The organism is Bradyrhizobium sp. SZCCT0148 (assembly GCF_018129985.1).
GTDB lineage: Bacteria > Pseudomonadota > Alphaproteobacteria > Rhizobiales > Xanthobacteraceae > Bradyrhizobium > Bradyrhizobium japonicum_H.
Genome location: NZ_JAFCKT010000019.1, coordinates 1 through 57,671 on the forward strand (window position 1 = coordinate 1; position 57,671 = coordinate 57,671).

Annotated in this window: 47 protein-coding genes and 1 pseudogene (1 of these 48 running past the window's edge); 32 read left to right on the top strand and 16 right to left on the bottom strand. The window is 65.1% G+C overall.

From position 1 onward, the window contains the following. Positions 1 to 1,066: pseudogene (locus tag JQ580_RS30780) on the bottom strand (methyl-accepting chemotaxis protein); the annotation flags it as partial. A gap of 326 nt (positions 1,067 to 1,392) precedes the next feature. Next, positions 1,393 to 3,432, bottom strand: coding sequence for a methyl-accepting chemotaxis protein (locus JQ580_RS30785; protein ID WP_212284644.1), 2,040 nt, complete (start codon positions 3,430 to 3,432; stop codon positions 1,393 to 1,395). 346 nt (positions 3,433 to 3,778) lie between these two features. Between JQ580_RS30785 and JQ580_RS30790 the strand changes: the two genes are divergently transcribed. The 4 genes from JQ580_RS30790 (at position 3,779) to JQ580_RS30805 (ending at position 8,829) form a co-directional block, all read left to right on the top strand. Beyond that, a complete protein-coding gene (locus JQ580_RS30790; RefSeq protein ID WP_018321562.1) occupies positions 3,779 to 4,264 on the top strand; it encodes a (2Fe-2S)-binding protein in 486 nt (161 codons plus the stop codon). Between the two features lie 83 nt (positions 4,265 to 4,347). After that, complete coding sequence (locus tag JQ580_RS30795) at positions 4,348 to 6,690, top strand: xanthine dehydrogenase family protein molybdopterin-binding subunit (RefSeq protein WP_212284646.1); 2,343 nt, start codon at positions 4,348 to 4,350, stop codon at positions 6,688 to 6,690. Between the two features lie 15 nt (positions 6,691 to 6,705). Next, positions 6,706 to 7,506, top strand: a complete 801-nt coding sequence (locus JQ580_RS30800) for an FAD binding domain-containing protein (RefSeq protein WP_212284648.1) — start codon at positions 6,706 to 6,708, stop codon at positions 7,504 to 7,506. A 210-nt stretch (positions 7,507 to 7,716) separates the two neighbouring features. Continuing rightward, entirely contained in the window at positions 7,717 to 8,829 is a 1,113-nt protein-coding gene (locus JQ580_RS30805) for a CaiB/BaiF CoA transferase family protein (protein ID WP_212284650.1), read from the top strand. 192 nt (positions 8,830 to 9,021) lie between these two features. Here JQ580_RS30805 and hppD read toward each other — a convergent pair whose 3' ends face one another. Then, on the bottom strand, positions 9,022 to 10,140 hold the full coding sequence (hppD, locus tag JQ580_RS30810; protein WP_212284652.1) for a 4-hydroxyphenylpyruvate dioxygenase: 1,119 nt from the start codon (positions 10,138 to 10,140) through the stop codon (positions 9,022 to 9,024). Positions 10,141 to 10,263: 123 nt separating this feature from the next. Between hppD and JQ580_RS30815 the strand changes: the two genes are divergently transcribed. After that, complete coding sequence (locus JQ580_RS30815; protein WP_212284654.1) at positions 10,264 to 10,743, top strand: Lrp/AsnC family transcriptional regulator; 480 nt, start codon at positions 10,264 to 10,266, stop codon at positions 10,741 to 10,743. Between the two features lie 72 nt (positions 10,744 to 10,815). Then, on the top strand, positions 10,816 to 11,127 hold the full coding sequence (locus JQ580_RS30820; protein ID WP_212284656.1) for a DUF1272 domain-containing protein: 312 nt from the start codon (positions 10,816 to 10,818) through the stop codon (positions 11,125 to 11,127). Positions 11,128 to 11,260: 133 nt separating this feature from the next. On the opposite strand, the gene fahA is transcribed toward JQ580_RS30820, so the two are convergent. From fahA to JQ580_RS30845, 5 genes are all read right to left on the bottom strand, one after another. Continuing rightward, positions 11,261 to 12,532 carry a fumarylacetoacetase gene (fahA, locus tag JQ580_RS30825; protein ID WP_212284658.1) on the bottom strand — a complete coding sequence of 424 codons (1,272 nt, stop codon included), beginning with the start codon at positions 12,530 to 12,532 and terminating at the stop codon, positions 11,261 to 11,263. 145 nt (positions 12,533 to 12,677) lie between these two features. Next, on the bottom strand, positions 12,678 to 14,024 hold the full coding sequence (hmgA, locus tag JQ580_RS30830; protein WP_212284660.1) for a homogentisate 1,2-dioxygenase: 1,347 nt from the start codon (positions 14,022 to 14,024) through the stop codon (positions 12,678 to 12,680). 2 nt (positions 14,025 to 14,026) lie between these two features. After that, on the bottom strand, positions 14,027 to 14,983 hold the full coding sequence (locus tag JQ580_RS30835) for an MBL fold metallo-hydrolase (RefSeq protein ID WP_212284662.1): 957 nt from the start codon (positions 14,981 to 14,983) through the stop codon (positions 14,027 to 14,029). A gap of 25 nt (positions 14,984 to 15,008) precedes the next feature. Next, positions 15,009 to 15,230: a DUF2783 domain-containing protein gene (locus tag JQ580_RS30840; RefSeq protein ID WP_212284664.1), complete on the bottom strand. Its 222-nt coding sequence runs from the start codon at positions 15,228 to 15,230 to the stop codon at positions 15,009 to 15,011. Positions 15,231 to 15,238: 8 nt separating this feature from the next. Next, the gene (locus JQ580_RS30845) at positions 15,239 to 16,855 is read right to left on the bottom strand and encodes an FAD-dependent oxidoreductase (protein WP_212284666.1); all 1,617 of its coding nucleotides are present in this window, start codon (positions 16,853 to 16,855) and stop codon (positions 15,239 to 15,241) included. A gap of 110 nt (positions 16,856 to 16,965) precedes the next feature. Between JQ580_RS30845 and JQ580_RS30850 the strand changes: the two genes are divergently transcribed. Continuing rightward, on the top strand, positions 16,966 to 17,508 hold the full coding sequence (locus JQ580_RS30850; protein WP_212284668.1) for a MarR family winged helix-turn-helix transcriptional regulator: 543 nt from the start codon (positions 16,966 to 16,968) through the stop codon (positions 17,506 to 17,508). A 159-nt stretch (positions 17,509 to 17,667) separates the two neighbouring features. Here JQ580_RS30850 and JQ580_RS30855 read toward each other — a convergent pair whose 3' ends face one another. Together JQ580_RS30855 and JQ580_RS30860 are read right to left on the bottom strand one after the other, a co-directional pair. Next, positions 17,668 to 18,012, bottom strand: a complete 345-nt coding sequence (locus tag JQ580_RS30855) for a hypothetical protein (RefSeq protein ID WP_212284670.1) — start codon at positions 18,010 to 18,012, stop codon at positions 17,668 to 17,670. A 114-nt stretch (positions 18,013 to 18,126) separates the two neighbouring features. After that, on the bottom strand, positions 18,127 to 18,933 hold the full coding sequence (locus tag JQ580_RS30860) for an N-acyl homoserine lactonase family protein (RefSeq protein ID WP_212284672.1): 807 nt from the start codon (positions 18,931 to 18,933) through the stop codon (positions 18,127 to 18,129). A gap of 380 nt (positions 18,934 to 19,313) precedes the next feature. Between JQ580_RS30860 and JQ580_RS30865 the strand changes: the two genes are divergently transcribed. The 4 genes from JQ580_RS30865 (at position 19,314) to JQ580_RS30880 (ending at position 25,911) form a co-directional block, all read left to right on the top strand. Then, the gene (locus JQ580_RS30865) at positions 19,314 to 20,852 is read left to right on the top strand and encodes a caspase family protein (protein WP_212284674.1); all 1,539 of its coding nucleotides are present in this window, start codon (positions 19,314 to 19,316) and stop codon (positions 20,850 to 20,852) included. Between the two features lie 159 nt (positions 20,853 to 21,011). Next, complete coding sequence (locus JQ580_RS30870; protein ID WP_212284676.1) at positions 21,012 to 21,689, top strand: OmpA family protein; 678 nt, start codon at positions 21,012 to 21,014, stop codon at positions 21,687 to 21,689. 158 nt (positions 21,690 to 21,847) lie between these two features. Next, positions 21,848 to 22,777 carry an RND family efflux transporter gene (locus JQ580_RS30875; protein WP_212284678.1) on the top strand — a complete coding sequence of 310 codons (930 nt, stop codon included), beginning with the start codon at positions 21,848 to 21,850 and terminating at the stop codon, positions 22,775 to 22,777. Further along, positions 22,777 to 25,911 (top strand): efflux RND transporter permease subunit, encoded by a 3,135-nt coding sequence (locus tag JQ580_RS30880; protein ID WP_212284680.1) that lies wholly within the window; start codon positions 22,777 to 22,779, stop codon positions 25,909 to 25,911. Before JQ580_RS30875 ends, JQ580_RS30880 begins: the two co-directional genes overlap by 1 nt. A gap of 147 nt (positions 25,912 to 26,058) precedes the next feature. On the opposite strand, the gene JQ580_RS30885 is transcribed toward JQ580_RS30880, so the two are convergent. Beyond that, positions 26,059 to 26,733, bottom strand: coding sequence for a Crp/Fnr family transcriptional regulator (locus tag JQ580_RS30885; protein ID WP_106953138.1), 675 nt, complete (start codon positions 26,731 to 26,733; stop codon positions 26,059 to 26,061). A 235-nt stretch (positions 26,734 to 26,968) separates the two neighbouring features. Between JQ580_RS30885 and JQ580_RS30890 the strand changes: the two genes are divergently transcribed. The 11 genes from JQ580_RS30890 to JQ580_RS30940 all read left to right on the top strand — a co-directional run bounded on the left by JQ580_RS30890 (position 26,969) and on the right by JQ580_RS30940 (position 39,645). After that, the gene (locus JQ580_RS30890; RefSeq protein ID WP_212284682.1) at positions 26,969 to 29,047 is read left to right on the top strand and encodes an AsmA family protein; all 2,079 of its coding nucleotides are present in this window, start codon (positions 26,969 to 26,971) and stop codon (positions 29,045 to 29,047) included. A 220-nt stretch (positions 29,048 to 29,267) separates the two neighbouring features. Beyond that, positions 29,268 to 31,715 (top strand): adenylate/guanylate cyclase domain-containing protein, encoded by a 2,448-nt coding sequence (locus JQ580_RS30895; RefSeq protein WP_212284684.1) that lies wholly within the window; start codon positions 29,268 to 29,270, stop codon positions 31,713 to 31,715. 262 nt (positions 31,716 to 31,977) lie between these two features. Further along, positions 31,978 to 32,805 carry a hypothetical protein gene (locus JQ580_RS30900; protein WP_249134564.1) on the top strand — a complete coding sequence of 276 codons (828 nt, stop codon included), beginning with the start codon at positions 31,978 to 31,980 and terminating at the stop codon, positions 32,803 to 32,805. 124 nt (positions 32,806 to 32,929) lie between these two features. Then, entirely contained in the window at positions 32,930 to 33,637 is a 708-nt protein-coding gene (locus tag JQ580_RS30905; protein ID WP_249134565.1) for a GntR family transcriptional regulator, read from the top strand. A gap of 48 nt (positions 33,638 to 33,685) precedes the next feature. Next, positions 33,686 to 34,651, top strand: coding sequence for an ABC transporter substrate-binding protein (locus JQ580_RS30910; RefSeq protein ID WP_212284690.1), 966 nt, complete (start codon positions 33,686 to 33,688; stop codon positions 34,649 to 34,651). Positions 34,652 to 34,653: 2 nt separating this feature from the next. Continuing rightward, positions 34,654 to 35,409, top strand: coding sequence for an ABC transporter permease (locus JQ580_RS30915; RefSeq protein ID WP_212284692.1), 756 nt, complete (start codon positions 34,654 to 34,656; stop codon positions 35,407 to 35,409). Then, complete coding sequence (locus tag JQ580_RS30920) at positions 35,388 to 36,194, top strand: ABC transporter ATP-binding protein (RefSeq protein ID WP_244621123.1); 807 nt, start codon at positions 35,388 to 35,390, stop codon at positions 36,192 to 36,194. The genes JQ580_RS30915 and JQ580_RS30920 overlap by 22 nt, the downstream gene beginning before the upstream one ends. A gap of 19 nt (positions 36,195 to 36,213) precedes the next feature. Then, complete coding sequence (locus JQ580_RS30925; protein WP_249134566.1) at positions 36,214 to 37,023, top strand: ABC transporter permease; 810 nt, start codon at positions 36,214 to 36,216, stop codon at positions 37,021 to 37,023. A 9-nt stretch (positions 37,024 to 37,032) separates the two neighbouring features. Beyond that, positions 37,033 to 37,692 (top strand): polysaccharide deacetylase family protein, encoded by a 660-nt coding sequence (locus tag JQ580_RS30930; protein ID WP_212284696.1) that lies wholly within the window; start codon positions 37,033 to 37,035, stop codon positions 37,690 to 37,692. Between the two features lie 3 nt (positions 37,693 to 37,695). Next, positions 37,696 to 38,565 carry a fumarylacetoacetate hydrolase family protein gene (locus JQ580_RS30935; protein ID WP_212284697.1) on the top strand — a complete coding sequence of 290 codons (870 nt, stop codon included), beginning with the start codon at positions 37,696 to 37,698 and terminating at the stop codon, positions 38,563 to 38,565. A gap of 36 nt (positions 38,566 to 38,601) precedes the next feature. Then, on the top strand, positions 38,602 to 39,645 hold the full coding sequence (locus JQ580_RS30940; RefSeq protein ID WP_212284699.1) for a uroporphyrinogen decarboxylase family protein: 1,044 nt from the start codon (positions 38,602 to 38,604) through the stop codon (positions 39,643 to 39,645). Between the two features lie 25 nt (positions 39,646 to 39,670). Here JQ580_RS30940 and JQ580_RS30945 read toward each other — a convergent pair whose 3' ends face one another. Continuing rightward, positions 39,671 to 40,939: a Spy/CpxP family protein refolding chaperone gene (locus JQ580_RS30945; protein ID WP_249134567.1), complete on the bottom strand. Its 1,269-nt coding sequence runs from the start codon at positions 40,937 to 40,939 to the stop codon at positions 39,671 to 39,673. A gap of 181 nt (positions 40,940 to 41,120) precedes the next feature. Beyond that, positions 41,121 to 42,212: a LysM peptidoglycan-binding domain-containing protein gene (locus JQ580_RS30950; protein ID WP_212284703.1), complete on the bottom strand. Its 1,092-nt coding sequence runs from the start codon at positions 42,210 to 42,212 to the stop codon at positions 41,121 to 41,123. A gap of 183 nt (positions 42,213 to 42,395) precedes the next feature. Here JQ580_RS30950 and JQ580_RS30955 point away from each other — a divergent pair, with 183 nt between their 5' ends. The 7 genes from JQ580_RS30955 to JQ580_RS30985 all read left to right on the top strand — a co-directional run bounded on the left by JQ580_RS30955 (position 42,396) and on the right by JQ580_RS30985 (position 50,940). Beyond that, a complete protein-coding gene (locus JQ580_RS30955; protein WP_212284705.1) occupies positions 42,396 to 43,088 on the top strand; it encodes a hypothetical protein in 693 nt (230 codons plus the stop codon). 235 nt (positions 43,089 to 43,323) lie between these two features. Next, the gene (locus JQ580_RS30960) at positions 43,324 to 45,984 is read left to right on the top strand and encodes a bifunctional diguanylate cyclase/phosphodiesterase (protein WP_212284707.1); all 2,661 of its coding nucleotides are present in this window, start codon (positions 43,324 to 43,326) and stop codon (positions 45,982 to 45,984) included. Positions 45,985 to 46,080: 96 nt separating this feature from the next. Next, complete coding sequence (locus JQ580_RS30965; protein WP_249134569.1) at positions 46,081 to 46,521, top strand: bleomycin resistance protein; 441 nt, start codon at positions 46,081 to 46,083, stop codon at positions 46,519 to 46,521. 438 nt (positions 46,522 to 46,959) lie between these two features. After that, positions 46,960 to 47,532, top strand: a complete 573-nt coding sequence (locus JQ580_RS30970; RefSeq protein WP_212284710.1) for a hypothetical protein — start codon at positions 46,960 to 46,962, stop codon at positions 47,530 to 47,532. An 897-nt stretch (positions 47,533 to 48,429) separates the two neighbouring features. Next, positions 48,430 to 49,557 (top strand): lactonase family protein, encoded by a 1,128-nt coding sequence (locus JQ580_RS30975; RefSeq protein WP_212284712.1) that lies wholly within the window; start codon positions 48,430 to 48,432, stop codon positions 49,555 to 49,557. Positions 49,558 to 49,626: 69 nt separating this feature from the next. After that, the gene (locus JQ580_RS30980) at positions 49,627 to 49,797 is read left to right on the top strand and encodes a hypothetical protein (protein WP_212284713.1); all 171 of its coding nucleotides are present in this window, start codon (positions 49,627 to 49,629) and stop codon (positions 49,795 to 49,797) included. 255 nt (positions 49,798 to 50,052) lie between these two features. Then, on the top strand, positions 50,053 to 50,940 hold the full coding sequence (locus JQ580_RS30985) for an efflux RND transporter periplasmic adaptor subunit (protein WP_212284714.1): 888 nt from the start codon (positions 50,053 to 50,055) through the stop codon (positions 50,938 to 50,940). A gap of 164 nt (positions 50,941 to 51,104) precedes the next feature. On the opposite strand, the gene JQ580_RS30990 is transcribed toward JQ580_RS30985, so the two are convergent. After that, positions 51,105 to 51,953, bottom strand: a complete 849-nt coding sequence (locus JQ580_RS30990) for a caspase family protein (protein ID WP_212284715.1) — start codon at positions 51,951 to 51,953, stop codon at positions 51,105 to 51,107. A 422-nt stretch (positions 51,954 to 52,375) separates the two neighbouring features. Between JQ580_RS30990 and JQ580_RS30995 the strand changes: the two genes are divergently transcribed. The 3 genes from JQ580_RS30995 (at position 52,376) to JQ580_RS31005 (ending at position 56,387) form a co-directional block, all read left to right on the top strand. After that, entirely contained in the window at positions 52,376 to 54,103 is a 1,728-nt protein-coding gene (locus JQ580_RS30995; protein ID WP_212284716.1) for a hypothetical protein, read from the top strand. Between the two features lie 271 nt (positions 54,104 to 54,374). Then, positions 54,375 to 55,100 carry a thermonuclease family protein gene (locus JQ580_RS31000; protein WP_212284717.1) on the top strand — a complete coding sequence of 242 codons (726 nt, stop codon included), beginning with the start codon at positions 54,375 to 54,377 and terminating at the stop codon, positions 55,098 to 55,100. Between the two features lie 99 nt (positions 55,101 to 55,199). Next, positions 55,200 to 56,387, top strand: a complete 1,188-nt coding sequence (locus tag JQ580_RS31005; RefSeq protein WP_212284718.1) for a pyridoxal-phosphate-dependent aminotransferase family protein — start codon at positions 55,200 to 55,202, stop codon at positions 56,385 to 56,387. 166 nt (positions 56,388 to 56,553) lie between these two features. Here JQ580_RS31005 and JQ580_RS31010 read toward each other — a convergent pair whose 3' ends face one another. Both JQ580_RS31010 and JQ580_RS31015 read right to left on the bottom strand, forming a co-directional pair. Then, complete coding sequence (locus tag JQ580_RS31010) at positions 56,554 to 57,654, bottom strand: hypothetical protein (protein ID WP_212284719.1); 1,101 nt, start codon at positions 57,652 to 57,654, stop codon at positions 56,554 to 56,556. Next, positions 57,654 to 57,671, bottom strand: the 3' portion of a protein-coding gene (locus JQ580_RS31015) for an MBOAT family O-acyltransferase (RefSeq protein ID WP_212284724.1). Its footprint extends 1,419 nt past the window's final position; 18 of the gene's 1,437 nt are visible here — the last part of the coding sequence; its start codon lies beyond the right edge, outside the window; the stop codon is at positions 57,654 to 57,656. Before JQ580_RS31015 ends, JQ580_RS31010 begins: the two co-directional genes overlap by 1 nt.

Genomic DNA, 57,671 nt, shown 5'->3' on the forward strand with positions numbered 1-57,671 from the left:
GCAGCACCACGTCGAAATTGCCCGAGGCCAGCTCGCGCATCGCCTTGCACATCGCGATCATCGGACGCGAGATGCCGTTGCCGAGCCACAACGCCAGCACGGCCCCGATGGCAAGGCCGCCGAGCGCCAATATCAACATCAGCTGCTCGGTGTCTCCAATGGTCGCGTTGGCGCTCGCCTCGATGCGCTGCTGGTCGGCGGTCAGGTCCGAACGCAGCTCGGCCGAGAGCTTGAGAATGGTCGCCGCCGTCTTGGTCATCTCACCATTGGACTTGGCGATGATCTTGACGTTTTCGGTCAGCTTGGCGAACGAGCTGCGGTACTGCTTCAGCAGAGCGCCGATTTCGGTGACGCGGTCGGTGATCTTCTGGTCGTTGGCATAGATCGAGACCAGCAAGGTCTCCAGGAATTTGATGCGAGCGATCACGCCGTCGGCGGTCTTCGGCTCGGGCTTGGCCACGAAAGCACCGACCGAGGTGGAAACGGCCAGATATTGCGAGGTGATGTCCTTGGCCGTGGTCTGCACCGATGCCAGCCCGCCCAGCGCGGCAGTGTCGGCGAGATCGTCGAACTTGAAGCGGATCTTGTTGCCGACGCTGTTGAGCTCATCGGCCGCGATCTTGTTGTTCTCGCGCGTCAGGACGATGATCTCCCCGAACACCTTCGTGAAGAGCTGGAACTCCGCCTCGAGCTTGCCGACCTGCTCACGACGGGCGGCGCCGGTCGTAGCCGACATCGACTTGGCGATCGCGCTCTTCAGATTGTTTTCGGCGGCCTTGGCTGCGGTCTCGTCATCTGCCGCCCCCGTCAGGGTATAGGCCCGAGCCAGTCCCTGATATGCGACCAACTCGCGATCCACCGTCCGCGCGAGGTCGGCTTCCGACACGCTGGCGCGGTAGGAAGCCACGGCGGCCTGGATCCGCTCGAAGCCGAAATAGGCGAAGGCCATGCTGACGGCAAGGATGGCTAGCACCGCCACGAAGCCGAGGATGATTTTTGCGCGAAAGCGCAAGGTTGGCAGCTTCGATTGGTTCGATTTCGACGTCGACTTGGACTTGACCGACATTTCCCCCACCCCATTCCATTCGCGGAAAACCAGGCGCAGCCCGGAAGCAGCCCGCTTCCCGACTCGCCTGCACGGTAATTGGCAAAGGATAAGCTGTAGTAAATATGTGACGCCGCAACTCGCGGTTAGGTGACGCTGGAAATTGTTAAGGTGCGCTTTCTCGCGCCGTTGCAAATGTCGGTTTGACTTGAGTGCCGGCGCCCGCTGTGCCGGACAAGCGAAGCTCCTGGCAACGCGTAGCGTTACCGGGAGCGGAGCGCTGATCCTGGACGACGGTGGAGTGTGAAGGCGGCGGAGGGTCTGGCTCGCAGCCAAGCCCGAGCAACTTACGCCGCCCGGATATTTCCCATGAACCGATCGAGCTCGGCACGCAGGCGGGTGCTTTCGGACGACAGCGTCTTGGCCGAGTGCAGCACTTCCTCCGAGGCCGAGCCGGTTTCGGCAGCGCCGCGGTTGACCTGGCCGATATCGGTGGCTGCGGTCTGGGTGCCCTGTGCCACGGTCTGGACGCTGCGGGCGATTTCCTGCGTCGCGGCGCCCTGCTGCTCGACTGCGCTCGCGATCGAGGTCGAGATCGACGAGATCTGGCCGATGGTCGCGCCGATCTCCTTGATCGCGGCAACCGATTCGGCCGTGGCGCCCTGCATGCCCGTGATGTGCGAGGAGATCTCGTCCGTCGCCTTCGCGGTCTGGCTCGCCAGCGACTTCACCTCGCTGGCGACCACCGCGAAGCCGCGGCCGGCTTCACCGGCGCGGGCCGCCTCGATGGTGGCGTTGAGCGCGAGAAGATTGGTCTGCTCGGCAATCGCGGTGATCAGCTTGACGACCTCACCGATCTGCTGGGCGGCATGCGAGAGCTTGCCGATGCGGCCGTCGGTTTCCCTGGCCTGCACCACGGCAGCTTCCGCGATCCGGCTGGAGTCGCGGACCTGACGGCCGATCTCCTCGACGGACGCGGACAGCTCTTCCGTCGCGGTGGCGACCGACTGCATGTTGGAGGAGGCCTGCTCGGACACGCCCGCGACCTGGCTCGACAGGCTCTGTGTGGTCTCCGCAGTGCGGGTCAGCGTAGAGGCCGCCGATTCCAGCTGCACGGCCGAAGCTGAAACGTTGGACACGATCGCGCCGACCGCGCTTTCGAAATCATCGGCAAAGCGGATCAGCTCGGCGCGGCGGGCAGCGCTCGCTTCCCTGTTCTGGGCTTCGCTGGCGGCGGCATCGCGCTCGGCCTTTGCCACGGCCTGGACCTTGAACTCCTCGACCGCGCCGGCCATCTCGCCGATCTCGTCCTTGCGGCCGAGACCCGGCAGCACCACGTCGAAATTGCCCGAGGCCAGCTCGCGCATCGCCTTGCACATCGCGATCATCGGACGCGAGATGCCGGTGCCGAGCAGGAAGGCGAGAACCGCACCAAGCAAGGTGCCGCCGATGGCGAGGATCAGAACCAGTTGCTCGGTCTTCCCGATCGTCGCTTCCGACTCCGTGTCCAGCCGTTGCTGTTCGGCGACGAGGTCCGCCTTCATGGCGGCTGCTCCTTGCAGGATCGCACCGGCGGAAGCGTTCATCTCGGCGACGAGCTGGTCGACCAGCTTGGCGTTGGCGATCAACTTCTCCAGCGCCTCACGATAGGCGGTGAGGATGGCCTTGGCGTCCTTCAGGCCGGCGACGATCTTCTCATCCATGGAATAGACCGCGCCAAGGGAATTCTCGACGAATTTGAGCCGCGCCAGCGCGCTGGTTGCGATCGCCTGATCGGACGTCAGCACGAAATTCGTGGCTGCAGCGCTCGCGGTCTGGAATTGGGCGTTGACCTGCTTGGTGCCGAACTCGATCGACTGCGCCTCGGAATCGGAAGCGTTGTTGCCGACGTCGTCGAGCTTGTACTTGAGGAGATTGGCCTGGCGCTGCAGCTGGTTCTGCACCAGCAACGTGCTGTCACGCTTGGCCTGGAGGACCTTGCCGAAGGTCGCGGAGAAATTCGCGAACTCCTTCGCGAGCTTGTCGAGACCTGCCTTTCGCGCCGGGGTCTTGGCACTCTTGACGGCCTGGTCGATGGCATCTTTCAGGCTGGCCTCGGCATCGAGCGCCGCCTTGGCATCGTCTTCCTTGCCGGTCACGACGAAATATTTGGCGGCCGAACGGTAGCCCAGCAGCTCGCGGTCGATGTTGCGGGCGAGATCGGCCTCCGACACGCTGCTGCGGTACGAGCCGACCTCGGCCGAGACCCGCTCGAAGCCGAAATACGAGAATGCCATGCTGCCGGCGGAGATCGCCAGCACGACCGCAAAACCCAGGATGATCTTGGCGCGGAACTTCAGAGTGGGAAATATTGTGCGCCTTGACGGCGACGCGGTACGCCCGGACATTCCCAACCCCTCTTTACATTTCAGCCGTGATCCGGCGGCGCTCTGCCCCCACGACCCGGATGCGCAAAATTAGGGCATAATCGATAAAGGGCGGTAAATTTGGCCGCCGGCACGATCCCGGGCTTTGTCGGCCAAGGGCCGATCGCCGGAGATCAGGGGCATGCGGGTGGCATCCCAGGCCATCCCGCCCGGCCGCTCAGCTTCCGCTCCCTTCGCACCTCGAAATCAGCGCGCCCGTGAGATCGATGACTTTTCAATGACAACGGCGACCAAAATCCTAGTTGCAAAGTTCCGGGCCGCTGTCTCTAATTAGAAGTAATCAAAATCAATCCGGGGAGGACTTCAGGTGTCTACAGTCAAACTGACGGTGAATGGCAAAGCCGTTGCCGTCGACGTCGAGGACCGCACGCTGCTGGTCCAGCTGCTGCGCGATCACCTCAACCTCACCGGGACCCATGTCGGCTGCGACACCAGCCAGTGCGGCGCCTGCGTCGTGCACATGGACGGCCGCGCGGTGAAATCCTGCACCATGCTGGCGGGCCAGGCCGACGGCGCCAGCATCACCACCATCGAAGGCATCGCCAAGGGCGACGAGCTGCATCCGATGCAGGCCGCTTTCCGCGACAATCACGGCTTGCAATGCGGCTATTGCACGCCGGGCATGATCATGTCGGCAATCGACATCGTGCACCGTCACGGCGGCCAGCTCGACGAAGCCACCGTCCGCACCGAGCTCGAAGGCAACATCTGCCGCTGCACCGGCTACCACAACATCGTCAAAGCCGTGCTGGATGCAGCCGGGCGCATGAAGGTCTCGCAGGCGGCTGAGTAAAGCGGCGCGCCTCGAAAAGAACCACGGCTGCAGCTTTCGAGGGAAAGCGCGGTCAAAGAAATTTCCGGTCGGGAGGACCAGACATGGGTGTTGAAGGCATCGGCGCAAGCGTCGTGCGCAAGGAAGACAAGCGTTTCATTACCGGCAAGGGCCGCTACGTCGACGACATCAAGCTGCTGGGCATGACGCATGCCCATTTCATCCGTAGCCCGCATGCGCATGCCAAGGTGAAGGGGATCGATTCCTCCGCCGCGCTGAACATGCCGGGCGTGGTCGCCGTGCTCACGGGCCAGCAGATCGTCGACGACAAGGTCGGCAACCTCATTTGCGGCTGGGCCATCACCTCCAAGGACGGCAGCCCGATGAAGATGGGCGCTTGGCCGGCAATGGCGCCGGAGACGGTGCGCTTCGTCGGTCAGGCCGTCGCGGTCGTGATCGCCGAGACCAAGAATCTGGCGCGCGATGCGGCGGAAGCCGTCGTCGTCAATTACGAGGAACTTCCCGCGGTCGCCGACATCCACGCCGCGATCAAATCAGGCGCGCCGCAGCTTCATCCCGAGGCCCCCGGCAACCAGGTCTATGACTGGGTGATCGGTGACGAAGGCGCAACCGATGCCGCCTTCGCCAAGGCCGCCAATGTGGTGAAGCTCGACGTCACCAACAACCGTCTCGCCCCCAACGCGATGGAGCCGCGCGCGGCGATCGCAGATTACGACGCGGCGGAGGAGCATTTCACGCTCTACACGACCTCGCAGAACCCGCACGTCGCCCGCCTCGTGCTGTCGGCCTTCTACAACATCGCGCCCGAGCACAAGCTGCGCGTGATTGCCCCCGACGTCGGTGGCGGCTTCGGCTCCAAGATCTTCATCTATCCCGAGGAGATGGTGGCGCTGTGGGCCTCCAAGAAGGTCGGCCGTCCCGTGAAATGGACCGGCGACCGCACCGAGGCATTCCTCACCGATGCGCATGGCCGCGACCATGTGACCCATGCCGAGATGGCGTTCGACGCCCAGAATAAGATCCTGGGCCTCAAGGTGAAGACCTACGCCAATTTCGGCGCCTACATGTCGCTGTTCTCTTCGTCGGTGCCGACCTATCTCTACGCGACGCTGCTGTCGGGTCAGTACAACATCCCGGCGATCCATGCCGAGGTGGTCGGCGTCTATACCAACACCACGCCGGTCGACGCCTATCGCGGCGCGGGCCGCCCCGAGGCGAGCTACCTGATCGAGCGGCTGATGGAAACGGCGGCGCGGCAGCTCAAGGTCGATCCGGCCCAACTGCGGCGGAGCAACTTCATCACCCAGTTCCCGCACCAGACGCCCGTCATCATGGCTTATGACACCGGCGACTTTAACGCATCTCTCGATGCGGCCATGAAGGCGATCGACTATGCCGGCTTCCCCGCCCGCAAAGCGCAAGCCAAGTCGCAAGGCAAGCTGCGGGGCATCGGCGTGTCCTGCTACATCGAGGCCTGCGGCATCGCCCCGTCGAAGGCGGTCGGCAGCCTGGGCGCCGGCGTCGGCCTGTGGGAATCGGCCGAGGTGCGCGTCAACCCGGTCGGTACCATCGAGATCCTCACGGGCTCGCACAGCCACGGGCAGGGTCATGAGACCACGTTCTGCCAGCTCGTCGCGGAGCGCCTCGGCGTTCCCATCAGCCAGGTCTCGATCGTCCATGGCGACACCGACAAGGTGCAGTTCGGCATGGGCACCTACGGCTCGCGCTCGGCGGCCGTTGGCCTCACCGCGATCCTGAAGGCGATGGAGAAGATGGAAGCCAAGGCCAAGAAGATTGCAGCGCATGCGCTGGAAGCTTCCGAGGCCGACATCGTCATCGAGAACGGCGAGTTCAAGGTGACAGGCACCGACAAGGCGATTGCGCTGCCGATGGTCGCACTCGCGGCTTATACCGCGCACAATCTGCCTGACGGAATGGAGCCTGGTCTGAAGGAAAGCGCCTTCTACGATCCGACCAACTTCACCTTCCCCGCCGGCACCTATATCTGCGAGCTCGAGGTCGATCCCGGCACCGGCAAGACCTCCTTCGTCAACTTCGTCGCGGCCGACGATTTCGGCCGGCTGATCAACCCGATGATCGTCGAGGGCCAGGTCCATGGCGGCCTCGTTCAAGGCATCGGACAGGCGCTGCTCGAGCATGCGATCTACGATGCCAATGGCCAGCCGGTCACGGCCTCGTTCATGGACTACGCCATGCCGCGCGCCGACGACGTGCCCTCCTTCAATCTCTCCCACACCACGACGCTGTGCCCGGGCAATCCCCTCGGCATCAAGGGTTGCGGTGAGGCCGGCGCAATCGGCGCCTCTGCGGCCGTGATCAACGCGATCACGGATGCGATCGGCAAGAACAATCTGGAAATGCCCGCAACCCCTGACCGGGTGTGGCGCACGATCCACGCGGCTTGAGAGGGAGCAACCAAGATGTATCAGACCACCTATCATCGTGCTTCCTCCGTCGACGAAGCCGTGAGCTTGTTCGGCAAGAGCAGCGAGGCGAAGTTTCTGGCCGGTGGCCAGACGCTGCTACCCGTGATGAAGCAGCGCCTCGCCAGCCCATCCGATGTCATCGACCTCGGCAAGATCAAGGAGCTGCAGGGCATCGAATTGTCCGGCGACACGCTGACCATCAAGGCCGGCACGATCTATTACGACATCATGACGAACGCCGATGTGAAGAAGGCGATTCCTGCGATCGCCCATCTCACCTCGGTGCTTGGCGATCCCGCGGTGCGCTATCGCGGCACGATCGGCGGCTCGATCGCCAACAACGACCCTGCGGCGGATTTCCCCGCCGCGCTGCTCGCTCTCGGTGCCACCGTGAAGACGAACAAGCGGTCGATCTCCGCCGAGGACTTCTTCCAGGGCCTGTTCACCACCGCGCTCGAAGACGGCGAGATCATCACCGCCGTGTCGTTCCCGGTGCCGGCGAAAGCGGGCTACGAGAAGATGCGGCATCCGGCCTCGCGCTTTGCGCTGACCGGCGTGTTCGTCGCGCAAACCAAGTCGGGCGAGGTTCGGGTGGCCGCCACCGGTGCCTCACAGAGCGGCGTGATGCGGGTACCCGCGATCGAAGCCGCACTGAAGGCGAACTGGTCGCCGTCGGCGATCGACGGCGTCAGCATTTCAGCGAGCGGATTGCTGGCCGACATCCACGGCACGGCGGAGTACCGCGCCAACCTCGTCAAGGTGATGGCGCAGCGCGCGGTCGCGGCTGCCCGCTGACGCTCACGCGCTAGCGTCTCAACGCAAATTTTGCGCGGCGCGCACTTCGGTGCGCGCCGTTTTATTTTGGCCGTGCGGCATGAAAACCGCTTGCCTCGCTGGCATGAAGGCGAGAAAAGTTAATCAGACGATTAACTCGCTCCAAAGAAGAACGTCAGCGGCGATTGCCAAACCAGCGGCATCGGCCCAGCGACCCGAGGAAATAACATCGTGCTCGATAATTCAGCCCCCGCCGCATCCGTCCGCGCCTCCGGCCCACTCTCGGGCTTCCGCATCGTTGAATTCGCCGGCATCGGCCCCGGCCCCTTCGCCTGCATGATGCTGGCCGACATGGGCGCCGACGTCGTCACGCTCGACCGCGTGGGTGCGAAGAAGAGCATGAAGTCGGTGGCGGGGCGCGGCCGCAAGGTGATCGAGCTCGACCTCAAGGACAAGGCGGCGATCGCGCAGGTGCTGGATCTGCTCGCCAGCGCCGATGCGCTGGTCGAAGGCTTCCGCCCCGGCGTGATGGAGCGGCTCGGTCTCGGGCCGGACGTCGTGCTCGCGCGCAACCCCAAACTGGTCTACGGCCGCATGACCGGCTGGGGCCAGGAAGGCCCGCTCGCCAACGCCGCCGGCCACGACATCAATTACATCTCCATCACCGGTGCGCTCGCCGCAATCGGACCTAAGGAAGCGCCGGTGCCGCCGCTCAACCTCGTCGGTGATTTCGGCGGCGGCGCGCTCTATCTCGTCGTCGGCGTGCTCGCCGCGCTGCTGGAGGCCTCGCGCTCCGGCAAAGGCCAGGTGGTCGATGCCGCGATGTGCGACGGCGCGGCATCGCTGATGTCATTCTTCTTCGATATGACGACGCTGGGACGCTGGACCGAAGGACGCAACCAGAACTTCCTCGACGGCGGCGCGCATTTCTACGGTGTCTATGAATGCGCCTGCGGCCACTTCGTCTCGATCGGCTCGATCGAACCGCAGTTCTACGCGCTGCTGCGCGAGCATGCGGGCCTGACGGACGCCGATTTCGACGCGCAGATGAATCCCAAAGCCTGGCCGGCGCTGAAGGAGAAGCTGAAGGCGGTGTTCAAGAGCAAGACGCGCGAGGACTGGTGCAAGATCATGGAAGGCACCGACATCTGCTTCGCACCGGTGCTGACCATGTCGGAGGCCACCCAGCATCCGCACATGGTCGCGCGCAACGTGTTCATCGAGCGACACGGCGTGAAACAGCCCGCGCCGGCGCCGCGCTTCTCGCGGACACCGTCGGCGGTGCGCGAACCGGAAGGCGCGGAGATCGACGCAGTGACGAAGGCTTGGAAGGCAGGGAAATAATCTCCGCTGTCAGGCGCGCGGAGCGTGGGCCGGGGATCCATAACCACAGGGAGTGGTTTGGCGAGGACTCGTGGTTGTCAGTTCGCGCTGCCGCACAATCCTGTGGCTATGGATCCCCGCCCCCGTGCGCGATTTCGCACCAGGCGGGGACGACACCGACAATGTGGAAACCGCTCGCGTCCGACGCGTCCCCTACGCGGCCGTGTCCACCTTCAGCACGCCGCGCCGGATCTGATCCTCCTCGATGGATTCGAACAACGCCTTGAAGTTGCCCTCGCCGAACCCGTCGTCGCCCTTGCGCTGGATGAACTCGAAGAAGATCGGGCCGATCGCGTTGGCCGAGAAGATTTGCAGCAGCACCTTGGTCTGGCCGCCTTCCACCACGCCTTCGCCGTCGATCAGGATGCCGTTCTTCTGCAGGCGTGCGATGTCCTCGCCATGCCTGGGCAGCCGTGTGTCGACCTTCTCGAAATAAGTCGCGGGCGGCGCCGGCATGAAGGGCAGGCCGGCATCGCGCAGACCCTCGATGGTGCGGTAGATGTCGCGGCAGCCGCAGGCGATGTGCTGGATGCCTTCGCCGCGATAGGTCTTCAGATATTCTTCGATCTGGCCGGAATCGCCGGCGTCCTCGTTGATCGGAATCCGGATCTTGCCGTCGGGGCTGGTCAGCGCGCGCGAGAACAGGCCGGAGGCGCGGCCCTCGATGTCGAAGAAGCGGATCTGACGGAAGTTGAAGATCCTCTCGTAGAAGCCGGTCCAGACATCCATACGGCCGCGATGGACGTTGTGGGTGAGATGGTCGAGATAGAACAGGCCAGCGCCGGCAGGCCGCGGATCCTGCGCGCCGAGCCATTCGAACTCGTCGTCATAGGCAGAGCCCTTGGTACCGTAGCGGTCGACGAGATAGAGCAGGCTGCCGCCGATGCCCTTGATCGCGGGCACGTCGAGCGTCTTCTGCGTCGATGGCACATCGGCAGGCTCGGCGCCGAGCGAAATCGCCCGGTCATAGGCCGCCTTCGCATCGACGACGCGGAACGCCATCGAGGGCGCGCAAGGCCCGTGCGCGGCGACGAACTCGTAACCGTGGGTGCCGGGCTGCTCGTTGACGAGATAGTTGATGTCGCCCTGGCGGTAGACCGTGATCTTCTTCGTCTTGTGGCGCGCGACGGGCGCGTAGCCCATCAGCTCGAACAGCGCGTGCAGCTCTGCCGGGTTGGGGTGGGCATATTCCACGAACTCGAACCCGTCAGTGCCCATCGGATTGTCGGCGCTGATGGTGGCCGGCGGTGCATCGTGCGGAAACGGTCCCATTGGCGGCTCTCCCAGATTGCTGCTGGGAGGAATTATCCTTCATGGGGCCTGCAATGACCGTGCAAACGGGATGGCATTCGGCTAGCGTATGCACGATCCGTGCATCAGATGGGCAAACGACGCATGATCTCTGTTGACGCCTTCGACCTCAAGATCCTCCGTGCGCTCCAGGATGACGGTCGCCTCACCAACCAGGAGCTTGCCGACCTCGCGGGATTGTCGGCCTCGCAATGCTCGCGCCGGCGGATGCGGCTGGAGGAGGAGAAGGTCATCGCGGGCTATCATGCCGACCTCTCCAGCGAGGCGCTCGGCTTAGGCGTGATCGCTTTCATCCAGGTGACGCTCGCGACGCACTCGCCGGACAATTCGAAGCGGTTCCGCGCGCTGGTTGGCCGTATCGACGAGATCCAGGAGGCTTATTCGCTCACCGGTGACGCCGACTACGTGTTGAAGGCAGTGCTGCGCGATCTCAAGGGCCTCTCCGACCTCGTCAACGACGTCTTGATGCCGCACCAGAGCGTGGCGCATGTGCGCTCCTCGATCGTGCTCGACCGGCTGAAGGAAAGCTCGCGATTGCCGCTGCGGGAGATCAAGGCCGGCTGAAATCGAGGGAACTAAGTCATTCGCGCTTGGCGCAGGATCTGCGATGATCCCGGCCAATCCGGAGGTTCAGCCATGGCGCTCCAGCTTCGACCGAATTGCGAATATTGCGACCGCGACCTGCCGCCTGGGGCAACGGATGCGCGGATCTGCTCCTATGAATGCACGTTCTGCGCGGACTGCGTGGAGACGAAACTGTTCAACGTCTGCCCGAACTGCGGCGGGGGCTTTGCCCCGCGCCCGATCCGACCGACGCAGGAATGGCGGCCAGGCGTGTGCACGACAAAGCACGCGCCATCGGACAAGCGGGTGCACCTGAAGTACAGCGTGGAGGATGTCGCGGCCCATTGCGCGCGGATCAAGGACGTGCCGCCGGAGAGGCGATGAGCCTCGCCACGTCATTGCGAGGAGCCCTTCGACGAAGCAATCCAGACTGCCTCCGCTTAACGATTCTGGATTGCTTCGCTCCGCTCGCAATGACGGGGAACGTGGATAGGGCGCCGCGTCACACCCCCAGCAATCATTCCGCCGGCAGAATCGTCCCCTCCACCTCCCCAAAACCGACGCGGTAGCCGTCGCCCTGGCACCAACCGCGCATCACGAGGCTGTCGCCGTCCTCCAGGAACGAGCGCTTGATGCCGCCGGGCAGTTCGACCGGCTCGGTGCCGTTCCAGCTGATCTCCAACAGGCTGCCGCGCTGGTTCTTCTCCGGGCCGGAGATGGTGCCGCTGCCGAGGAGATCGCCGACATTCATGGCGCAGCCGGAGGAGGCGTGGTGCATCAGCTGCTGCACCGAGGACCAGTACATGTACTTGAAATTGGTGCGGCTGATGCCGGCGGGCGCGTTGGCGCTTGCCGCACGCAAGGAGACGTCGAGCGCGACATCGTAGTTCTGCGGCTTGCTCTGCTTGAGATAATCGAGCGGCACCGGCTCCTGCTCCGGCCCCTTCAGGCGGAACGGCTCCAGCGCCTCGCGCGTCACCACCCAGGGACTGATCGAGGTCGCGAACGCCTTGGCCAGGAACGGGCCGAGCGGCACATATTCCCATTGCTGGATGTCGCGCGCGCTCCAATCGTTGAGCAGCACGAAGCCGAAGATCATCTCCTCGGCCTGTTGCTCGCTCAACATGCCGCCCATCGGCGAGGGCTGGCCGATCACGACGCCCATCTCCAATTCGAAATCGAGCCGCTTGCACGGGCCAAAGCTCGGCGCGTCCACATTCGGCGGCTTCAGCTGCCCGCGCGGGCGCTTCACCTTGGTGCCCGACACGACGACGGTCGAGGCGCGGCCGTTATAGGCGATCGGCATGTGAAGCCAGTTCGGCTGCAGCGCGTTGTCCTTGCCGCGGAACATCACGCCGACATTGGTGGCGTGCTCCTTGGAGGAATAGAAATCGGTATAGCCGGAGACCGTGAACGGCAGATGCAGCCTTGCGTCGCGCATCGGCACCAGCGCGCGGCTGCGCAGCTCCTCGTTGTCGCGCAGCTCCGCATGATCGTGGCGCAGCAGCTCGCTGATCCGCGCGCGCGTCCTGGTCCAGAATTTCGGTCCAAGTGCCATGAAGAGATTGAGCGAAGCCCCCGAGAATATTCCGAGCGGCCCGACCTCAAGCCGGCAATCCTGCTCGAGCTCCCAGAGATCAAGCACGTAGTCGCCGATCGCGACGCCGACCCGCGGCGTCGGATTCGCCGCGGTGGAGAACACGCCGTAGGGCAGGTTCTGGATCGGGAAGTCGGAAGAAGGATCGACGTCGATGAAGGAGCGAAGGCTGGGGTCGTTGGGATGGGGCATGGGTTTCCTGCCGGATGTTTCTTGACGGCTTTTCCGACGTCATTCCGGGGCGCGCGGAGCGCGAGCCCGGAATCCATACGCACGAGCGTGGTTATGGATTCCGGGCCTGCGCCTTCGGCGCATCCCGGAATGACGAAGCAACGAACTACGGCCGGTTCGGATCGAACCGCTTTTCCAGGCCCTTCCAGCAGTCCGCGTAATCATCCTGCAGCGTCGAGGCATTCGCCGCATGCGCGGTGACGCGCTGCGGGTAGCGGGTCTCGAACATGAAGGCCATGGTCCCCGTCAGCTTCACCGGTTTCAATTCGCCATTGCTGGCGTGCTCGAAGGCGTCACGGTCGGGGCCGTGCGGCAGCATGCAATTGTGCAGGCTCATGCCACCGGGAACGAAGCCCTGCGGCTTGGCGTCGTAGACGCCGTAGATCAGGCCCATGAACTCGCTCATGATGTTCATGTGATACCAGGGCGGACGGAAGGTGTTGTCGGCGACCATCCAGCGCTCGGGGAAAATGACGAAGTCGATATTCGCGGTGCCCGCCGTCTCCGACGGCGAGGTCAGCACCGTGAAGATCGAGGGATCGGGATGATCGAAGCCGATCGCGCCTACGGGAGAGAAAGTGCGCAGATCGTATTTGTAGGGCGCGTAATTGCCGTGCCACGCGACGACGTCGATCGGCGAATGCGGCAAATTGGTCTTGAACAGCGCGCCGCCCCATTTCACGTAGAGCTCGGTCGGCGTATCCTTGTCCTCGTAATGCGCGACGGGGGTGAGGAAGTCGCGCGCATTGGCGAGGCAATTGGCGCCGATCGGCCCGCGCTCCGGCAGGGTGAAGGCGCCGCCGTAATTCTCGCAGAGGTAGCCGCGCGCCGGCCCGTTCGGAATCTCGACGCGGAACTTGACGCCGCGCGGGATCACCACGATCTCGCCGGGCTCGGCGTCGATGCGGCCGAACTCGGTGACGAGGCGCAGATTTCCCTGCTGCAGCACGAACATCAGCTCGCCGTCGGCATTGTAGAAATGCTCGTTCACCATCGACTTCGTGATGAGATAGACATGCGCGGCCATGCCGGCTTGCGTGTTCACATCGCCAGCCGTCGTCATGGTCTGCACACCCTGGACGAAGGTGACATCCTCCTTCGGCAGCGGCGTCGGATCCCAGCGCATCTGCGCGATGGGCGAATCGTATTCATGGCACGGCGCCGAACGCCACAGGCCGGCATCGGCCTTCTCGAACCGGCCGGAGTGCTTCACCGAGGGGCGGATGCGGTAGAGCCAGGAGCGCTCATTGCTGCCGCGCGGCGCGGTGAAGGGCGAACCCGACAATTGCTCGGCATAGAGCCCATAGGCGCAGCGCTGCGGCGAGTTGCGCCCGATCGGCAGCGCGCCGGGCAGCGCCTCGGTCTCGAAAGAGTTGCCGAAGCCGGACATGTAGCCCGGCGTCACTTGCGCCGAGCTGCGGATGATCTGGTCGGGCGAGGTGTTGATGTTCATGTCTATCCTCCTCCTTGCAGGGCGGCCCACATCTCCTGGTCGCGCTTGTCGGTCCAGATCACGGGGTCGTCGATGCCCGACGCTTCGTCATAGGCGCGCGATACGTTGAACGGAAGGCAGTGCTCGTAGATGGCGAAGCTATGGAATTTCGGATCCATCACCTCGCGGGTCGCGGCCATCGACTCCTTCAGCGTGCGCCCTTTGGCGACCGACATTTCGGCGGCGCCATAGAGCGAGGTGACGAAGTCGCGCGTCATCGCGATGGCCTCGCGCACGGTGGCCGTGCCCTTGAGCGCATCGCCCCGCCCCGGCGCGATCGCCTTGGGATTGAAGTTGCGGATCTCGTTCAACGTCATCGGCCATTCGCGCAGATGCGCATCGCCGCAATAGCAGGCCGAGTGATATTCGATGAGATCGCCGGAGAACATCACCTCCGCGTCTGGAACCCAGGCGACGATGTCACCGGAGGTGTGGCCGGCCCCGAGCTGCATCAAGCGCACCTCGCGCTTGCCGAGATAGATCGACATTTCGCCTTCGAAGGTCAGCGTCGGCCAGGTCAGGCCGGGAATGCTCTGGGCGTCCTGGAAGAGGCGCGGGAAGCGGCCGTATTCGGAATCCCAGTCCTGCTGGCCGCGCTCCTCGATCAGGCGATAGGTCTCCTGCGAGGCGACGATGCCCTGCGCGTGATAGGCGGAGGCCCCGAGCACGCGCACGGCGTGATAGTGCGACAGCACGACATATTTGATCGGCTTGTCGGTGACGGTGCGCACGCGCTCGATCACCTTGTTGGCCATCGCGGGCGTTGCCTGCGCGTCGAACACCAGGCAGCCGTCGTCGCCAACGATGACGGCGGTGTTCGGATCGCCCTCGGCGGTGAAGGCGTAGAGGTCGGTGCCGATCTCCGAGAATGTGATCTTCTTTTCGGCGAGATCGCCGGTCGATGCGAAGTTCTTCGCCATCAATTCGTCCTTTGAGTGTTCTGGGTTATTGTTGTTGCTGCTGCTGCTGGCCGTCGATCATGCGACGCTTGGCGAGCCCGATCGCCTCGCGCAGCACGTCGATATCGCCGATATGGTTGGCGAGGATCAGCACCAGCGCCGCATCGAAATCGGCGCTCTGTTCCTCGGTGAAGCCGCGATGCGCCTCGACGATGGCGCGAAAGGCGTCGTCCGGCCGCGCGAAGTTGGAGCTTGTCGAAAGCGGCATGCGAATCCTCAATTCAGACCTTGGGCCTGCGACAATGCCGCCGCGATCGCGGCACGCGTCGGATGGCGGAAACGGGCGGCGACATAGCCATCGGGCCTGAGCAGATAGGCAGCACCAGGGGCGGCGTCGTAGCGCTTTGCGACAAGGCCCGAGGGATCCGCAAGTCCGCCCTCGCCGCCGATGCGGATATTCCTGACGCCATCCGGCACGTCGATCGCCGTGCCATTGCTGAACGACAGCAGGGTAAAGTCCGTTCCGTCCTTGCAGAACGCGTCCGTCAGATAAGCCCGCTCTGCAATTGGCGCATCGAGCATGGAGCAGCCGGGCGGTGGTCCGCCGCTCCACGCATCTGCATCCGGCGACGACAGCGGCGATTCGTAGCTGCACGGCACCGACAGCCGCCCGCCATTGACCATGCGCTTGCCGAACTCGGTCTCCTTGGCGAGCGACAGCACGGCCTTGCGCAGCCGCGCTTCCTGGTGCGAGTTCGACGCCATGAAGTCGGTCGAGCGGGTGGACTCGCGGATGTTCTCGTCGGCCGCGAGGCTGCGCTCGGCATGATAGCTCTCGAGCAGGCTCGCGGGCGAAGTTCCGCGCAGCACACGGTCGAGCTTCCACGACAGATTTTCCGCGTCCTCAAGCCCCGAGTTCGCACCACGCGCACCGAACGGCGAGACCTGATGCGCGGAATCGCCGGCGAAAATCACGCGGCCATGGATGAAACGGTCCATCCGCCGGCACTGGAATTTGTAGAGCGAGATCCACTCGAACTCGAATTTGTCGTGGCCGAGCATACGTGCAATCCGCGGCCGCACGTTTTCCGGCTTCTTCTCGAGAGCCGGATCGGCATAGCGATTGAGCTGGAGGTCAATGCGCCAGACATCGTCCGGCTGCCGGTGCAGCAGCGCCGAGCGGCCGGCATGAAACGGCGGATCGAACCAGAACCAGCGCTCGGTCGGGAATTCCGCCGTCATCTTGACGTCGGCAATCAGGAACTGGTCCTCGAACACCTGCCCCGCGAATTCGGCGCCGACCATCTGTCGCAGCGAGGAGCGCGCGCCGTCGCAGGCGATCACATATTGCGCATGAAGCCGATACGCGCCTTCCGGCGTCTCGATCGTCAACGCGACCGAATCGTTGCGTTGCTCCAGCGCCGTCACCTTGTTGCGCCAGCGCAGGTCGATTTCGGGCAGGTCCTGGATGCGATCGACCAGATAGGCCTCGGCATAGTATTGCTGCAGATTAATGAAGGCGGGCCGCTTGTGGCCGTCCTCGGGCAGCAGGTTGAACTGGTAGAGCAGCGACTCGCCGTGGAAGATCCGGCCGACGCTCCACACCACGCCCTTGGCGACCATGCGGTCGCCGACGCCGAGCCGGTCCCAATATTCCAGCGATCGCTTCGAGAAGCAGATCGCGCGGGAGCCCTCGCCGATGCGATCGGCGTCATCCAACAGGACGACCCGCTGGCCGCGCTGAGCCAGATCGATCGCGAGCGACAGCCCGACCGGGCCGGCGCCGACAATTACGACCGGATGCTCGGCCGGAGCTTGACCAGGACGATCCTGATCGGAATGGCGGCGATAGCCGAATTGGATTTTGGCCTGATGCGTATTGGCCTGCGCCATGCGCTAACCTCAGCTCTGGTCAGGGGAAGGCTGATCTGCTAGATAGTCTCACGTGCAACTATTTTGGACCGGAGCCGGCCGGCCGTCAACTGGAATTCGGAGCGCGCTCCTTGGCGAGGACATCTGGCGACATCGCACTGAAGGCACGCGGGGCCGATGAGGCCTCCGCGCGGCCAAAGGCACGGCTCGACCTGTTCAAGTTCGTGCCGTTCCGTCTTAATCGACTCGCAGCGGAAGTCAGTTCCGCGCTCTCGGTCGAATATCAGGAACGGCATGGCCTCGACATTCCAGCGTGGCGCGTGATCGCCACGCTCGGGTTCCGCAACGATGCCTGCAGCGCGCAGTACATCGCGCAATGCACCCGCACCCACAAATCCACCATCAGCCGTGCGGTGACGACACTGCTCGGCGAGGACATGATCGAGCGGGTCGAGAACGAAGCCGACCGCCGCGAATTCCGCCTGCAACTGACGACGAAGGGCCGCGCGCTCTACGAAGAGCTATTCCCGCAATTGCTGCGGCGGGAGGACGAAATCCTCGCCTGCCTTTCCACGCAGGAGCGCAAGCAGCTCTCGGCGCTGCTCGGCAAGATCGAGGAGAGCCTCGATTTGATTCAGACCAGCAAGGAAGCGGACGCCAAGCAGGCGTATTAGGCCGCGCACCAATGAAGCGTAGATCAAGAAGCCTGCCGGACAAACATGGACTGCGAAGCCTCCTGCAACCTGCAACATCGATCTCGTCGGATCCGCAACGGTCAACAGGCAACGCGCCCCGGCAGCGACCATGCCGCCATGTGAAGACCATCGCCGGCGCTAGGTGCGCGGCGTCGGCTGTGGCGACGGTGTCGCGGCAGGCTGCTGCGGCGATGGAGCAGGAGGCTGCTGCTGCGCAGTGCCGGGCTGTTGATCACCGCCACCATGAGGGACACACGTTCCCACGTTGCTCAGCAGCCGTTTGGCCTCAAGATCGCGGGCTTTCTTGTAATCCCTGCGCCGGTCGATCCTCGCCGCAGCCATGCGGTCCCACGCATCGAACGCATCGGCGTAGTGTTGCCGCATCTGCTCCTCAGCGGCCAAACAGTCGCTGAACTTATCGAACACGAGATCGGTGTTGACGGGCGAGACGCCGCCAACGAGAACCACCAGCATCCATTTCATAGCTTTTGCCTACACTGCGCCCGCTCACCGGGAACGACCAGGTATCGGCAAAGTTCCGGAGCGCATGCCGCTCGCAAGCATTCGAGAACGCATGCAAGGGCCTCTGGCCCCACGCTATTGCGCAAACGACCGCGACGGCGGCAGGTGCAGAGCCCAGGCATCGACCTTGTCGCTGGCGCGCGGATAGATTTCCGTCACGATCGGATCGTGGCCGGGGATGAAGCGATCGGGATGGCCGGCGAGACGCTCGATCGTCTCCCAGCCGACCGCCATGTCCCCGACATTGTAGACGATCGGGAACGGGCTCTTGCGCTGCAGATTGGCGTAGTAATGCGCGGCATCGGACGCCAGCACCACCGGCCCGCGCGCGGTTTCGACCCTGACCACCTGCAGGCCGTCGGAGTGACCGCCAACACGGTGCACGGTGACGCCGGGCGCGACCTCGCCGTCGCCGGAGTAGAAAGTGACGCGCTCGCCATAGACGTGGCGCACCATCTGCGTGACGTGCTCGACCGAAAACGGATGTCGCAGCAGGCCATTGCACATGCAGCGCCCCGTCGCATAAGCCATCTCGCGTTCCTGGAGGTGGAAGCGTGCATTCTGGAAGCGATCGAGATTGCCGGCATGATCGTAATGCAGATGCGTTACGATGACGTCGCGAATGCTCGAGGCCGTAACGCCAAAACGCTCCAGCGCGTCGACCGGATTGAGCGTCAGCCTGCGTGCCCGTGCGCTCGCCTCCTCGGCATTGAAGCCGGTGTCGACCAGGACGTCGCGGCCGTGCCCTCGGATCAGCCAGACGAAATAGTCGAGGTCCTGCGCCGCGCTGTCATGCGGATCGGGTTGGAGGAAGTTCATGCTGGGGGTGCGCGGCGACATCGTCGCGTAACGCAGCGCGTAGATTTCGTAGGCGTTTCCCATGATTCTTGCTTTTGCTTTGCTTTTCTGAATGGCCCTTCCGGGCCCATCCTACGCACCAAGCCATTGTCCGCTGCAAAGGTCAAACGCCTCGCGGCGCGACCGAGGTTATGCTCTCAATGTGAGACCAATCACATTTTTATCGTCATGGTGGCCCTAACGTGCCGCCGGTAAGATCGAGCCGGACCACGTCGAGCGCAAACATGACATCCCGTTTATTCCCCTTGCGGCACGCCCGGGCGTTGCGGTCAATCGTCGCGATTACGCCGAATCTCCAAGCGGTTGACGCCATCCGTCCCCGGTTTGATAATGCAGGAAGCGTAAGTTAAGGTCGCCGCGGCGCAAGCTGGTAACGGCGCCTTTTTGGCTGGACCGCGCTGATTATGAAAATTCGCTTCTTCTTTCTTCTGTCCTTGCTCGTCTCGCTCGTCCCGACTGCCCCGTCGCTCGCGGCCGGTGATCGCTTCGCGCTGGTCATCGGCAATGCCAAATATCCGGACGCGGATGCCCCGCTGAAGGAACCGATCAACGATGCCCGTGACGTCGCCGACGAGCTCAAGCGCGATGGCTTTTCGGTCGACCTCGCCGAGAATCTGACCGGCGACGGCATGCGCCGCGCCTTCGAGAAGCTCTACGGCAAGATCAAGCCGGGATCGGTAGCGCTGGTGTTCTTCAGCGGCTTCGGCATTCAGTCGGCGCGCCAGAGCTACATGCTACCGATCGATGCGCAGATCTGGACCGAATCCGACGTGCGTCGTGACGGTTTCAGCCTCGAGACCGTCCTCGGCGAGCTCAACACCCGCGGCGCCGGCGTCAAGATCGCGCTGATCGACGCCTCCAGGCGCAACCCGTTCGAGCGCCGGTTCCGCAGCTTCTCGGCCGGCCTGACCCCGGTGATCGCGCCGAACGGCACGCTGGTGATGTATTCGGCAGCGCTGGCCTCGGTGGTCTCCGATGCCGGCGGCGAGCACAGCCTGTTCGTCCAGGAGCTCCTGAAGGAGATTCGGGTCCCCGACCTGATGGCCGAGGAGACGCTCAACCGGACCAAGATGGGCGTCACCCGCGCTTCGCGTGGCGAGCAGGTGCCGTGGATATCCTCTTCATTGGCCGAAGATTTCTCCTTCAGCCCAGGAAGTGGCGGATCGCGTCCGGCATCTGGCGCGCCGCCTGCGCCTCCCGCCCCGCCGCCGGTCGTCGCCAACAACCCGCCGCCGGCACCGCCCGCCGCGCCGACACCGCCTCCGCCGTCGAAGCCGGCCAACACCGCTGCGGCACCCGCGCCGCCTCAACCGCCTGCGCCGGCGCCGCCCCCCGCGCCGAAGCCGCAGGTCGAAGCCGCCTTGCCGCCACCGCCCCCACCGGTATTGCCGATCGAGACTGCCCCGGCGCCGAGCATGGACAGCGGCCCGAGCGCTGCTGCGCTGGCTGACGATCCCACGATCAAGAGCCTGACTACCAAGATCGCGGCCAATCCGGACGACGTGAACGCGCTGTACCGGCGCGGCCAGGTCTATGCCAGCAAGGGCGCCTACAGCCTCGCCATCAAGGATTTCGACGACACGCTGAGGATCAACACCAAGGATGTCGAGGCGCTGAACAACCGCTGCTGGACCCGCACCGTCGTGGGCGACCTCCAGGGCGCGCTGAAGGATTGCAACGAAGCGTTGCGGCTGCGGCCGAACTTCGTCGACGCGCTGGACAGCCGCGGGCTCGTCAACCTCAAATCGGGCGCGGTCAAGAACGCCATCGCCGATTTCGATGCGGCGCTGAAGATCAACCCGCGCCTGACCTCCTCGCTCTACGGACGCGGCCTCGCCAAGCAGCGCAACGGCTCCGCCCAGGAAGGCGCGCTCGATATCGCCAATGCCAAGGCGATGGATCCGAACATCGTTCAGGAATTCGCAAGCTACGGAGTGCGCTAGTATTTTTTTGAATTGAGGCAGGTGGTGCCTCGAACCCTTGGTGGCCCTGGGAAGACTAACCAACGGATGCCGCAGGCGGCCTTCCCCGGGGGGCTCCCTGCAGAAGTTTTTCGCAGGAATTTTGGACCGCGCGAGCTGGCTGCGCAGGAGGGACTGGCTATGAAATCGGCTGCAAAGGGAATAACCGCGATCCTGTCGATCATCGCTCTTGGCGTTACTCTTGGCGCCGCGCTGCCGGCCTCGCCCGCCTTCGCCGGCGACGACGGCAACAGCAAGAACGTCACCGAGGACGACATTGTCCGCGCGTTGGCGCCGGCGCCGAAGAAGCCCCTGACCCGCGGCCTCTCGATCACTCCGCAGGCCGAGCCTGCGCCGAACGCCGCCGAGAGCAAGCTGATCCAATCGGTACGCGGCCGCTCGACGCGCTCGCTGTCGTCGACCGAGCGCGAGGAGATTGCCTCAGTCGCCAAGGACAAGCCGAACATCGATCTCGAGATCACGTTCGACTACAATTCGTCCAATATCAGCGCCAAGTCGCTGCCATCCGTGCAGGCGCTCGGCCGTGCGCTGACCAGCCCCGACCTGAAGGGCTCCACCTTCGTGGTCGCCGGTCATACCGATGCCGCCGGCGGCGAAGCCTACAACCAGGATCTGTCGGAACGCCGCGCGGATGCGATCAAGCGCTACCTTGTCGACAAATACAGCATCTCCGCGACCGACCTCGTCACCGTCGGCTACGGCAAAAGCAAGCTGAAGGATCCGAGCCAGCCGATGGCCGAGTCCAACCGCCGCGTGCAGGTCGTCAACATGGAAAACAAGACCACCGCATCGAAGTGAACACGACGTAATCCTTTGAAGTGACAAGTCGTGATGTGGTGTAAAGTCTCGCTTCCAGAGCGCGTCCCGCAGCCTTGCGGGACGCCGCTTTGTTTCAGGGAAACGCTTTTCATGGGCCTCGCGCGGACGGCCGTGAGCCAGGCCAGGATGATCCGGCGATGAACCTCTCCGAATATCTCAAGCCCGCCGGAACCGTGGTGTTCGTCGTCGCGCTCGGCGTCGGCTATTACCTGTTCGAGCATCGCAAGCGTCCCGAGCCGAAGGAGACGCAGACCGAGGCGCTCGTCATCGTGACGAAGTCGACCAACGCCTGCTTCTCCGACCTCGTGCGCGTGACCGGCTTCTTCGTGCCGCGCCGCGAGGCCGTGGTCATCGCCGACCAGGAGGGATCCAGGGTCACCGATCTCTTCGTCACCGAGGGCGCCGTCGTCACCGACAATCAGGAACTGGCGCGCCTGACCGCGCCGCCGCAGATCCCCGGCCAGCCGCAGCGACCCGGCCCGCAAGGTCCGGTCTCGCTAAAGGCACCCGCGCCGGGCCTCGTCACCGAAGTCCGCACCATCGTCGGCGCTCCCGCTTCGCCGCAGGCCGGCCCGATGTTCCGCATCGCCGTCAACAACGAGATCGAGCTCGATGCCCAGGTCCCGGCAGTGCACATGCCAAAGCTCAGCGCCGGCGCCACCGTGCGCATCAGCCGCGACGACGCGCCCGATCTGATCGGCCGGGTCCGGCTGGTTGCGCCCGAGATCGACCGCGTCACGCAGCTCGGCCGCGTCCGCATCAGCGTCACCAACAATCCCTCGCTGAAGGTCGGCGTGTTCGCCCGCGCCTCGATCGATGCCAAGCGAAGCTGCGGCGTCTCGATCCCCAAGACCGCAATCGACCATCTCACCATTCAGGTCGTCAAGGGCAACACGATCGAGACGCGCAAGGTGCGGGTCGGACTGTCGTCCGACAGCGCCACGGAAATCCTGGAAGGGCTCGAGGTCGGCGAAATCGTCGTGGCCGATGCCGGCTCTTCGCTCCATGACGGCGACCAGATCAAAACCATGTTCGCCGATGAACTCGATCGCACGCGGGTACGCTGATGGCACTCAATATCTCGGCATGGTCGATTCGTAATCCGCTGCCGTCGGTCGTCTTCTCGATCATCCTACTGGTTCTCGGCTGGGTCTCCTTCACCAAGCTCGCCGTGACGCGGCTGCCGTCGGCCGACATCCCCGTGATCTCGGTCGTGGTCTCACAGTTCGGCGCGGCGCCCGCCGAACTCGAATCGCAGGTCACCAAGACGGTCGAAGACGCGGTCTCCGGCGTCGAGGGCGTGCGGCACATCACCTCGCAGATCACCGACGGCGTGTCGGTCACCACGATCCAGTTCGCGCTGGAGACCAACACCGACCGCGCCCTTAACGACGTCAAGGACGCGGTGACGCGCGTGCGCTCCAACCTGCCGCAGAACGTCACCGAGCCGCTGATCCAGCGCGTCGACGTGATCGGCCTGCCGATCGTGACCTACGCCGCGATTTCGCCCGGCAAGACGCCGGAGCAGCTCTCCTATTTCGTCGACGACGTGGTCAAGCGCGCCCTGCAAGGCGTCCGCGGCGTTGCCCAGGTCGAGCGCATCGGCGGTGTCGAGCGCGAGATCCTGGTCTCGCTCGATCCCGATCGCCTGCAGGCGATGGGCCTGACGGCGGTCAATGTCAGCCAGAGCCTGCGCGGCACCAATGTCGACGTCGCCGGCGGCCGCGCCGAGATCGGCAAGAACGACCAGGCGATCCGCACGCTCGCCGGCGCCAAGACGCTGGGCGACCTCGCCGGCACCATGATCCCGCTGTTCGGCGGCGGCGAGGTCCGGCTCGACGATCTCGGCACCGTCACCGACACCATCGCCGACCGCCGCACCTTCGCCCGCTTCAACGGCGAGCCCATCGTCGCGCTCGGCATCAAGCGCTCCAAGGGCGCCAGCGACGTGAAGGTGGCCGAGGCCGTGCAGAAGCGCGTCGACGCGCTCAAGGCCGCCTATCCCGACGTCGACCTCAAGGTGATCGACACCTCGGTCGAATATACCAACGGCAATTACCACGCGGCGATCTCGACCCTGTTCGAGGGCGCCATCCTCGCCGTCATCATCGTGCTGCTGTTCCTGCGCGACCTGCGTGCGACCATCATTGCCGCGATCTCGCTGCCCCTGTCGATCTTCCCGGCGTTCTGGGCAATGGACCTGCTCGGCTTCTCGCTGAACCTCGTCAGCTTCCTCGCCATCACGCTGTCGACAGGTATTCTCGTCGACGACGCCATCGTCGAGATCGAGAACATCGTCCGGCACATGAACATGGGCAAATCGCCCTATCGCGCCGCCCTCGAAGCCGCCGACGAGATCGGCCTCGCGGTGATCGCGATCTCGCTGACGATCATCGCGATCTTCGCACCCGCAAGCTTCATGTCGGGCATCGCCGGACAGTTCTTCAAGCAGTTCGGCATCACCGTTTCAGTGCAGGTGTTCTTCTCGCTGCTCGCCGCTCGCTTCGTCACGCCGGTGCTGGCGGCCTACTTCCTCAAACACCATACGCACGAGGAGCCGCCGCCCGGCCGCATATTGCGGTCCTATCACCGGCTCGTGGCCTGGTCGGTGAAGCATTATTTCATCACGGTGCTGATCGGCTTCGGCGTGTTCGCGGCCTCGATCTGGAGCATCACGCTGCTGCCGCAGGGGTTCCTGCCGGCGCAGGACAGCGCACGCTCGCTGATGGCGCTTGAGCTGCCTCCGGGCACTCAGCTCGCCTACACCGAAAAGGTCACCGAGGACATCGTCGCGCGCCTGCGCAAACGGCCCGAGGTGAAGAGCATCTTCGTCGACGGCGGGCGCGTCCCGCCCGGCACCCAGGAAGTCCGCCGAGCCTCGCTGATCATCAATTACACGCCCAAGGATGCCCGCGACATCACCCAGCGCGAGCTCGAATTCTCGATCAGCCAGGAATTGGAGAACATCCCGGACATCCGCTTCTGGTTCCTCGACGAGAATGGCCTGCGCGCCATCTCGCTGGTGGTGACCGGGGTCGATGCCAACATCGTCAACAATTTCGCGAGCGAGCTCGCGACGCAGATGAAGCGCATTCCCACCATCTCCAACGTGATCTCGGAAACCACGCTGGAGCGTCCGGAACTGCGCGTCGAACCGCGCGCCGACCTCGCCGCGCGGCTCGGCGTCTCGACCGAAAGCCTGTCGCAGACCATCCGCGTCGCCACCATCGGCGACGTCGGGCCTGCGCTCGCCAAGTTCGACGTCGGCGACCGCCTGGTGCCGATCCGCGTGCAGCTCGAGGACGCCGCGCGCGGCAATCTGAAGACGCTGGAACAGTTGCGCGTGCCGCTCGGCGAGCGCGGCGAGAAGGGCGGCGTGCCGCTCTCGGTCATCGCCGACGTCAAGCTCGACCAGGGTCCGACCAGCATCAACCGCTATGATCGCGAGCGGCAGGCGACGGTGGCAGCCGATCTCGTCGGCTCCGCCGCGCTCGGCGACGCCACAAAGAAGATCTACGACCTGCCAGTGATGAAGAGCCGGCCGAAGGGCGTGAAGGTCTCGCCCTCCGGTGACGCCGAAAGCCTCAACGAGCTGTCCGACGGATTCGCCACCGCGATCACCGCAGGCCTGATGATGGTCTACGCCGTGCTGGTGCTGCTGTTCGGCACCTTCCTGCAGCCGATCACCATCCTGTTCTCGCTGCCGCTCTCGATCGGCGGCGCGATCGCGGCCCTGCTCCTCACCGGCAAGCAGCTGACCACGCCGGTGTGGATCGGCATCCTGATGCTGATGGGCATCGTCACCAAGAACGCGATCATGCTGGTGGAGTTTGCGATCGAGGCGATTCACGCCGGCAAGCCGCGCGACGAGGCCATGATCGACGCCGGCATGAAGCGCGCACGCCCGATCGTGATGACCACCATCGCGATGGCCGCGGGCATGATGCCGAGTGCTCTCGCGGTCGGCGCTGGCGGCGAGTTCCGCTCGCCGATGGCGCTCGCGGTGATCGGCGGCCTGATCTTCTCGACCATCCTGTCGCTGGTGTTCGTGCCCGCGATGTTCATGGTGATGGACGATCTCGGCGCCCTGATTTGGCGCTTCGCCAAGCGGCTGATTGTGCACAGCGAGGACGCCGAGGCCGACACTCATCACGGCGCGGTGCCGGCCGCGAAAGACGTCGCGCACCGCGCAGCGGAGTAGGATTTCAAGCAAGCGACCAGAGGGCGCACTCAAGCAGAGCGCCCTCATGGCAGTCTGTCACATCAATGACTTTCGCGCGGATCACAACCGACCCTGCGATCTGCATCGGCAAAGCCTTGCAGACACAAGCTTCCGATCGGTTGAGCTCTACTCGTTCCGCGCGATCGCGGTCAGCTTGGTCATGTTCCGCAGCAAGATACGGCCGCGCTGCAGATCGAGGATCGCTTCCTTGCGCCAGGCCTGCAGCTGGCGGTTGACGCTCTCGCGGGCGGCACCGACGAAGACGCCGAGCTGCTCCTGCGAGATGTGCACCTCGGAACCGAAATCGGCGGCGAGCGCGCAGAGCCGCCGCGCCAGCCGCACCGGCAGCGGCTGCAGCATGGATTCCTCCATGCGCTCGCTCTGCCAGCGGATGCGCTGGCACAGCAAGGCAATGATCTTGATCGCAACCTTCGGCTCGCGTTCGAGGAACGCGAGAAAATCTTCGCGCCGCAGCACGAACAATTCGCTGGCCTCGCCCGCGGTCGCATCCGCGGTTCGATTCTGGCCGTCCAGCACCGCGACTTCACCGAACAGGTCGCCCGGTCCCATGAAATTCAGCGTCAGCCGGCTGCCGTCGGATGCGCCGGTCTCGATGCGGACCTGGCCGCGGCGCACGCCGAACAGCGCGTCGCCGGCATCGCCCTTCTGGAACAGCACCTCGCCGTTGCCCAGATGCTGGGTGTGGCAGAGATTGGCCAGGCGCTGAAGCTCGTCTGTACCGAGATCAGCGAACATGGCGTTCATCTTCAGAATGACCGCAAATTCGGCCTGCTTGCTCATTTCAATGTCCTTGTGAACGTCCTGGTCAGTCTTGTTCGCAAATCGCTCGAAACCATCACCATCAGGATCGCGTAAAACCGCGCCGGGGAAGTGTGTCATAAGTCACATAACTTTGCAGCACCCCCTGACTATTTTTACGCGCTTGGAGCCGCTTCCCGTCCGGGGATAAACTCGGGCGCGAAGGACGGTCAGCCGGCGGGATTCGGCGCCGATTGTCCGTCAGTGGAAAGTCGATATGAGAGCAGTGAAATTCGCCGGCGCGGCTTTGGCCGCCGTCATCGTCGTGATCGCAATCCTGCTGGTGATCGGGATCCCCTCGGGCTTCCTGAGCTCGACGATCGCCTCGCGCGTCGAGAGCGCGACGGGCTATCGCCTGGCGATCGACGGCACCACGAAGATCAGCCTGTGGCCGACGCTCAATGTCACCCTCAACGATCTCACGCTGTCCGATCCCAAGGACCGCAGCGGCATCACGCGCCTGACGATCGACAGCGTGCAGGCCGACATGTCGCTCTCCAGCGTCTGGTCGGGCCGCCCCGAGATCAAGGAACTGATCGTCACCCGTCCCGTGCTCTACCAGCCGCTGTTGCGTGAACGCCTGCCGAATGCGGGAGGCTCCTCGAAGCCGCGGGCATTCGACGTCGACGGCGCGTCCATCGGCCGCGTCAAGGTCACCGACGGCGAAGTCGCATTCGCGCGCATGCGCGATCGTGTCGAGGGCCGCATCAGCGCCATCAATGCCGACGCGACTGTCGGCCGCGACCGCAAGGTCGGCATCACCGGCACCGCGCGCGTGGGCGACCATCCGACCAAGTTCGACATCAAGGCGACCACGCCGGCGCCGCCGGCCGACCGGCCGACGATCCCGGTGGATTTCGCCATCGACATGCCCGACGTGCTGAAGTCCCAGCTCACCGGCCATGCCGAGATGCGGATGAACGGCGATATCGTGATGATCAACGGCGTCAATGGCCGACTCGGCGACGGCGCCTTCAACGGCTGGGCTTCGGTCGACATTGCCAGCAAGCCGCTGGTCAAGCTCGATCTCGACTTTCAGCGGCTGGCTGTACCGCTGGCGAAAACGCCGGAGGGCGCGGCCGGGCAGCCGTGGAGCAATGCGCCGATCGACGTGTCCGGGCTCAATTACGTCGATGCGCAGGTTCGTATCTCCGCGAACGAAGCCGTGATCGGCGATGCCCGGATCGCGCCGCTGGCGCTCGATGCCAAGCTTGCCGGCGGCGTGCTGAAGGCCGGCACCGCCAGTCTCGGCGCCTATGGCGGCCAGGTTTCGGGCGAGGTGATCCTGGACGCGACCACCGGCGCGCCGAGCTTTGCCATGCATTCCGACCTCGTCGGCGTGCGCGCATTGCCGCTGCTGCAGAGCCTCGCCGAATTCGACCGCATCGACGGCAAGCTGCAGGCCAAGCTCGCCTTGCGCAGTGCCGGCACCAGCCAGCGTGCGCTGATGGCGAACATGCAGGGCACGGCGTTCGTCAATTTCCAGGACGGCGCCATCCGCGGCATCAACGTCGCGCAGATGATCCGCTCGCTGACATCCGGCACGCTGTCCGGCTGGCAGGACAGCCAGAGCGCCGGCCAGGAGCAGAGCACGGATCTGTCGCAGCTCTCGGCCTCGTTCCGCGTTGACAAGGGCCAGGCGGTGACGACCGATCTCAACCTGATCGGACCGCTGGTGCGCGTCACCGGCGCCGGCACCATCGCTCTCGACACCAAGATGATGGGCTTTCGCGTCGAGCCGAAGCTGGTGCTGACGACCGAAGGCCAGGGTCGCGCCAACGAGCCGGTCGGCTTCGGTATTCCCGTGATGATCCAGGGTTCCTGGTCGCAGCCGAAGATCTACCCCGACATGGCCGGCATGCTGGACAATCCGGACGCCGCCTATGCCAAGCTGCGCGAGATGGGCAAGGGCCTGTTCGGACCCGACGGCGCCGGCCTCAGCAACATCCTGGGCAGTCTGGGCAATCTTGGCCTCGGCGGCACCACCGCGCCGAGCGGCAGCAATGCGCCCCCCGGAAGCGCAAATCCGCAAGCGCAGCAGCCGGGACAGAACAATCTGCTCGGCGGGCCCTTGGGCGAGGCGATCGGCAATTTGATTCAGCAAGGACTGTCCAATGGCGCGGGAAGCAGCACCGGCGCCGCGCCAGGCAGCGGCCGCAGCCGCAGCCTGCCGGCGACGCCCTCCACACCGTCCCCGCAGGCCTCGCCCGCAGCTCCGGCCCTCGACGACCCGCCGGTCGCCCAGCAGGACAGTCAGCCAATGAACGACGTGCTGCGGCAACTTTTCAACCGTTGAGGGGCGGATTGGCGGGCTTGGCTCCAAGGCCACCCGCTTACACCAGCCGCCCCGCGTCCGGCTTCCTCCGAACGGAGGAGGCAGGGGCGATCCGTCCCGTCTTGCCTGCCACGGCGTCCCACGGCGGGTAACCACGCCGGCTGCCCGGCGGTCCTTTGGCCCGAATTGTGATAGAAAGACCCCGCAGCGCCGGCGTCGATGGCGGCGCAAGAGGATCGGGATGTCAGGAGCGAACGACAAGACACGGTTTCTGCGCGAGGGCCTGTTCGCCAAATACGTCGTCTCCCTCGTCGGCCTCGTCGTGTTCGTGCTCGCCGTCAACGGCGCGATGGAGACCTGGATCTCCTACCGCGCCACAAGGACCCAGCTGACCGACGGCCTCGAGGACAAGGCGCAAGCCGCCGCCCGGCGGATCGAGCAGTCGATCTCGGAGCTCGACCGCCAGATCAGCTGGGTGACGCGGGCGAGCCAGGACACGCTCGAAAAGCGCCGCGCCGACTACGCGTCGCTGCTGCACCAGGTCTCGGTCGTCAACCAGCTGTTTCAGCTCAACGGCGAGGGCCGCGAGGTGCTGCGCGTCTCGCGCCAGTCGACCACGACGGGCAGCAACGCCGACCTCTCCCGCGACATGCGCTTCACCGACACGGTCGCCCGCGGCGTCAGCTACGCGCCGGCCTGGTTCGCCGACGGGACGCCGTTGATGTCGATCTCGGTGGCGCATTCCGGCTTCAATGCCGGCGTCACCGTGGCCGAGATCGATCTCGGCTTTCTTTCCGACTTCCTGTCCGACGCGCAGGTCGGCAAGGCCGCCTTTGCCTATGTCGTCGATCCCCGCGGCCGCGTGCTGGCGACGTCGTCGAAAGGGCCCGAGATCGGCAAGGATCTGTCGAAGCTGCCGCAGGTCGCGGCCGCGATCGCGCCCGGCCATGAGGGCGACAGTTCGGGCACCGACTTCAACGGCCAATCGGTGATGAGCGCCGCCAGCACCGTGCCGAAGCTCGGCTGGAGCGTGCTGTTCGAGCAGCCGACCACGCAGGCCCTGATGCCGATCCGCGACCAGTTGGTGCGCATCGCGCTGCTGATCGGGATGGGGCTGATGGTCGCGATCCTCGCCGGCACGCTGCTGGCCCGCCGCATGATCATCCCGATCACGGCGCTGCGCGACGGCGCGCACAGGCTTGGCGAGGGCGATTTCAGCCACCGCATCGACGTGAAGACCTCGGACGAGCTGGAAGATCTCGCCGGTCAGTTCAACCGCATGGCCGACCAGATCCAGGAGACCTATTCGAACCTGGAGAGCAAGGTCGAGGAGCGCACGCGCGATCTGGCGCAGTCGATCAACGAGCTGAAGGTGCTTGAGGAAGTCGGCCGTGCCGTCGCGTCCTCGCTCGATCTCAACGCCGTGCTGCCGACGATCGCCGCGCGCGCGATCGAGATCACCCATGCCGACGCCGTGCTGATCTACGGCTTCGATGCCGAGACGCGCCGCTTCAACCTGGTCGAGGCCGGCGGCATCGACAGATCCGCCGACGGCGCCCACGTCACCATCGACGAAGGCGAGAACATCCTCAGCGATGCCGCCAGGAGCGGCGAGCCGATCGCGCTTGCCGACATCGACCGGGCTAGCGAGCAGCCGTTGCGCGAGGCGGCGATTGCGGCCGGCTTCCACTCGGTGCTGGTCGTGCCGCTGGTCGACCAGCAGGGCACGCTCGGCGCGCTGGTGGTGCTGCGGCGCGCGAGCGGCGAGTTCGCCGCCAGCATCATCGGCCTGATGCGCACCTTCGCCAACCAGGCCGTACTGGCGATGCGCAATGCCCGGCTGTTCACCGAGGTCGACCACAAGAGCCACGCGCTGGAGACCGCGAACGAGACGGTGCGCGCCCAGGCCGACAAGCTGCGGATGCAGACCGAGCAATTGAAGGACTGGAACAAGTCGCTGGAGGAGCGCGTCAAGACCCAGCTCGGCGAGATCGAGCGCATCCGCAAACTGGAGCGTTTCCTGGCGCCGCAGGTGGCGCAGCTGATCGCATCCTCCGACAGCCCGGAAGGCCTGCTCACCAGCCAACGCCGCGAGGTGACCGTGGTGTTCTGCGATCTGCGCGGCTTCACCGCGTTCACGGAAGCGACCGAGCCGGAAGAGGCGATGAACGTGCTGCGCGAATATCACGCCGCGCTCGGCAAGCTGATCTTCAAATACGAGGGCACGCTCGACAAATATGCCGGCGACGGCGTGATGATCCTGTTCAACGCGCCGATCCAGTTCGAGGACCACACCCAGCGCGCCGTGAAGATGGCAGTGGAGATGCGCGAGACCATCGGCCCGCTGACCGAGCGCTGGCGCAACCGCGGGCACAGCCTCGGCTTCGGCATCGGCATCGCGGTCGGCTATGCCACGCTCGGCCAGGTCGGCTTCGAGCAGCGGCTGGAATATGCCGCGATCGGCAGCGTCACCAATCTCGCCTCACGCCTGTGCGGCGAAGCCAAGCCCAACCAGATCGTGGTCAGCCGGCGCGTCTACGGCATCGTCGAGCCCTGGGTCGAAGCCCGCGCGCTCGACGATCTCCAGCTCAAGGGGTTCAATCACCCGGTGCTGGCGATGGAGATCCTGAACTGGCGCGACGAAGTCGAGAACGTGGTGGATGCGTCGGTGGCGCGTCGGCGCGGGTAGTCGCTGCCAAAAATGCGAAAACAACCCCATGCACAGTAGACGGGGCCTGCAAGATCAACGAGTTACAAAGGGCGTTTGGACGCTCGCGCGCACCGCTGTTTGACACGTCGGGCAAAACATCGAGGAAGCTCTTTACCTCGCCTCCCCTCACGAACCCGATCTCCGCTCACCACGACTAACCCTCGCCTCAACGGCGAGGCAACTATTTGGATGGAGACCACCTGTGGCATTTGCCTTGCCTTCGCGCGCTTATGATCTGCAGATGCTGGGGCGTCCCGTCGACCGGTCGCGCGATCAGGGCTGGGTCTATGGCCTGCCGCCGGGCATCACGAGCGAGCAATGGCCGCTCGATCCCGTCACCGGCTATCCCTTGATGCACGGCTTCACGCTGCTGCTGCCGGAGGATTATCGCGTGCATGGCGAGGACATCGTCGCGGTGTCGTTCTTTGCCACCGCGCCCGATCACAATGACGGCGGCGCGCCGGACGACCCTGAAGTCCGCGAAGCCGTGCGGGCGAAGCCTTCCCATCCGCGCCTGTCGCGGATGACCGACATTCTCGACTACGACTACGCCGCGCTGCTGCTGACGCGCGCCGAATACGAAGGCCCGTTCGCGACGCCACCCGCGCCGCTTGCGCTGGCGACGGCCGAGCGGCCGCGCTGGCTCGATGTCGGCGGCGCCTGCGCCTTCTTCGAGGCCGCGCCGCCGTTCGCCAAGAAGATGCTCGGCGCGTCGCCGCGCACCGATCTCGGCGAGACCCGCGCCATCGCGATCGCGCCGCGCGCGGATGATCCCAACGCCGGCAAGGGTCCGCAGGACGAGCACGGCGGCAGCAACCCGCCGACCGGCTATCAGCCCTATTACTTCTATGCCGGCGGCCAACCGGGCCGCGAGAATTTCCGCCTGCATGACTGGGCCAAGGATCACGCTCACAATCATCTCGGCGGCACCATGCGGCCGTGCCAGGCGGTGCCGGAGATGAGCCCGTTCTACATCGAGTTCGAGGAATATTTCGGCGGCTACAATTTCGGCGGCGGCAATGCGCAGCTCGATTTCAAGGAGATGAAGTTCGACTGGGCCTGCGGATGATCGCGGCGAGCGTGCGACTCCCGACGGCGCTCAACCAGAACTGTAGAAAATCGAAAATCGATTTTCTGTTGACCGCGCGATGACGCCTTGCGATCATCGGCCTATGGGTCCGCTTCAGTTCGATATGTCCGGAAGGCCGGGCGACGGTCCGCGCAGCCTGACCTCGGCGCTGCATGAGCGGCTGCGCGCCGATATTTTGGCCGCGCGGCTCATGCCGGGCCAGAAGTTGCATATCGCAGGCCTCGCCAAGCAGTTTTCGGTGAGCCTTGCCGCGGTCCGCGAGGCGCTGTCGCGCCTGGTCGCCGATGGCCTGGTGCAGGCCTCGGATCAGCGCGGCTTTCGCGTCAGCCCGGTATCGCTTGCCGATCTCGCCGACGTGACGCAGACGCGGATCGACATCGAGGGGCTTGCGCTGCGGCGCTCGATCGAGCGCGGCGACGAGGCCTGGCTCGAATCGGTGAAATCGACCTGGTCGGCCCTGAAGGCCGTCCCCTATCACTACCCCGACGATCCCACGGCGCATTACGAGGAATGGGTGATCCGTCACCGCATTTTCCACCGTGCACTGGTCAATGCCTGCGGCTCGCCATGGCTGCTGGGATTCCGCGACGTGCTGCACGAGCAGAGCGAACGATATCGCCGCCTCTCGATCCGCCGCGAGCCCGGCGTCAAGCCGCGCGACGTCGAGGCCGAGCACGAAGCGATCGTCGCCGCCGTGACGCAGCGCGATGCCGATGCGGCGGTTCGCGCCTTGTCAAAGCATTTCGGCACCACCAAGGAGTTCGTCGAGCTCGCCGCCTCGCGCATCGCGGAGGTGAGCCGCACGATTTGACGATCCGGAACAATCCGGCACGTAAAAAACAGAAACGGGGAGAAAGCAATGAAGATCAATCGACGCCACGCGCTCCTGTCGCTGGTTGCCGCCACCATGCTGGCGGGCCCTGCGAGCGCTGCCGACACCATCCGCGTCGGCCTGCCCACCAAGACATACTGGCCGACGACGATCGCCGAGACGGCGGTGCGCCAAAAGTTGTTCGAGAAGGAAGGCATCCAGGCCGAGCTGACGATCTATCGCAGCGGCGCCGAGACCTTCGAAGGCATGGCCGCCGGGGCGGCCGACATCATCCTCGATCCGCCGTCGCTGGTGTCCGCGGGACGCAAGAAGGGCGTGATGTCGCGTATCGTCGCCAATGCCGCGATGGGCAATTTCGGCTGGCAGCTGATGGTGCCGACCAAATCCACGCTCGAGGTCAAGGATCTCAACGGCAAGAAGGTGGCGATCACCGCGGCCGGCTCGGGCTCGGACCTGCTGGCGCTATGGACCATCCAGGACAAGAAGATCGATTTTACGCGCGTGCCGGTCGGCGGCGGCGGCCTGGTGCCCAATTTGCTCGCCGGCAATGTCGAGGCCGCCGTGGTCTATTCGCCGCTGAGCTTCCAGATCTCGAAATCCGGCGAAGCCAAGTCCATTCTCGACTATTCGACCGCGGTGCCGCCGAACCTCACGGCGGGCTGGATCGTGCTCGACAAGCTCGCGGACTCGAAGCCGCAGCTGGTGCAGAAGGCGGTGAACGCGCTTTATGGCGCGGTCGCCTTCATGCGCGCCAACCGCGACGTCACCGTCAAGCTGATCGCCGAGCTCTACGAAATGCCGCCGGAGATCGCAGCCCTCGAATACGACAACACGATCATGAAGCTCGAGACCAGCGGCGACATGGGCGCGGCCAACGTGAATGCCGCCGTTCAGCTCTCGCTCGATCTCGCCAAGCTCGGCGGGCTCAAGGACATCGTGCCGGTCGAGGACGTGATCTCGACCAAGTTCAAGCCCGTCCCGACCAAGCCGTAACGATGCAGGGCTCGCTTGCCGTCAACCTCGCCCGGATCGCGATCATCCTCGCGGTCCTGGCGCTATGGGAGGTGCTGTCGCGCACCGGCATCGTCAACCCGCGCCTGCTGCCGTCGGCGTCCGACACGTTCGCGACGCTCGGCGATCTCCTGCAGCGCGCCGCGGTGCAGAAGGATCTGATGGTCACCGCGACCGAGGTGCTGACGGCGTTCGCGCTGGCGGTGCCGTTCGGCGCGCTGATCGGCTTTTTGGTCGCGGAGAACCGCTACTTCGCCGACGTCGCCAAGCCGCTGCTGTTCTTCGCCTTCAGCATCCCGAAATCGATCTTCCTGCCGATGTTCATCCTGGTGTTCGGCGTCGGCTTCGCCCAGAAGGTCGGCTTCGGCTTCTTCTCCACGATCTTCATCGTGATCATGTCGACCACGACGGCGGTGGAGTCGGTCAAGGTCGAACATCTCACGGTCGCGCGCTCCTACGGCGCTACGCGGATGCAGACCGCATTCCGGGTCTATCTGCCGAGCATGCTGCCGGTGCTGCTGGAGGCGTTGCGGATCTCCATGATCTTCAACCTCACCGGCGTGATTCTCGCCGAGATGTACGCCTCGCGCGACGGCATCGGCCACCAGATCGCGACCTGGGGCGAGAATTTCCAGATGAAGCAGCTCCTCGCCGGCGTCGTGATGGTCGCCGCGATCGCCATGACCTTCAACGAACTTGTCAGATGGGTGGAAACGCGATGCAGCCATTGGCGAACGTGACCCAATTGAAGCCCGCCGCGCGCGCCGGCGCGATCGAGGTGAAGAATGTCGGCCAGGTGTTCAAGACACGGTCACAGGACGTCGTCGCGCTCGAGGACGTCTCGCTCGAGGTCAAGCCCGGCCGCTTCGTCGTGCTGGTCGGCCCCAGCGGTTGCGGCAAGTCCACGCTCCTGATGATGATGGCGGGCCTGCGCCAGCAGACCGCGGGCACCATCACCATCAGCGGCGCGCCGATCCTGCAGCCCGACCCTGATCGAGTCGGCGTGGTGTTCCAGGAGGCGAGCCTGTTTCCCTGGCTGACGGCCGAGGACAATGTCGAGTTTCCGCTGGCGCTGCGCGGCGTGCCGAAGGCCGAGCGGCGCGCCAAGGCGCAGGATGCGCTCAAGCTGGTCGGGCTGGACGGTTTCGGCAGGCGCCACCCGCACGAGCTCTCCGGCGGCATGAAGCAGCGCGTCTCGATCGCGCGCGGCCTTGTTCAGGACCCGCCGGTGCTGCTGATGGACGAGCCGTTCGCCGCGCTCGACGAGCAGACCCGCATGACCATGGGCGACGAGCTGCTGCGGATCTGGGCGGCGACCGGCAAGACCGTCGTGTTCGTGACGCACAGCCTGACCGAAGCGGTCTATCTCGCCGACGAGGTGATCGTGATGTCGGCGCGGCCCGGCCGCATCGTCGACCATCTCCAGGTCCAGCTGCCGCGGCCCCGCACCTACGAGATGCTGAGCGGCGATGCGTTCGGCAGCCTGCGCGACCGCATCTGGCGCCACATCCGCAAATCGGCGTGACACGATCATGAGCGCCAGGATGAGTGCCAGGATCAGTGCGAAGTCGCTGCGATATCTGATCGTGATCGGATTGATCGCGTTGTGGGAGCTGCTGCCGCGCGCCGGGCTGATTCCCGAGCTGTTCCTGCCCTCGCTGTCGTCCACGCTGATCGCCGGATGGACCGACGCGGGTGAATACGGTCATGCGCTGGCGGTCACGCTCTACGAGGTCGTGGTCTCCATGGCCTTCGCCTGCGGTGGCGGCATCCTGCTCGGCGCCATCGTCGGCAGCCTGCCGCGGCCGCGAATCCTGATCATGCCGATGGTGTCGAGCCTCTACGCGGTGCCGCTGGTCATCCTCTATCCCGTCTTCACCGTATGGCTGGGCATCGGCTCGGAGTCCAAGATCGCGTTCGCCTCGATCTACGGCTTCCTGCCGACGATGCTCGCGACCGCTGCCGGCATCCAGACCATCGACCCGCAGCTCCTGCTCGCCGCCCGCAGCATGGGCGCGACGCTGAGCCAGCGGCTGGTCCGCGTCATCATCCCGGCTGCGATCCCGACGGTGTTGTCGGGCTTGCGCGTCGGCGGCGCGCTGGTGATCGTCGGCGTCGTCGTCTCGGAGATGCTGATCTCCTCGGCCGGCATCGGCTATCTCATTTCGCGCTACCGCACGATCCTCGACAGCCCGCACGTGTTCGCGGGCGTGCTGCTGGTGCTGTTCCTCGCCATCGGCTTCAACGCCGTGATCCGCTGGATCGAGGGCAAGGCGGCGATCTGGCAGACCGGCACCCGCGCCGGCCAGGCCAACGACGAGATCGCGGTGAACGCGATGCAGCCGGCGACCTGAGGTAGCTGCGTGTATGACCTGACACTGACATTCGACAACGGCCCCGATCCAGATGTGACGCCGCACGTGCTCGACATTCTGGCGGCGCGCGGAATCAAGACCACCTTCTTCGTCATCGGCGAGAAGCTCGCCGACCCCGCACGTCGCGCGCTTGCGGAGCGCGCGCATGGCGAGGGACACTGGATCGGCAACCATACTTATACGCATAGCATTCCGCTTGGCGAGCAACCCGGGCGCGACACCGCCGAGAACGAGATCGGCCATACGCAGGCTGCGATCGGCGATCTCGCGCATGCCAATCGCTGGTTCCGGCCATTCGGCGGCGGCGGCAATTTGGACCAGCGGCTGCTCAAGCCGTCGGTGGTCGACCATCTCACCCGCAACAAGCACAGCTGCGTGCTGTGGAATTCCATTCCACGCGACTGGGCCGATCCCGACGGCTGGACCGGGCGCGCGCTCGACCAATGCAGCCGGCAGCCCTGGACGCTGATGGTGCTGCACGATCTGCCGACCGGCGCGATGGCTCATCTCGAACGCTTTCTCGACTCGGCCGAAGCGGCCGGCGCCCGCTTCCGCCAGGACTTTCCGCCCGCCTGCGTTCCGATCCGCAATGGCGAGATCGCGCTTCCCATCAACGAGTATGTTTCCTCCATCGTAGAGAGTGTTTGACACATGAAAGTCGCAAGCTTCACCATCTCAGGCACGGCGAGCTATGGCATCGTCACCGACAAGGGTGTCGTCGACGCCGGCAAGCGCCTGAAGGCCACTCCAACGCTGAAGGCGCTGCTGGCGAAGGGCTCGCTCGACGAATTGAATAAGCTAGCCGGCGAGACACCCGACTACGCGCTTGCTGACGTCGCGCTGCTCCCGACGGTGCCCGATCCCGACAAGATCTTCTGCATCGGCGTCAACTACGCCACGCATCTGGCCGAAAGCGGCCATCCGACGCCTGCGCATCCGATGATCTTCACCCGCTTCGCCAACAGCCAGGTCGGTCATGGCCAGCCGATGATCCGGCCGCTGGAATCCGAGCGGTTCGACTACGAAGGCGAGATGGCGGTCATCATCGGCAAGGCCGGCCGCCGCATCCCGCGTGAAGCCGCGCTCGGCCATGTCGCCGGCTATGCCTGCTACAATGACGGCAGCATCCGCGACTGGCAGCGCCACACCTCGCAATTCGCGCCGGGCAAGAATTTTGCCGGCACCGGCGGCTTCGGGCCGTGGATGGTCACGACCGACGAGCTGACCGATGTCACCAAGCAGACGCTGATCACCCGGCTCAACGGCGTCGAGGTGCAGAAGGCACCGATCTCCGACCTCGTCTTCGACGTGCCGGCCCTGATCGCCTATTGCTCGACCTTCACCGAGCTCGCGCCCGGCGACGTGATCGTGACAGGCACGACCGGCGGCGTCGGCGCGTATCGCACGCCGCCGCTGTGGATGAAGGGCGGCGACACCGTCGAGATCGAGATCTCCGGCATCGGCATCTTGCGCAATCCCGTCAAGGACGAGGAATCCAGCGCGGCAACGCGCGCGGCCTGACCTCTCGCGTTCAACAACAATAAGAAGGAGATCCCCATGCCCATGCCAACGCACATCCTGCCGACCACCGTGGTCGGCAGCTATCCGCAGCCGGAATGGCTGGTTAATCGCGCCATGCTGTCGAAGGTGGTGCCGCGCACGCGACTGCACGACATGTGGCGGCTGCCGGCGGAACATCTGGAGGAAGCCCAGGACGATGCCACCATCGTCGCGATCCGCGACATGGAACGTGCCGGCATCGACATCGTGACCGACGGCGAGATTCGCCGCGAGAGCTATTCCAATCGCTTCGCCACCGCGCTCGACGGCATCGATGGCGACAATCCCGCGATGATCGTTGCCCGCACCGGCAATACCCAGACGCCGGTGCCGCGCGTGGTCGGCCCCATCAGGCGCAAGGGCCCGGTCGAGCTGCACGACATGCAGTTCCTGCGCAAGAACACGGAGCGTGCGGCGAAGATCACCCTGCCCGGCCCGTTCACGATGAGCCAGCAGGCCAAGAACGAATACTACAAGGACGAGGAAGAGCTGGCGATGGCGCTCGCCGAAGCGGTCAATGCCGAGGCGCTCGATATGCAACAGGCCGGCGCTGACGTGATTCAGCTCGACGAGCCCTGGGTGCGCAACAATCCGGAGCTCGCCAAGCGCTATGCGGTCAAGGCGATCAACCGCGCGCTGCAAGGCATCACCGTGCCCACCGTGGTGCATCTCTGCTTCGGCTATGCCGCCGTGGTGCCCGGCTCGAACAAGCCGGCCGGCTATTCCTTCCTGGCCGAGCTCGACGACACCATCGCCGACCAGATCTCGATCGAGGCCGCGCAGCCCAGGCTCGACCTCGGCGTGCTCAAGGATTTGTCGTCGAAGAAAATCATGCTCGGCGTGCTCGACCTCGCGGACCCCGCGATCGAGAGCGTCGACACCGTCGCCGAGCGCATCCGCAACGGCCTGAAATACGTTTCGCCGGACCGTCTGGTCGCGGCGCCGGATTGCGGCATGAAATACATGCCGCGCGCGACGGCGTTCGGGAAGCTGAAGGCGATGTGCGACGCTGCGGCGAAGGTCAGGCGGGAGATCGGCTGACGGATATCGCGGGGTGTTGCGCTCTTCACGCGCCCCGCTTCGGCCCGATCGCCTCGAAGCCGGCCTTCTGCTCGTCGCTGAGGTCGGCCTCGAAATCATCGAACGCATCAGCGACGCCGTTCACGGCTTGCAGCATCGTCTGCAGCCGCGCTTTGACGGCGGCGAGGCGCGCCTGCGGTGTCTCCGGCGTCTGTGACGGACAGGCACTGAGCGTTTGCATGGTGCGGAGGGCGGTGTCCTGGAGCACTTCGAAGCGGGCGCGGGCGGTGTCGTCGAGGCGGAGCGTGGCGGCGATGTCGTTCGCCGGCCATTGCTGCTGCACCAGCTGCTCGTATTGACGCTGCAGCTTTTCGTCAAAGCGGGGATCGCTGTGGGGATCGCAGGCGCTCGACGCCTTGGCGTCCTTGCGCTGCATCGACGCGAGTGCGGCGCGACGCTCGTTGGAGAGCGCTTCGAACTTTGTCTTCTGATTGTCGTCGAGCAGACCCGTGAATTTCGCCAGCGGTGGCGCGACCGCGTCGGTGGCCTTGATCATGGCCTCGAGCCGCTCGCGCATCAGGCCGAGGCGGTCCGCGGCCGTGGCGGGCGCCCGCGCCGGACAGGCCGCGCGAATGGTGTCACGCGCGGCATTCCAGGCCGATGCGAGCTCGTCGAGCGCGGTGCGCTGCAGTTCGTTCGGCTGGATCGCACTCGCAATGCGTTCGACCGGCAGGCCGCCGGTGTCGCTGGCGTCGCAGAGGGTTTCCGAGGCCGGGATTCTCCGCGCTCGCCGGCCGGGCGGCGCCGCGTAGGCCGCGAGCTCGGTCGCCGCATAGGGCGCGAAGATCGCGGCATAGATGTCGCCATAGCCGTAGAGCGAGAGGCTGGTCGAATCGCCGAAGACGACGGCCGAGGTGAGGTCGTCATGCGCGAACGGCCAGAACACCGGGCCGACCCAGCCGTAGCTGCCGTCGGGATGGCGCCACCAGCCCTGCGGGCGGCGACCGCCGTGCCAGCCCGCGAGCGCAGCCTGCGCCGTCAGTGCCGCACGCACGACGTAGGGGTTGGAGAGCGGGGCGCGCTCGGCTCCGCGTGGATCTTGTGACCTCAACGCAGCGGAGCGGTATCGGCTGCCCCGCACGGCCATGCGGGAATGACGCAGGCGCGACATGCCGATCATATGGCCGACGGCGAAGCGCGCGACACCAAGCGGGCCGCCGCGAAGTCCGAACTGCGCCTCGGCTTTCGCAGGCAACAGCACCGCCGCGATCAGGATCGTCGCGCCCGTCAGCGCCAATCCCATGCGTCTCGACATGACCGCTGACCTGACCAATTTGGCCTCCTCCCAGCTGCCCGCACGCGCAATGCGCCGCATCGGAAAGACTCGCAAGGGAACCGATCGTTCCGAAAGGACACAGGGCAAAGCGTCGCGGTCATGTGGAAGAACGGCCGCAGCGGGTGCAGCCCCTCAATAGGACCCAAACAAATGACGCCGCTCAATCCGCCTTTTGCGGCATCACGAAGGTCTGGCCGGGATAGATCAGATTGGGATTGTGGATCTTGTCGCGGTTGGCCTTGAAGATCACGGCGTAGCGGGAGCCGTCGCCATAGGCGAGCCGGCTGAGGGCCCACAGGCTGTCACCGCGGGAGATCACCCGGCTGCCTGTCTCCGCGGGCGCGGTGTTGAGGATTTCCGCGGGCGAGGCCGAGGCAACCGTCGTCGCCGCGGGTGCCCGCGCCATCACCCGGGGTTTCGGCGCGCCGACCAGCCTCGGCCGGGCCGCGGACCTGTCGGAGGACGAGGCGAGATGCGGCGCGGCCGACGGCAGGGATGCCACGACATCCGATTTGTCGTCCGGCTTCTCGGCCTGCTTCGGCTCTTGCTTAGCCACCTGCGCCGGGCGTGCGGGTGGCGGCGTCGCCTCGGCGATGGTCACCGGCATGGTCCGTCCCGACTGGGTGACCGTGCCATCCGGCGCCTTGGCGCGGAGCGTCAGTTCATAGGAACCGGCGGGAAGCTGCGGCGGGGTCATCACGAACTGACCCGAGGCGTCGGCAGTCACAGTGTCGAGTGGCTTGCCGTCGCGCAGCAACTCGACCTTGGAACCCGGCACGGCACGGCCGGCGATGACGGCCGCCTCGCCGCGATCGTCGACGCGGGCGACGTCGAAACGAGGGCCGGCGTCCGCGACCGCCGCCGGCGGCTTGGCCGGCGCGAGGTCGGGCAGCGCCGTGATCTGTTTCTGAACCTCGGACAGCGCGCCTTGCTCGGACTTGGTCTCGGACTTGGGCTCGGACTTGGGCTCGGGCGCCGGGACCGCCGCCGGCGCGGATGCAGGCGCAGGCGGCGCAACGGCGGCCAGCTTCGGCTGGTCCGGCTTGGGCTCTTCCGGCTTCGACTTCGATTCCGGCTTCAGGTCAGCTTTGGCCTCAGCCTTGGGCTCGCCCTTGGCCTCTGGCTTGGCGGCAACGGCGGTCTTGGTCCCGTCGGGCAGCAGGCGGCGCAGCTCGGTCGGACCGATCACCAGCACCGTGCCGACCAGTGCGAGCAGGCAAAGAGCAATGAAGGCCTTGGATGCGGTCATCATCGAAAAAGAACCTTGGGTGGCAAATCAACCGAGGCCAGCAAAGTGCGCCGATTTGCCTGCGGCAGCAAGACAATCGATGGGATGATAGCCCCGCCCTGGCACCTATCAAGGATGAACCGGCACCACCCCGCCGGCGTCAAATCCTGCGGGGCCGCATCGCGGCATTGTTTGAGGAATTTTCCTGTGACCGCATTTCGCCATCATGCCTGGTGGCTGGCGCTTGCCCTGACGCTCGCCGCCGCCCCTGCCCTTGCGGCCTCCGGCCCGCCACCCGGCTTCGTCCTCTCCGATGATGCCGAGTTCGCCTTCACCTCGCCGGACAAGACCGTCAGGCTCGAGCAATACATGAAGGACAGCGGCGATTTCGACATCAAATGGCAGGTCTGGGCACGGCGCGGCGATCAGATGACGGAGCTGAAGCCCGAGCAGGGCTATCCGGCCGGCTTCCGCTTCACCCGTGACTCACAATGGCTGGTGCGGATGCAGAAGACCGGCTCGGGCTCGCAGGATCTGTTTCTCTATCATGTCGAGAACGGCGCCTTCGCCAGCGCGACAAAGCAATCCCTCAGCGATCTCGCCTGGGCCTATTTCCACAGCCGCCCCGACACCAGGAAGATGAAGCTCGACTACCACATCTCGGCCAATCTGATGAAAGGCACCGAAACCGGCTATCGCTGGCTCGGCGTCGACTGGCCCGACAACCGCTATCTGCTGATCTCGCTGTCGGGCGAAATGGACAAGCATCCGAAGAACGTCGCCGTGAAGGGGCTGGCCGATTGGAGATGCCGCTATGACCTCAAGACCGGCCAGTTCGACGTCCCCAAGATGTTTGCCAAGAGCAACGCGGAAGCGCTGAACTGGGAGATCAAGCGCTGAAAACAGCGCTGCGATCGTTATGTCCCGGGCTTGTCCGCGCATCCGTAGTCTCGCGATGCAGGATGGGAATGGCCGGGACGAAGCCGGCCATGTCGCTGCAGAGGCTCACGTGTGCCCGCGAAACTGCGCGCTGGAACCAACCCACTGATTCAACACCGATTCATGGTTCCCTAACCTTCGATGGTAACGGGGTCTTGTCGGTTTTGCTGCACCTTTCATCCCACGGGAGGGCTGCATGGGTACATCGATCCGGTGGACCGCGCGCATGCGCGCGTTGCTCCGTCGCTGGCGGGGATCGCCACTGACATGGCTGATCGCCGGCGGCTTCGTACTGATGGTCGCAATGGCCATCGGCACCGCGCTGACCGTCGACCGCTTCCGGCAGAACGCGATCGAGAGCGGCCGCGACAGCCTCGAAAACTCCGTGCGCCTGCTGGCCCGGCATTTCGACCGCGAGTTCGAGGATTTCGCGGTGCTGCAGAAGAGCATCATCGCCGAGCTCGAAAGCCGCGGCATCGAATCCGCAGATGTCTTCCGCAGCGAGATGGGCACGCTGGCCGTGCACGAGGTACTGCGCGCGAAAGCCAGCGGCTGGACCGACGTCGCCGGCGCAAACGTGTTCGATTCCAGGGGCATTCTCATCAACTCGTCGCGGCGCTGGCCGGTCGCCGACGTCTCGGTCGCGGACCGTCTCTATTTCGACCGCCTCAGGAACGATCCGACCGCGCAGGAGGAGGTGGAGGTGGTCCCCGGCCGGCTCGGCAACGGACCGGCGATCGTGTTCGCGCGGCGTGTCTCCGGCCCGCATGGTGAATTCCTCGGGCTGGTCTCGCGGGCGATCACGCCCGAGCAGCTCGAAGCCTTCTTCACCTCCGCCGGCCTGGGCGAGGAATCCTCGATCGCGATGCACCACCAGAACGGCCAATTGCTCGCACGCGTCCCGCGCGTCGATGCGATGATCGGGCAGAACTTTCGCAAGGGCGCGCCGGAGCAGATGGCGGTGTTCGACCGCAGCTTCGTCTCCGTGCAACTCGCCAGCCCGATCGACGGCAAGGACCGCATCGTCGCCTCGCGCCTGTTGACCGGCGAGCCGCTGGTGGTGGTCGCGACCAAGTCGCTCGATGCGACGCTCGCCACGTGGCACACGCAGACGAAATTCTTCGTCACCGTCGCCGTGCTCTCGATCGGCCTGCTGGTGCTGACGCTGTTCCTGATCTTCCGCCAGGTGACGCACCGGCTCTCGCTGGAAAAGCAGCGGCTCGACACCGCGATGAACACGATGACGCAAGGGCTGCTGATGTTCGATCAGGACGAACAGCTGATCGTCTGCAACAGCCGCTATATCGAGATGTACGGCCTGTCCCCCTCGGTGGTGAAACCCGGCGCCCATTTCCGCGACGTGATCCGGCACCGCCATGACACCGGCTCGTTCCATGGCGACGTCGAGGCCTATTGCGACGACATTCTGAGCCATGTCGGGCGCACCCAGTGCTCCATCGTCGAGACCGCGGACGGCCGCCTGATCGAGATCAAGAACCAGCCCGGCGCCGCCGGCGGCTGGCTTGCGACCCACGACGACGTGACCGCGCGCATCCGCGCCGACGAGCGCATCGCGCATATGGCGCATTACGACGCGCTGACCGACCTGCCCAACCGCGTGCTGCTGCGCGGCCATCTGGAGCGGCGCGTCGCCGAGCTCAAACATGGCAAGCCGTTCGCCATCCTCTATATCGACGTCGACGAGTTCAAGGGCGTCAACGACTCGCTCGGACACGAGGTCGGCGACGAGCTGCTGCGCCAGGTGGCGAACCGCCTGCGCGCCTGCGTCAGCGGCAACGATCTCGTCGCGCGGCTCGGCGGCGACGAGTTCGCCATCGTCAAGGCCGCCACATGCGATCCGGCCGAGCTGTCGGCGCTGGCGGAAGATGTCCTCAAGGCGTTGCGTGCGCCGGTGGATTGCAAGGGCCAGGACATCCCGACGGATGCCAGCATCGGCATCGCGATCGCGCCCGATCACGGCGACAATCTCGACGATCTGCTCAAGCGCGCCGATCTCGCGATGTATGCGGCGAAGTCGGAGGGACGTCGCACCTACCGCATCTTCACGCCTGAATACGACGCCAAGGCGCGGCTGCGCCGCCAGCTCGAGCTCGACCTGCGCCAGGCGCTGGCTCGCGGCGAGTTCGAGGTGCACTACCAGCCGCTGGTCGATCTCGCGGCCAACGTCGTGACCGGCTGCGAGGCGCTGCTGCGCTGGCGCCATCCCGAGCGCGGCATGATCTCGCCAGCGGACTTCATACCGGTGGCGGAAGAGACCGGACTGATCGCGGAGATCGGCGAATGGGTGCTGAAGCAGGCCTGCCATGAAGCCGCTTCCTGGCCCGACCAGATCCACATCGCCGTCAACGTCTCGCCGGTGCAGTTCCGCTCGCGGACGCTCGCACTCAAGGTCGCCGCCGCGCTCGCGGAGTCGGGACTCGCGCCCGGACGGCTCGAGCTCGAGATCACCGAGACCGTGCTGATCCGCGACGACGAGGAGGCGCTGACGATCCTGCAGCAATTGCGAGAGCTCGGCGTGCGCATCGCGCTCGACGATTTCGGCACCGGCTACTCGTCTCTGAGCTATCTGCACCGCTTTCCGTTCGACAAGATCAAGATCGACCGCAGCTTCATCAGCGACATCGGCGAGCCCGAGGATTCCTCCCCGATCGTGCAGGCCGTGGTGCACATGGCCGCCGCGCGCCACATGGCGACGACCGCCGAAGGCGTCGAGACCGAAGCTCAGCGCGAGGTGCTGCGCAAGCTTGGATGCAGCCAGATGCAGGGCTGGCTGTTCAGCCCGGCCGTGCCGGCGGCGAAGCTGAAGCTGTTGCTGGCCGCGCAGGCGGCGGCCTAGCGCCGGCGAGTCGTTCGTGTGCTTCGAGCCGTCAGCGGTCGCGAAGAATCCGTGTTAGATAGCCCCTCGCGAGAAGAGCGGGAGGACTGCCGAGCCATGGCAACGACGGTGGATAGATTGCCTGCTGGCGGATTCGCTCGGCTTGTACCGGAGCTCGACGTGTTTGACCTGGAACGCAGCAAAACTTTCTGGTGCGATATCCTCGGCTTCCGGATTGCCTATCAAAGGCCTGAGAACCGCTTCATGTACATCGAGCTGCAGGGGTCGCAGGTCATGCTGAACCAGAGAAATGGCAATTGTGAAACCGGGGCTCTCGAGCCACCGTTGGGGCGCGGCATCAATTTTCAGATCTTCGTCGACTCTGTTGCGCCTCTCCTCGCTGCACTGAAGCAGCACGAATGGGCACTCTTCCGAGAGTGTCACGACGCAGGGTATCGGATCGCAGGTGAGGAGCGCGGCAACAGGCAATTCCTGGTGCAGGATCCAGACGGCTACCTCCTTCGTTTTGCGCAGGACTTGGGAGCGAGAACCGGCTGAAACCAGCCTTTTGCGACGCTCGACGTGAAGACCCACCGCACCTACGACGGGTCGGCTCAGCCCCCGTTAACGGACCTGTCAGCGGACGGCGGCAGCTTCACCTGCGGTCCGGGAGCAGACCCAGTTTTTCCGCAAGCGAACGGCGGCGGGTCAGCCAATCGCCATCGTGCACCTCCCCGTAGCCAGGCAGCTCGCCGCAGCGCTTGCGCGACGTGACGCGATTTCAAGAACGAGAGCCGCGGGAAGCCTTCCCTGAGTCCTCCAGGAGGTGACGCGCGATGCAGGCGTGCACCATGGCGATGTTGTGCCGTCCTCATTCCATCGAAGGACGTCGCCGCCGCCTGTGTGAGCAGCGTCACGGAAGGGCGCGTCAGGCCCAGCTATCACTCATCCCACGGCAACAATCTGCGGCAAACAAAACAAACAAACAGGTGGACCATGACGAAGACAGCGATGATCACGAAGATGGCGGCGACGATCGTGTTGATGAGCGTTGCGGCAGGCGTTACGAGCAACGCCGCGCAGGCCGGCTGGGGCCCGAACGGACAGTATGGCAATACACCCCAGAACCGCCCGCAAATTGGTCCCCACTTCGGTGGATATGGTGGGAACGGCGGCCAGCGTCCCGTCATCGTGGTTCCCGGTCCGCGGCCGATGCCGCCTCAGGTCGTCGTCTACCCCCGCCCCGCGCCGCCCCCGGTCTATGTGCCGCCCCAGGTCGTCGTCAGGCCGGTGCCGGTTGTCATCAACCGGCCGGTGTATGTCCCCACCGCACCGGTGGTGAAGGAAAGGATCATCGTTCAGCGTCCCGCGACTGTGGTTGAAAGCACGCCGGCGCCCGCCCTGGCGGCGGCCCCCGCTCCGGTCGTCAACAACAATTGCAATTGCCTCGTGAAGGAATACCCGCAGGCCGGCGTCGTGGTGTTCAGGGATATCTGCACCAAGGAGAGCGCGACTTACACCAACCTGCCGCAGCAGACCTCGCAGGCCGTGCTGCCGCCGACCCAGTAATTCCAGCGCTTGGTCTCGACGACGACGAACGCGGCAAGAATTCTCGCCGCGTTCGACCTACCCGGACTTCAGGGCTTTCTGCAGGCACGCGGCCTTGCCCTATTCTTGAATCTGCTGGATCCGACTGCTGACGCGATGGGCCAGTTGCAGACGCTAAACGTCTGCCGGCATGACGCAAGCCGAGACCTCACTGCGAGGTCGCGACGTCACACCTACCGCCTGTCGGCCTGCACTTCGACGAATTCGGAATCGGGATGGCTGACGATGGTGGCGAACATGATGCCGCTGATAATCAGCGACCAGGCAGTGTCCCAATAAATCCAAAACACGAGCCAGCCTCCGTTTCCATCTGCCACGCCTGCGGGACGGGTAACGACACGGTAACGCCGCCGTTCCCGGCACGAGGCGCGACACGACCGCGCGGCAAGACGCTATTTTGGTTTGGTCGACGGCTGAGCGGGATCGGTTTGGCCAGTGTGGCGCTTTGCCACGACGTCCTCATCACGCTCGCCTTCGCGCGGGCGGGACGGCGACTTGGGCTGGCCGGCTTGACCGCCATGCTTGCCGCCCATGTCGGGCTTACCTTCAAGATCGTTTTCACGGGGCATGCCGGTTCAATGCGCTGGCGCGACATTGGTTCGCAAGCGCATCGGCCGTTTTCGCCGGGTGTACGGATTTCATGAGATCCCCGTCCTTGCAGTGCGGGATGACTGACGCGCGTCAGCGCGGCGCAATGCATCTGTCCTTTCCTCGCCGCGGTGCGGTAGCCAACCCGCTACGACCGATACAATTTCGGCATCGATCGATCCCAATTGGAATTTGGTGCGGCGGCGCGCCGCCCGCTATCCTCCTGGGCAAAATGACGAGGCCGCGCCCCGGCCCGCGAGGAGGAGCCCCATGTTGAGACCGCCCCAACGACGCATCGCACCTAAAGCGCCACGCGCCGTGATCGCCACCACCCTCACCTTCCTCGCCCTCGTTTCTGGAGTCCACGCCGGCATGGCCGAGACCTTCGCCTATGTCGGCAACGCCGACAGCAACGACATCAGCGTGTTCAAGATGGAAGACAGCGGCGAGATGATTGCCGTGCAGACCGCCGCCTTCAAGGGCGTCGACAAGCCCGGCTCCTCGACACCGCTTTCGATCACGCCGGACCACCGTGTGCTGATCGCCGGCGTCCGCTCGCAGCCCTACCTCGCGGTGAGCTTTGCAATCGATCCCAAAACGGGCCAGCTCAGTCACATCGGCAATGGACCGCTCGCCGACAGCATGGCGAACATCGCCGTCGACCGCAGCGGAAAATTCCTGTTCAGCGCCTCCTATGGCGGCAACAAGGTTGCGCTGAATCCGCTTGCCGCCAATGGCGTCGCCGGCGAGCCGAAGCAGGTGATCCCGACCGGGCTGAACGCCCACGCCTTCCTGCCGTCGCCCGACAACCGCTTCGCGTTCGCGACCAACCTCGGCTCGGACCAGATGCTGGCCTTTGCGTTCGATGCCGCAGCCGGCACGCTGACACCAAACGATCCGCCGGCCCACAAGGTGCCGGAGAAATCCGGGCCGCGGCACTTCGTCTTCCACCCCAATGCCAAGTTCGTTTATCTCATCCACGAGCTGAACGGCGACGTCGCTGCATTCAGCTATGAAGCCAAGAGCGGCGCCTGGGACGAGATCCAGCGCACGACCGCGCTGCCGGAGGGCTTTGCCGGTAAAGCCTGGGCCGCCGACATCCACATCACCCCGGACGGCCGCTTCCTCTACGCCTCCGAGCGCACCACCAACACGCTGACCGCCTACAAGGTCGACGGATCAAGCGGCAAGCTGACCACGATCGGCAGCGTGCCGACCGAGAAGCAGCCGCGCGGCTTCCAGATCGACCCCTCGGGGCGCTACCTCGCCGCGGTCGGCGAGCTCTCCGACAGCATGACGGTCTACGCGATCGACCAGGGCAGCGGCGCGCTGGCCAGGCTGAAATCCTACTCCACCGGCAAGAAGCCGAACTGGGTGGAGTTCCTGAAACTGCCGTGACGGGCGCCCCGCCGACCTACGTAAACATCCGTAATTTCGAATGGCGCGCCTTGTCGTCATATGTCGGGCATGGACCGTCAGATCGTCTTCAAGTGCCCGCAAACCGGCATGAACGTACAGCATCGGCTCAGCGAAGAGCCGGGCGACCGCACGCATGTGTCGGTGTCCTGTCCGGCCTGCACGCGCCTGCATTTGATTGATCGGGCCAGCGGCAAGCTGCTGGGTGATCGCGGCCGCTGACGGGTGTTCTACCGCCGCACCGCCACCTGCGCCGTGACGTCCTCGACGTGGTGCAGCAGATAGACCAGATGGCCTGTGAGCCGGCCGCGGCGCGCTGCGAGAGAAAGGCGAACCTGTTCTCCAATCGCGCGACTAATCAAAGACTTGTTGCGACGTCCTGAAAGGGTGTGGCCTTCCTTTCTGGGGCAACGCTGCCATAGTCCGCAGCCCTGCCATCTGCTATCGATTGGAGGCATAGCCCCCGTGGAATTTCCGATGCGTCATTTGCCCCGCGCCGTTGCTCGAAGCCTGTGTCCCGCCGCCATCGCCGGTATGGTCATCTTCGGTCCCTCTCCGGCCGGAGCCGAAGACGACGCCCCCAAGGGGCCGGCGGTCACGGTGCTGAAGGTCGCAAAATCCTGCTTCTCCGACATCGTCGAGGCCACCGGCACGATCATCGCGCGGGAGGAGACGTCGGTGCGGCCCGAACGTCCGGGCCTGAAGGTTACCGAGGTGCTGGCGGAAGCCGGCGACACCACCACCGCCGGCCAGGTGCTGGCGCGGCTGGCGCTTCCCGAGGGCGGCACGCTGCAGGTCACCGCGCCGGTGGCGGGCGTGATCGCGACTTCGACCGCCCAGATCGGCAATTTCGCCTCCGCCAAGGGCGAGGCCCTGTTCACGATCGTGGCGCGCAGCGAATACGATCTCATCGGCCTGGTGGCGACCAGCGACATGCGCAAGCTCGCGGTCAATCAGCCGGCGACCGTGCGGATCGCGGGCGCCGGCGACATCGATGGCAAGGTGCGCCGCATCGGCCCGACCGTCGAGCCGAATATCCAGCAGGGCATGGTCTATATCGGCATCTCCTCGCAGAAGCGGCTGTTGCTGAAGGCGAGCGGGCGTGCGCTGATCAAGACCGGGCAGAGCTGCAACGTCGCGGTGCCGCTGACCGCCGTGCAATATTCATCCGCTGGCACCGTGGTGCAGGTGATCCGCCGCAACCGGGTCGAGACCAAGCGTGTCGAGGTCGGATTGATGTCGGGCGGCAACATCGAGGTCCGCGACGGCCTCAACGACGGCGATGTCGTCGTTGCCCGCGCCGGTGCACTGCTGCGCGAAGGCGATCCGGTGCGCCCGGTGATGGCCGCGGAAGCGGCGAAGTAGCCTTCCTCGTGTCCCGGACGCGCTGCAGCGTGTAACGCTGTTGCGCAGAGCCGGGCTTCATCTCGTCACAAATCGACAATTAAAAGAACCGGGCCCCGGCTCAGCGTCGCATCATGGCATGATGCGCCGCGGCCGGGGCCCGAGAGATCGTCAATCGATGAAAACTAGCCGCCGGCTGCGTCGAAATGGACGTCTTCGAGCAGCGAGGAGGACACCGTCGGGACCTGATCGCCTTCGCTGGCGCGGGAGATGGCGACGCGGGTCTTGTTGAAGACGCTCTCGGCGCTGCCCTTCGCACTGAGGTTGTTCAGGAACTCGCTGACCAGCACGCTGTGCTCGCCCTTGCCGTCGTCGACGACCTTGCCGGGCGAGGCCGAGGTCAGGATCAGCGCGTTGTCGGAGGCGGTGATCGGCGCGAGGCCGTGGCTGTAGGAGCGGAAGCGGCGTTCGTAAGGGTTGCGGCGGGAGGCATCGACGACGACGAGCTTGGCCTTGGCGCCCTGCTCCTTCATCATGTCGAGCACACCCTCGATCGACACGCCCTGGCGGCGGACGTCGCTTTCCTTCCAGATCACGGCATCGACCGGCAGCATGTAGCTCTCGCGTCCGGCCTGCACGCCGTAGCCGCCGAAGAACAGCATGACGACGGTGTCGCGCTTGATCCGGGACTTCAGACGGTTGACGGCGCGGACCATGTCGTCCTTGGTCGCGTCTTCCACCATGTCGACGTCAAAACCGTTCTTGCGCAGGGACGAGGACAGCGCGCGGGCGTCGTTGATCGACTGCGTCAGCGGCGCGCTGGCGTCGGGGTAATGTCCATTGCCGATGACCAGCGCGAGGCGCGAGGTCTGGCCGATCGAGCCGGTGATCTGGTCGGTGGAGACGGCCTTGGCAGCATCGATCGCGCGCATGTTGAGAGCAGCATGGGCGCCGATCACCAGCGAGACCGTGCCGATCATGGCAGCAGCCAACGCGATGGTGCGTCGGGAAAGGTCGAGCTGCTTTACATTCATCTCGGTTCGTTTCCTGTTGCCAAAGACCAGCCAAGCGCGCGCACACTGTTTGAGTAGCGCAATAGCGTCTTTAGGTTTGAGGGATTGGCCGGGGATGTGCCCCCGAATTGCGCGCAATTTGCGGCGCCGCACCAAACAAACCTTTAACCGGATATAGGGTGAGGGGCAATAGATTGCCCAAAATTTGAGCTAAGCTGTTGATGATGTTCGTTAATTTCTCCGACAAATTTCTCGGTTTCGAGGCTTTCCCGTTGCCTTCCGGGGTCTCATCATGCAGTCCTCATGCCGACTTTTTCCATGACCTCCGTCACATTTGTATTTCCCGCGAATCCGGGTAGCCTTTTCAACGACTTGCGGGGGACGGCGCGCAGATGGGAGCGTGCCGGCCAACTCCCGACCAAGGCCCCGCGACCAGGTATTTCATGAGCTTTCATTATTTTGCCGGCGCCGCCTGCCGAGCGCTGACCGCGCGGAAGGACGGCCCCTCGCTTTACGACGTCTGCGATCCCGTATTGTCGGGCCCTGCCAGCGGCGATCCTCATCTGGCCAAATTCTACAAGACCGCGCTGGGCAATCCCGCGCTGCGGGTGCTGCTGCGGCGGGCCGGATTGCCCGAGCTGCGCGACGAGGCCAGGCTGACGGCGCTGCGCCGGGCGCTGGCGCGCGCCCGCGACGAGGCCGAGCCCGATTGGGCAGCGGTCGGCCAGCCGGTCGCCGACCTCGTCGACAGCATCGCGCTCGACCATCCCAAGCCGCCGCCGGCGATATTCACGGGCTCGGCGCCGCCCACGGCGCAGATCGACAGCGTAATCCGCGACTGCGCGCAGCATCTGCTCGGCTCCTACCGCAAGAACGGCTTCCTGCCGACCTATGCCGCTTTCAACCTGATCGGCGATCCGGATTTCCGCGGCCGCGAGCTGATCATGGCGCTCACGGGGCTGAACGCCCGCGGCTACAAGAATTCCTCGCTGCTGTTCAACCTTGCCCGTGTCTTCATCGCGCGCTCGCCCGCGCGTGCCGTGGTCAATCCGCCCTGGCGAGGGATCGCCGAGCCGATGTGGGAGCCGGTGCAGATCCGGCACCGCTCGGCCTATTACGACGCGTTCTTCATCGAGGCGCTGCTGAGCTATGGCGAGACCGGGCTCGCCTCACCGGCCGACAAGATCGCGGCCGAGCAGGCGATCGCCGACATGGTGGATTTCTGCGTCAACATCAGCCGCGAGGAGGTCGAGGGCCTCGACGGCACGCGCTTCAACGTCGTCACCGCACTGGCGCCGCCGCCGCATCCGCGCTTCTCGCGCTATTTCGCGCAGATCAAGCAGGACCTCGGCTTCGGCATCTATGTGCCGGATTGCGACACCACGGCGTGCTCGATCTCGGCGGCGACGCAGGCCGGCTGCACCGATCCGATCATCGATCAGCCGCTGCTGGATTTCTACGCAGGCTATCAGGTGCACGCCGGCGTCAACGAACCGCGCGTGACCGTGCCGCTCAACGACAACATCGACTACGAGGGCGGCGTCGCGACCTGGATCGACAACCTCCGGGGCGAGCGTCCCTACGGCAACGACCTCGATCCGACGCTCAATCTCGACATTCTCGAGGTGAGCTTCCGCAATTTGGCGCGCTGGAAAATCCTTGAGACGCCGGCGCGGCTCGCCACCGTGCAACGCATCATCGGCTTTCAGAAGCGGTTGGCGGCGAGCGGCGCCTTCGCCAACCCGCGCTCGCACATCTATTACCTGCCGGAGCTTTACAGTGCCTATTTCGGCCGCTGCTATGCGGCCTTCCTGGCGCTGCCGCTGGCGGCGCAGGCCGCGATCGATCCGAACGGCGATTTCGACTTTATCCGCCATCGCGTGCTGTCCTACGTCAAGGGCGAGTTGATGGCGGCGGAAATGAACGTGTTCGACGCGGCGCTGGCGCTGATCGCGCTCGGCCATCTCGGCGCAGACCCGCGCGCCTTCGCACCGGCGCTGAACGTGATCGTCGGCGCCATCGGCGAGGGCGGCCGCCGCGGCCCGTTCCGCGCCTATGAGTGGAACAAAATGAAGACTCCGACGCGGATTCTGGTGGGTGGTCCCGAGGTGACGTCGGCGTTCGTGCTGATGGGGCTGGCATTGGCGAAGCGGGCGATGGCGCGAGGATAGACACACTCTCGTGCCCCGGACGCAGCGCAGCCCTTCTCCGGCGGTACGCTGCAGAGCCGGGGCCCATGCTCCGCAAGATGTTTCTGCGAATTTCCAGGTCCCGGCTCTGCGGAGCGGCGTTGCACGCCGCACCGCGTCCGGGACACGAGACGCGAAACCTCTCGCAATGACGGGAAGTTGAAAGCCTATCTGTTGAGCATAAGCTGGCCGACAGGCCAAAAGCCGACCACAATCGCGCGCTCTATCGACATTTCACCACACGTGGGCCGGCATGTTGCGAAAAGTCCTGATTGCGCTGTCTCTCCTCGCTCTCCCCTCGCTGGCCGAGGCCGCCGACATCACCGGCACGGCAAAAGTTCGCTCCGGCGATTCCGTCGTGATCGGCAACACGCGGATCCGGCTCGGCGGCATCGACGCGCCCGCGGTCGACCAGCTCTGCCTCAACACCAAGACCGAGCGCTGGACCTGCGGTATCGCGGCGCGCGACGAACTCGCCAAATACGCCGAGGGCAAGAGCTGGGTCTGCCATACCCGCTCGATCGACCGGCGCGGCCGCACCGTGGCGCGCTGCGAGGTCGGCGGCGAGGACATCCAGAAATGGCTGGTGCGCAGCGGCTGGGCGCTGGCCTACACCCGCATCTCCAAGGACTACGAGCCCGACGAAGCTGCTGCGCGCGAGGCAAAAGCCGGAATGTGGCAGGGCGCTTTCATCGCGCCCTGGGACTGGCGTGAGCGCAACAAGAAGACCGTCATCCTGGGCGCCATCAAGCCGCCCGACGGGGCGCATGCGGTTCTGCTCGCCTCGGCCTCGGGACCGGTGGCGCCCTCCCCGGACTGCACCATCAAGGGCAACGTCAACAGCGCCGGAGAGTGCATCTTCCACCAGCCGACCAGCCGCTGGTACACCCAGATCAAGATGAAGATCAGCAAGGGCACACGCTGGTTCTGCTCGGTCGAGGAGGCGGAAGCCGCCGGCTGCCGCGAGACCAAGCGATAACCAGACCTGCATTTTGGACGCTTTTCCAAGGCCCTCGCCCCGCGTAAAAGTGAATCAACGACCCACCAAGCCGCTCTCGAGCAATAAGGACCAACAGCAATGACCGTTCGCGCGGGCCGGGAATTTCTGGCCATCCCCGGGCCCACCACGATGCCCGACGAAGTGCTGCGGGCCATGCACCGTCCGGCGATCGACATCTATTCCAAGCAGATGACCGATCTGACCGAGAGCCTGCTCAGCGACATCTCGAAGCTGTTTGCGACCAAGGGCAAGTCCTACATCTACATCGCCAACGGTCACGGCGCCTGGGAAGCCGCGCTCAGCAACGTGCTGTCGCGCGGCGACAAGGTGCTCGTGCTGGAAAGCGGGCGTTTTGCGATCGGCTGGGGCAATGCGGCAGCGCTGATGGGCGCCGAGGTCGAGGTGCTCAAGGGCGACTGGCGCCGCGCGGTCCGGCCGAGCGAGGTCGAGGAGCGCCTGCGCCGCGACAAGGAACACACCATCAAGGCCGTCGTGGTGGTCCAGGTCGACACGGCTAGCGGCGTGCAGAACGACATCGAGGCGATCGGCAAGGCGATCAAGGCGGCCGGCCATCCGGCGCTGTACATGGTCGACACCGTCGCGTCGCTCGGCTGCATGCCGTTCGAAATGGACAAATGGGGCATCGATGTCGCGATGTCCGGCTCGCAGAAGGGCCTGATGACCCCGCCCGGCCTCGGCTTCGTCGCCGCCAATGCGCGTGCGCTCGAGGTGCACAAGAAGGCGAACATGTCGACGCCCTATTGGAGCTGGAGCGAGCGCGAGGGCACCGAGCATTATCGCAAATATGCCGGCACCGCTCCGGTGCATCTGTTGTTCGCTTTGCGCCAGGCGATCGACCTGCTGCACGAGGAAGGGCTGGAGAACGCCTTCCGCCGCCACAGCCTGCTTGGCGAAGCCACGCGCCGCGCGGTCGGCGCGTGGTCGGAAGGCCAGGTACTCGGCTTCAACGTGGCGGAGGCCAGCGAACGCTCCAACACCGTGACCACGGTGACGATGAGCAACGGCCACGATCCGGCAATCCTGCAGCGCTATTGCAAGGAGAAGTGCGGCGTCGTGCTCGGCACCGGCATCGGCGACCTCTCGGGCCAGGCCTTCCGCATCGCCCATATGGGCCATATCAACGCACCGATGCTGCTGGGTACGCTCGGGGTGATCGAGATCGGCCTCAACGCGCTGAAGATCCCGCATGGCAAGGGCGGCCTGGAGGCGGCGGTGGCGTATCTCGGTGACGAGGTAGCGGCTTAGGTTAATTCTCGTACCCCGGACGCGGCGCAGCACGAAGTGATGCGCTGCAGAGCCGGGCCCCCCTGGCTGCAATCCGTCCCGCCTCAGCGGAGCGGCACTTCGCGCCGCACCGCGTCCGGGACATGCGCTCCGCAATCCGCGAGCGGTCGAACGCGTAATCCGGCCATCAATTCGGCACGCGATACGCCTCGACCTGCGCCTTCAGCTCCTCCAGCGAGGCCGTCGGCTGCTTCGGATCGACGCGATACTTCCCGCTCGCCAGCCATTGCAGAACCATCGCGTCCACCGCCGGCGAATGGTGAATGACGTCGCCGTAATTGCCGAGATCGTGCGTCACCGCCTTGATCGCGCGGAAATCGTGCAGGCGGACGTTCGGAAGCTGCGTCAGGCGCTGCGCAATCACGGCCGTGAGATCGGTGACGATCTTGAGCGTCTCGGGCGAGGCATCGCGCATGGCGACGAACTGCAGAATCGAATAGGGCGGGAAGTAGATGTCGAAGGTCACGTCGGAATGGCGCGTGACCAGGCCGACGGCATCCTGTTCGAAATGCCGCACCATCGCCTGATAGCCGTAGCCCTCGCCGAGGAAGCGGCTGCGCACGGGGCTGGTGATGTAGGCGAAGGCGGCGAGCGTCTTCTTTGCATTGTACTCGCGCGCAACGTCGAAATGCCGCGGCAGCGCGTAGATGTCGTCGACATCGGCCAGCGCGAACTTGACAGGGAGATACGGTGCCGCGCGGGTCAGCGGCCCCTGGAGCGGCGGGACCGAGCGCATCAGTGCGAACAGGGACTCCTTCGCCATCGCGGCGCTGAACAGATAGGACGCGATGCCCTTCGCCGTTCCGCGGTAGAGATCGACCGAGAGATAAGGATCGGCCTCGATGTCGGCGGCATCGACGAAGATGAAATCGTCCATCTCCCAGATCACACGTCTTGCGCCCCGCGCGATCGCCTGCTCCAGCACGAAGGCCTGCTGGCGCGAGTTGGATCCGGTCATCGCCAGCTTGAGCGAGCGAACCCCGAGCGCACGGTCGATGTCGCTCTGGCGGAAGTGGATCGCGAGCGAGGTGCCCATGAAGGCGGTGTCGAACGACTGGCTGCGGATCAGCCCGGCATTCTGCACGCGCGTGTCGTCGGAATAGAACGCGGAGCGCGAGGGGCGGAACAGCTGCAGGGGATCGACGACATAGGTGAGCCCGGCCGCACCGAGCACGAACGCGATGCTCGCGAGCAGGAGACGCTTGAGACTGGTCAAGTTCGCGCGCATCAGAACCGGAAATAGAT

Excerpts from the sequence above, each read along its gene's own strand:
- JQ580_RS31000 (WP_212284717.1), top strand. The coding sequence starts at position 54,375 with ATGTTGCGAAAAGTCCTGATTGCGCTGTCTCTCCTCGCTCTCCCCTCG.
- JQ580_RS30895 (WP_212284684.1), top strand. The coding sequence starts at position 29,268 with ATGTCAGGAGCGAACGACAAGACACGGTTTCTGCGCGAGGGCCTGTTC.
- JQ580_RS30845 (WP_212284666.1), bottom strand. The coding sequence starts at position 16,855 with ATGGCGCAGGCCAATACGCATCAGGCCAAAATCCAATTCGGCTATCGC.
- JQ580_RS30840 (WP_212284664.1), bottom strand. The coding sequence starts at position 15,230 with ATGCCGCTTTCGACAAGCTCCAACTTCGCGCGGCCGGACGACGCCTTT.
- JQ580_RS30935 (WP_212284697.1), top strand. The coding sequence starts at position 37,696 with ATGAAAGTCGCAAGCTTCACCATCTCAGGCACGGCGAGCTATGGCATC.
- JQ580_RS30985 (WP_212284714.1), top strand. The coding sequence starts at position 50,053 with ATGCGTCATTTGCCCCGCGCCGTTGCTCGAAGCCTGTGTCCCGCCGCC.
- JQ580_RS30925 (WP_249134566.1), top strand. The coding sequence starts at position 36,214 with ATGAGTGCCAGGATCAGTGCGAAGTCGCTGCGATATCTGATCGTGATC.
- JQ580_RS30990 (WP_212284715.1), bottom strand. The coding sequence starts at position 51,953 with ATGAATGTAAAGCAGCTCGACCTTTCCCGACGCACCATCGCGTTGGCT.
- JQ580_RS30915 (WP_212284692.1), top strand. The coding sequence starts at position 34,654 with ATGCAGGGCTCGCTTGCCGTCAACCTCGCCCGGATCGCGATCATCCTC.
- JQ580_RS30865 (WP_212284674.1), top strand. The coding sequence starts at position 19,314 with ATGAAAATTCGCTTCTTCTTTCTTCTGTCCTTGCTCGTCTCGCTCGTC.
- JQ580_RS30880 (WP_212284680.1), top strand. The coding sequence starts at position 22,777 with ATGGCACTCAATATCTCGGCATGGTCGATTCGTAATCCGCTGCCGTCG.
- JQ580_RS30975 (WP_212284712.1), top strand. The coding sequence starts at position 48,430 with ATGTTGAGACCGCCCCAACGACGCATCGCACCTAAAGCGCCACGCGCC.
- JQ580_RS30960 (WP_212284707.1), top strand. The coding sequence starts at position 43,324 with ATGGGTACATCGATCCGGTGGACCGCGCGCATGCGCGCGTTGCTCCGT.
- JQ580_RS30885 (WP_106953138.1), bottom strand. The coding sequence starts at position 26,733 with ATGAGCAAGCAGGCCGAATTTGCGGTCATTCTGAAGATGAACGCCATG.
- JQ580_RS30785 (WP_212284644.1), bottom strand. The coding sequence starts at position 3,432 with ATGTCCGGGCGTACCGCGTCGCCGTCAAGGCGCACAATATTTCCCACT.
- JQ580_RS30970 (WP_212284710.1), top strand. The coding sequence starts at position 46,960 with ATGACGAAGACAGCGATGATCACGAAGATGGCGGCGACGATCGTGTTG.
- JQ580_RS30920 (WP_244621123.1), top strand. The coding sequence starts at position 35,388 with ATGCAGCCATTGGCGAACGTGACCCAATTGAAGCCCGCCGCGCGCGCC.
- JQ580_RS30905 (WP_249134565.1), top strand. The coding sequence starts at position 32,930 with ATGTCCGGAAGGCCGGGCGACGGTCCGCGCAGCCTGACCTCGGCGCTG.
- JQ580_RS30950 (WP_212284703.1), bottom strand. The coding sequence starts at position 42,212 with ATGATGACCGCATCCAAGGCCTTCATTGCTCTTTGCCTGCTCGCACTG.
- JQ580_RS30820 (WP_212284656.1), top strand. The coding sequence starts at position 10,816 with ATGGCGCTCCAGCTTCGACCGAATTGCGAATATTGCGACCGCGACCTG.
- JQ580_RS30900 (WP_249134564.1), top strand. The coding sequence starts at position 31,978 with ATGCTGGGGCGTCCCGTCGACCGGTCGCGCGATCAGGGCTGGGTCTAT.
- JQ580_RS30940 (WP_212284699.1), top strand. The coding sequence starts at position 38,602 with ATGCCCATGCCAACGCACATCCTGCCGACCACCGTGGTCGGCAGCTAT.
- fahA (WP_212284658.1), bottom strand. The coding sequence starts at position 12,532 with ATGCCCCATCCCAACGACCCCAGCCTTCGCTCCTTCATCGACGTCGAT.
- JQ580_RS31005 (WP_212284718.1), top strand. The coding sequence starts at position 55,200 with ATGACCGTTCGCGCGGGCCGGGAATTTCTGGCCATCCCCGGGCCCACC.
- JQ580_RS30860 (WP_212284672.1), bottom strand. The coding sequence starts at position 18,933 with ATGGGAAACGCCTACGAAATCTACGCGCTGCGTTACGCGACGATGTCG.
- hmgA (WP_212284660.1), bottom strand. The coding sequence starts at position 14,024 with ATGAACATCAACACCTCGCCCGACCAGATCATCCGCAGCTCGGCGCAA.
- JQ580_RS30995 (WP_212284716.1), top strand. The coding sequence starts at position 52,376 with ATGAGCTTTCATTATTTTGCCGGCGCCGCCTGCCGAGCGCTGACCGCG.
- JQ580_RS30890 (WP_212284682.1), top strand. The coding sequence starts at position 26,969 with ATGAGAGCAGTGAAATTCGCCGGCGCGGCTTTGGCCGCCGTCATCGTC.
- JQ580_RS30910 (WP_212284690.1), top strand. The coding sequence starts at position 33,686 with ATGAAGATCAATCGACGCCACGCGCTCCTGTCGCTGGTTGCCGCCACC.
- JQ580_RS30875 (WP_212284678.1), top strand. The coding sequence starts at position 21,848 with ATGAACCTCTCCGAATATCTCAAGCCCGCCGGAACCGTGGTGTTCGTC.
- JQ580_RS31010 (WP_212284719.1), bottom strand. The coding sequence starts at position 57,654 with ATGCGCGCGAACTTGACCAGTCTCAAGCGTCTCCTGCTCGCGAGCATC.
- JQ580_RS30965 (WP_249134569.1), top strand. The coding sequence starts at position 46,081 with ATGGCAACGACGGTGGATAGATTGCCTGCTGGCGGATTCGCTCGGCTT.
- hppD (WP_212284652.1), bottom strand. The coding sequence starts at position 10,140 with ATGGGACCGTTTCCGCACGATGCACCGCCGGCCACCATCAGCGCCGAC.
- JQ580_RS30855 (WP_212284670.1), bottom strand. The coding sequence starts at position 18,012 with ATGAAATGGATGCTGGTGGTTCTCGTTGGCGGCGTCTCGCCCGTCAAC.
- JQ580_RS30835 (WP_212284662.1), bottom strand. The coding sequence starts at position 14,983 with ATGGCGAAGAACTTCGCATCGACCGGCGATCTCGCCGAAAAGAAGATC.
- JQ580_RS30945 (WP_249134567.1), bottom strand. The coding sequence starts at position 40,939 with ATGTCGAGACGCATGGGATTGGCGCTGACGGGCGCGACGATCCTGATC.
- JQ580_RS30870 (WP_212284676.1), top strand. The coding sequence starts at position 21,012 with ATGAAATCGGCTGCAAAGGGAATAACCGCGATCCTGTCGATCATCGCT.
- JQ580_RS30815 (WP_212284654.1), top strand. The coding sequence starts at position 10,264 with ATGATCTCTGTTGACGCCTTCGACCTCAAGATCCTCCGTGCGCTCCAG.
- JQ580_RS30795 (WP_212284646.1), top strand. The coding sequence starts at position 4,348 with ATGGGTGTTGAAGGCATCGGCGCAAGCGTCGTGCGCAAGGAAGACAAG.
- JQ580_RS30800 (WP_212284648.1), top strand. The coding sequence starts at position 6,706 with ATGTATCAGACCACCTATCATCGTGCTTCCTCCGTCGACGAAGCCGTG.
- JQ580_RS30980 (WP_212284713.1), top strand. The coding sequence starts at position 49,627 with ATGGACCGTCAGATCGTCTTCAAGTGCCCGCAAACCGGCATGAACGTA.